We start from the raw sequence: 57,671 nt of genomic DNA on the forward strand, positions 1-57,671 counted from the left end.
CAGTCAATATATCCCTAATTCTTTTTACTGAACCAACCTATCAGAGTGTCTCCTCCGCTTCATACTCGGTCCCACGCGGATCGGTCACACGACTGGTCGCTCCTACATCGCGTCCATCCCGCCGTCGATGGGGAACGCGACGCCGTTGACGTACGACGCCTCCTCCGAGGCCAACCAGACGACGGCATCGGCTATCTCTTCGGGCCGTGCGACTCGACCCTTCAGTTGCAGTTGCTGTATGTTCTCAAGATCTATCCCTACGTCATCGGCCATGTCCGAATCGACGATTTCATCATCGGCCGACATTTCCACGTATCGCTGGAGCATCGGTGTATTGGTGAAGCCCGGACAGACTGCGTTCACCCGAATCCCCTCGGGGGCGTACTCGACGGCGGCCGTCCTTGTCAGACCGACCACGCCGTGCTTGGTCGCGCCGTAGGTGCCGATGGTCGGGGCACCGGCGATTCCGGCGATCGACGCGGTGTTGACGACTGCGCCTCCACCGTCCTCGATCATCCGGGGAATGGCGTGTTTGAGGCCGAAGAACACACCCAGGAGGTTGACCGAGAGCACGCGCTCGAAGTCCTCGGTGTCCTGTTCGATCAGCGGTCCCGGAGTGCTCTCGATTCCGGCGTTATTGTGGAGGACCTCGAGACTGCCGTACGTCTCGTAGGCCTGGTCGATAGCCCCGAACACCTCGTCCTCGTCGCTCACGTCTGCGGCGGCGAACGTCGCCTCGCCCTCGTCGTTCTCGATCGCCCGGACCGTGTCTCGCCCACCACTCTCGTCTGTGTCGACCACGACGACGTTCGCGCCCTTCTTCGCGAAGCGCCTGGCCGTCGTCTTGCCAATCCCCGATGCGCCACCCGTTACCAGTGCTGTCTTCCCGTCGAAATCCATGATATATGGTAACGTTGAACAGAGGAGTCTATATAATTACTCCGTGAGAGATTTCACGGTGTAATCGCGCGTATTATCGTGTGAAAGATGTCACTGGTCCATACAGAAGAACGCTCTATATTCAGCACACTCCTTCTAACAGTATCTCGGCAGATCGCGGTGGTGCGTACAAGATACAGCCCCTGTATTCAGCACGGCTTCCTCGACATACCGAGAGCTTGTCAGAAGCGGCGTGCTGAATACAGGGCGCGTATCCATCACAGCGGTCAATCCGGCTATTCCAATACCACCGACGCGAACACCTCCGGAACCCCTACTTCGCGCTCCACGCCGCCGAGAAGTTGGGCGCGGACGACCGTGTGGAGTGGCCGATTCAGTACCGGCGAGCGGTGGAGTAACTCGTTGTTGCCGCTCGATAGAACAAGGCGGAGTCGAAGTCAGCCTTCGAGTGGGACGAGCGGGCACTCGAAGTACCGCGCACCTTCTTCGACTACGTCGATGTCGTTCGAGTGGGCGTGAACTTCGTCGTCGCTTTTGACCACAGGAGGGTCGCTGATGGTCCACTCGACAACGGTGACCGACCAGCGACCACCGTTGAAATCCTGTTCGCCAGGCGCGGCCTCGGCGACGTCGAGTTGCCCCGAAGCTCCGTTAGTGAAGTGGTAAATCTCGTCGAACGAGTGTTCGTTGTTGCCCTTCGGCGGCGGAAGGTCGGTTGCGTCTTTGGTCGCGAACGTTCTCCCGTCGGCGTAGACGCGACCCGGCAACGCCGGGTTGTTTGATGGGTCGGCGACACTGCTGCCGGTTGCCGTGATTCCGAGCGTAAGCGCGCCGGTCACGACACCCGTCGTCCGCAAGAAGCGCCGACGGGTGGGATTTGGTGTCTGGTTCGATTTGGTCATTGTATGCTCCCAGTAGAGTAGTCGCTTCTGGGCCCGTGTCCGGGTGGCCCCTCTCTACTGTGAGAAAGAGAACCACGAGGGAGGGAATACCTTTTTTCAAACTCTGGGCGTAGTCTTCTACCACTCGTTACCAAATCACTGCCGAATCGCTTCCAAATCGTACCTGGTTCTCGCCGCGGACTCTGAGGGCTACGAACTCACCGTCGAGCTAGCAAGCAGTGGATAAACGAGAAAACCGCCCACGTACGGAGAGGTCGTCAGTTCCGCCAGTTATCCAGCCTCTCCAACTGGATACGATAAGTTCGGACCACGAATTGCTCAATCCAGAGCGTGTATATATATTTACATATTTGTTATTGTTCTTCCAGCCCAACTATTCGTCGATGACAGAGGTCTTCATTCGGAAACAAAAGGTGCACTCTGGCAAGACCGAACGACTTCAGGAGTGGATAGACGACTTGGTTGGAGAGGCCAAATCAGACAGTCAAGGTGTCCATGATATCTGGGAGGAAGAAAGCCTCCAGACGATGTCGTTGTTCATTGAACATGCGGAAGATGGGGACTATCTTGTCTGGTATCTTGAAGCCGATTCCATGGAGCAACTAATTGAGGCGCGCAGAGCCTCAACACATCCGTTGCATGATACTGAAGATGCGATGATGGAGGACGTACTAGAAGACCCAGAGGAGACCGGCGATTTTGAACCACTCCTTCACGGTGTGAGTCCTGAGCGTTCTACTACGTTCCAACTTCAACAGTACTCTGAACGCTCCCAGTAGATTCGCACCACAGACTGAGCAATTCAGAGCGTGGAGTTGTCAGTTGGCCGTTCTCGTCTCGTTGATAGTCGCCCCTGTCACCCATGCAGGCAGGCGAACCGCTGTCGATCCAATCTCAACGTACCGCCTCTGCTCTGTCATCTGGGCGTAGTGGCCATTCCACGTCGTCGGGTAGGCGACCGTATACTCATGTCCAACGCCACTCGGTGCGATGTAGGCAGTCAGCGTGACGTTCGATGCGTTCCCAGTAGCGATGGCTGTGGATGCTTGGCCAGTCGATATAATCTTGTACAGCGTCGTCCCATTCCGCTCAAGAGTCGATTCGACGGTCGTGTTCACCCTCTCGCCTGTGTATTTAGTCCTCTCTCTCCTCTTTGGCGGTGGGGAGTACTATGTCCGTAAACGAGGGCAGGGATAGCTTTTGGCAATCCGGGAAGAACGGAGTGTTTACTTCAAGTCGATGGCCATCACGTCGAATTTCGAGCGCCATCGATACCGGCGATCATTCCAGACGAAGGATCGGCGTGCGAGACCATACAGCAACAGGGGTACTTGCACGAGTGTCGTCGGATATGCGAGCAGAAATGTCCAGCGGTGGACGCCGAATGCTCGATAGACGCCCAGTTGTAGCATGGTTAGGAATACCGCCATCGGGAGAGGAAACATGACTGCGGCGATCAGGGAGAGTATGCTAACGATGATCATGGAGACGAAGCCCTTCGGGTCGTGAAAACGGACGATTTTCGTGAAACGGACGTGCCGTTCGAGCGTCTCACGTATCGAGCCACCGACTGGGACGCGTCGCGTCCGTCGAAGGGGCGTCACGTCCAGGTATTCGGTGAGAATTCCATCGTCACTCACTGTCTGCTGAAGCTCCCGTAGGAACGCGGCCTCGTTGAGGTCGCTGCGTTCAAACATCACAGCGCCGCCCCAAACGATATCGTCGACGTACACGCCAAGCGTCCCACCAATCGCATACATCGGTTCAAGCAGAATTGAAAGTGGGTCGCGCCCGACGAAGAACGGGAGTTCGGTGACGGGGCCGTTCTCCTCGTAGTTGTCGTGGAGGTTGGCGAGCCAGTCAGTGGGATGTTCGAAGTCGTCGTCTGTCCAGACGATGCGGTCGTGCGTTGCGGCACGCATACCTGCGGCGATCGCGTTCGCCTTCCCTGAACAACGCTTAGGTTCGCCTGCGAAGACGATCCTGACACCGTCCGTTCGGTCATCTTGCTGGGCAGCGACATCGTTCGACTGGTCATCACAAACAACGAGTAATTCGTCTTTAGGGCCGATCTGGTTGGCGACATCAGAGCAAGCGGTTGTCCAGCTAGTCGTCGGGATGATGATTGTCGTCGGAGGAGTGTCGGTCATATTCCAAATTATTCTATGGGTACTGCCAACATAGACCCTACTGTTCAACAAGGCAGTCGGTTCCGGAACGCATCTCGAACCGGATGACCCACTCCGTGCCGATGCGGTGACCGCCCTCCAGCAGAAGTATCACCAGTATACAACGCATGCGCTTGACGACCGACCCATCATTCGAGTGACGGCTGGGAGTGTCTGCTCATGGGGACATCTCGACGAACCGACTGACACCTCTCCCTAACAGTAGTTGGTAGCACGATTTCTTTATTCAGAACTGACCGTGTAACCGTTGAGCAATATAGAGCATGAATTGACCAGTCAGAACGGTTATTTGCCGTTCATGTCGTAGAACAGATGAATACGGTTATGGTAAACCTCTGGCGTCTCCTTACGCTGGGTCTTCTCGTCACGCTCCTTATCGCTCTCTACAATTTCTGGATTCGACATTCTGGTTGGACGAGGACCCAGAAATTATACAAGACGCTTGCGCTATTGACGAGCGCGAGCGTTGTGGTAGTGTTCAGTGATACCGTCGGGATTCGAGTCCCCCGACTGTTCGAACTTGTATTCCTTGGCATTGGGTTGGTCTCGCTCGTATTGTGGCCGTGGTTTGGAGCAGAAATGAAGCACAATCGAGCTGCTTGAATTGATAGATTCGCACCACGAACCGAGCAATCCAGTGCGTGAATTGAGTAAGCCTTGTGCAACCAAGAGATGTGATTGCTACAGCCAACGTTCTACCCGGGGACAATGGGCAGTGGGAACGCCTACAACCCCCGCTCCACTACGGACACTCCCAGCATGAGCGTCATCTTGGAATTCACCATCGATGCCGACGAATTCAGCCTCGGGCGTGTCCTCTCCGGGCCACTGACGATGCAATACGTTTGTGCCACGAATTGCTCAATGCAGAGCGTGTATCGAACAATTCCCCGGTGAGACGTGTAGGGTTCGTGTCGGAAGTAGACTCAGCGCCTCTTATTCCGTTGCAGACTGGGCGTCTGCGTCATCAGTCGTGGACTTCTGCGTCCCCATGGACGGGCCACCAGTACCAGTGTCAATCGGGCGGGTGGGGGTTTCCTCGTTCGTTCGAAAGTGAGCTAATGCCGCCCCGGCGAAGGCACCGACCGTGACAACGAGCGAAACTGTGACGACTATCCGCACGAAGACAGCCAGACTCACCAAAACACCACTCACATCCAGTGGCGTGGACTGAACGCCGTACAGCAGCACCGCCCAGACACCGACCATGCTGACCAGACTGCTAACCGCCACTGCCCTACCGAAACGACGGTACTCGTGACCCATGTCGAGCCGGCGACTCACGTAGTATCCGAGTCCAAGTGCCAGTAAAAGTGTCACAAGCGGCCCCACACTCTCAGTGACGAGATTGTACACGACCACTGTTTGTCCCGCCGTCCCGACCATCGGCATTGCACCGTCGAACCCCCCAGAAATCCATCGGTCGAGGATGACCGACGGTACGTGCTGGATGGCAAGTCCGAGGACGCTGACAACGCCTGCTAACACACCGACACGTCTATTGTCCATACGACTATCAGTATCTACCGCCACATAAGTATTAGAGCTGAAACATTTTTCGAGCGTAGCGGTCTTCACGACTAATAGATATGCACCACCACCACCAATTGAGCAACTATGACGTCTACAATGAATCTGATTTTCGGAACGACTGCCTGATTATGAGGGTGGAGGGCCGAAGCAAGTTTGGGGGCAGAGGTTCGGGATGTCAGCCCGAGAGGACAGTACTGATAGTAGGTTGAACAAGAGGCGATGACTGTCTCTGTGTGAGGCCAAACACGGGTATTTTATAGTCTTTCTGCTAACCAAAATTGGTAGATGTAGAGCGTTTAATTACCGAAACTGAAGATACTTGGCTGCTCTTGAATTATCCAGAGGAGTGCAAGGAAGTCTGTTCACATATCTGAAAGGGATAGGGTTAGTCTCGCTTTGTTTTTCATCTTCTATCCAGCCATCCTCATTGTCCAATTACTTACTGGCGCAGTTACGGAGTCAATTGGTCAGATTGCAGTTCTCTTGGTCTTGTCTCTCAATGCGTGGGTATGGGTAATTCGACTGTATTGGGCGTATGATTCCGTGGATGTAACGATGGAAGCGTCTGAATAAACTCTGATTGCCTGCTGCACACAGCCTCTGTATCTCGCACGAGCTATCTCGATCTAATCCGTCGCTGTCAGAAGCAGTGTGCTGCATACAGGGCGCGTATCTCGCAGTAGCAGGGTTCCAGATTCAGTTAGCTCGAACCGTTCACTATTGAATATCCAGGTTCCACTGCGTCCAGCCCAATTTAGGTGGAGAGAAATGAGCGATGACTATTATTCGCCTTCTTGTACTTCGTGGATTTCATCCGCTGTGAGTCCGTGGGCTTCTTCGTGGACTTTTTCGCCCGCTTCTTTGCTCGGTCCTTCGAAGAGGCAGAAGACGGTTCCCTCGTCTTCGTCTACCCAATACCGCTTGTATTCAACGCCGTATTTGTCTTGAACTTCAACGTCTTTTTCATGCGCCTCAACGACCTCTTCGACACTCGCGTCAACGTCCTTATGCACGTCCATGTACAGTGGCATGTTACTAATTAACACGCAGAGTTGTGATAACCGTTTTTCTTCCTTTCTGACCAGTGTCTTCATCCGCAAATATGTTCGATTCACATCTCTACTAACTGATTGGTTCTCCATATTTTGTGAGAAATGAACGAGTGTCGCGCTGACCTCACCCTCTGTATTCAGCACGGCAAGTGATAATTATCCCACCTCTGAGGGAAATCAGCGTGGTATATTCGCACTATGTGTTAGACCCACCCGATATATGAAATTGCCAGTATAGTCAGCGACTCTGAACTATCGCTGGGTGAGTCCTATTGGCAGCCCGTTTTTCGCCTGTATCGTAAGCCCCGGTTCGATGGTTACCGACGTATCCTCTCGCTTCCAGTCTAGCTCCCAATCCTGGCCGATGGTCGCTAACACGAGCGTCCCCTCAAGAAGAGCGAAGTCTCGGCCAAGACAGGATCGTCGGCCACCACCAAATGGCAGGTAGGCGAACTCGGGGAGGTCGTCTTCAAGCTTCGACGTCCATCGCTCGGGCTTGAACTCTAATGGATCGTCGTAGAACTAGTCGTCACGGTGAACGGACAGTACACTCAGATGCACCTCCTCGTCGGCCGGGAGGTGATAGTCACCGATATTGACTGGTTGCGTGGTCTGTCGAGGGAGCGTATGGATTGGCGGATAGAGGCGGAGTGTCTCTTTGAGAATGCGGCGAGTAAACTCTAAGTCATCGACAGTCTCGAATGTCGATCGGTCGCCATCAAGGACCTCGTCGAGCTCAGCATGGAACTCTGCTTGGAGGTCGGGGTTCGTGGCTAAGACGTACAGCGCGAAGCCGAGTGCTGAGGCAGTGGTTTCGTATCCGGCGAAGACCATGGTGATCATCATGTCCTCGACTTCTTTGCTGTTGAGCTGGACGTGATCAGTAGCTGTGCGTGCCTTGTGGAGTTTCGAGAGAAGGGTGTTTGCTGGGGAGTCGTCTTCTGCGTCTGGTCCGGTCTGTTCTGCGAGGAGTTGCTGGATTTCTGTGCGGAGGCGTTCTTTCGAGTGCTTGAACTCCGCGAACGTGAGGACTTCCTCGAAGAATATCTTTCAATTTCGGTTGCCGAATCCAAGAGACCCGCTGACCGACGAGGTTCTCGTCTAGACGGGGTGCTCACAGGCCATGCACGCACTCACGGCCGACGGTCCCCACTGTGGACAGCTCAAAACGTTCCGACACGTTGACTGGCAGACCGACGAAAGCCGTTATCGCCACTGTGCTAACTGCTTCGAAGACACTGATGAATACGGGCGTGTATCTTTCAAGAACGCTGACCATATGAACATTTTTCCGACGTACCACACTATTGGGCGTATGAGTGAACGAGCGGAGGTCTCCGGGACGGCGTTCTGGGAGGACGCCGATGACACCGAAGCCCTCCAGCGGTATCGGATGCTCGTGAACGCGGTTGACGATGGGATTTACCAACTTGATACCGAGGGGCAGTTCGTCGCGGTCAACGACGGCATCGTCAAGCTGACGGGCTACGAGCGCGAGGAACTCCTCGGCGAACACGTCTCGCTGCTCCTCGACGACGATAGATCGACTACCGAACAGCTCCTCACGAATTCCACCGATCGAAGCGAACAATTCGAGTGCCCCGTACGGACTGCCGAGGGTGACCGGGTTCACTGTGAAGTACGGGTGTCCCCGCTCGAAGTGGACGGTGCGGTCCAGGGAACCGTCGGCATCGTTCACGATATCACCGACTACAGACGACCGGACCAGCTACTCGGTGAATCCGACCAGCGGCCAGACCGCAAGCCGACGAACGAGTTCGAACGGGAGCTCCGCGAGACGAAAACCCGACTCGAAGTTGCCGCGTCCGCCGGGCTGGTCGGCACTTGGGCCTGGAACGTTCGAGAAGACGCCGTGACCGCGGACAAATATATCGCCGAATCGTACGGTATGGACCCAGAGGAGGCCACTGCAGGCGTACCCGTTGAGGAGTTCCTCGCCCGGGTTCACGAGGCGGACCAGGAACGGGTGTGGAAACGACTTGACGAAGCGGTCGAGGAGACGGGCGAGTTCGAGGCCGAGTACCGCGTCACTACCGCGGACGAAGATACGCGGTGGGTGATGTCCCGCGGAGAAGTCGAATACGACGACAACGACGAAGCGCTCCGGATGTATGGCGCTACCGCTGACATCACCGAGCGCAAGGAAGCAGAGGCAGAGCTAAAGAAGGTGACTGCCGAGGCCGAGGAGCAGCAGCGGCTCTACGAGACAATCATCTCCAGCACGCCTGATCTCATCTACGCCTTCGACCTTGACTACCGCTTCACGTTCGCCAATGACGCAGTGCTGGAAATGTGGGGCCGCACCCGCGAAGAGTCCATCGGGAAAACGTTGCGGGAGATCGGCTACGAGCCGTGGCATGCGGAGATGCACGAGCGCGAAATCGACGAGGTCATCGAGACGAAAGAACTCGTTCGCGGCGAGGTCGCGTTCCCACACGCCGAGCACGGCCAGCGCATCTACGAGTATATCTTCGCCCCGGTGCTTGACGACGACGGGAACGTCGAAGCCATCGCCGGGACGACTCGCGACGTCACCGAACGCAAACAGGCCGAGGAGGAACTCCAGAAGAGTAAAGAACGATTCCACGCGCTGATCGACGCGAGCTCGGACGTGGTGTATCGCATGAGCCCCGATTGGAGCGAAATGCACGAGCTCGAGGGCAAAGAGTTCCTTGCTGATACAGACGAATCGATCAGCGACTGGCTCGATAAATACATTCATCCGGACGACCAGCCGCGGGTCATGGAGGCCATCGACGAAGCGATTCGGACGAAGAGCATCTTCGAGCTGGAACACCGGGTGGAGCGGGACGACGGGAGCATCGGCTGGACGTTCTCGCGGGCGGTACCGATGCTGGACGAGGACGGCGAAATCGACGAATGGATCGGGATGGCGAGCGACATCACCGAGCGAAAACGGCGCGAGCGAGCCCTCGAGGAGTCGGAGCGACGGTATCGGACGCTCGCCGAGAACTTCCCGAACGGCGCGGTCACGGTGTACGACGAGGACCTCCGCATCGAACTGACGCAGGGCTCCGTGTTGGGCGAGACATTGCCGAGTCGGAATCAGCTCGAAGATCGGAGGGTTGCGGAGGTGTACCCCGAGAACATTCTCGAGGACCTCGAGCCGTTGTTACGGGCCGCCATCGAAGACCGCGAAACCGACAGCGACGTGTTCGAGTTCGGCGGCCGAAACTGGCGGGTGTGGGCGACGCCCCTGCGGGACGCAGACGGCGACGTGTTCGCCGGACTGAGCTTCGCGCAGGACATCACCGAGCAGGTCGAACGCGAGCAGGAACTCGAACTGCGGACCGAGCGCCTCAACCAGTTCGCCAGCATGCTGGCCCATGAACTCCGCAACCCCGTCACCATCGGCCAGATCTACAGCCAACAGTTACCCGACGACACGGACGCGGAGGCGGTTGAGTACGTCACCGAGGCGTTCGACCGCATTGAGGACATCATCGATGTCATGCTGGTGCTAACCCGGAATCACGACGCAATTGGCGAGCGGGCGCCGGTCGCTCTCAACGAGGAGGCCCAGGCAGCGTGGGCTGACGTGGACGCGCCCGACGCCGTACTCAACATTGAGATAGACCAGACGATACAGGCAGACGAAACGTACATTCGGCATCTGTTCCGGAATCTGCTCGAGAATGCGGTCGAACACGGTGGGCGTGACGTCACGATTACAGTCGGTGAGTTACCGACTGGCTTCTACGTGGCCGATGATGGTGTAGGGATTCCGCCCGAGGAGCGTGACACAGTCTTCGACGAAGGGTATACGACAGCCGCCGAGAGTGGAGGAACTGGGCTTGGGCTTGCATTCGTTCGCGAGGTTGCCGACGTGTACGACTGGACGTGTGCGGTGACAGAGAGTGCGGCTGACGGGGCACGGTTCGAGTTCACGAATATTGATTACGACTCACAGCGGAGCTAAGCATTTCACACCATAATATGAGCGCCATCCCTACGGGAACTCACTGAGTTCCCCCGTACGAATACGGTCCTTCTCGGATAGGGGGATTTGGTAAATCGATCCTCTTCGCCATTCAGGCGTAGAATATTGTTAGCACATGATGCTAACTGTCATGGCTCCGGCGCGCACTACCCAATCCTAAGATTTGAAATTCGGGGGGTTCGTGGATTGACATGGCTTTCGGATAGGAAGCCGATTCCCGGAGGTGTTCCAAGCACTTTGGGTTTCTGCGAGAGGCAGAATACTCGAGGGAACTGTCCTTCTCTACTCTTCGCCTGTATCCGCAATGGAGCAATACCTTTGCAAACCCCTGCAAAGGAGTTATGGAATATGCCGGCCATTGCTTATATACGCAATGGCTATCAACACAAATGCGATGCCCAACAACGAACGCGACACCGATACCGGGCAATTTACTGAGAAACATCCACCCGAGGACTTCACCAATGCACTCGAAGAACTCGGGAGCGCCGGAACGCGAGATATCGCCGACGAAGTCGGGTGTCCCTACCGAACCGCTCACCACAAACTCACCAAACTCGAAGAGGTCGGTCGTGTTGAGAGCCAGAAGGTGGGGAACGCCAAGCTATGGTCGCTCTCGGAGGACTAGCTATGCCTGAATGTGAAAACTGTGGCAAGTTCGTCACCCGAGACTTCCAACGTGTCTTCTCCGGACGAGACGGCAAAGTCCACGCATGTCTCGACTGTAAGGGAGCGACCGAGATCAAAAACGGCGCGGCCACCCAAGCCTGACCGACGAGTATCTACCCGCTCAGGACTCTATCATCGTACCACCGTCCATCGGTTTCGCTTAACTAGACAGTGCCCGGCCACGAATACCCTCACAAAAGTCGGAGTGATTGATCTCGTTCTAGTGAATATCCGGAATTCGCTGTGTATTCCGTGTTCTATACACTTAGAATAGTGATGTTTTTCCTCGGGTAACATCGGGACCAATCGGAACACATTTATGATAATGGGGTGGCAAGGTGTTGCCACAGTGTTCCGCTGATGTCGCACAACTACGCCCCATCCAACGAGACGATTGAGGAGCAGTACAACGAGAACGTGATGCCGATTTGGAAGTCGCTAAACGTACCGGTGAAACGCGCGTCCGACTGTGTGGTTGAGGACTTCGACGGGAACGAATACCTCGACGTGTTCTCCGGGATATCCGTGACAAACGTCGGCCATGGAAACGATGCCGTCGTGGAGGCCGCAAAGGACCAACTCGACGAGTTCGTCCACGGCTGTTCGTACGTCCACCCGAGCCAGCCGGTCGCAGAGCTCGCAGAACGCATCGCCGAGGTTACACCCGGTGATCTCCAGAAGAGTTTCTTCTGTAATTCCGGGACCGAAGCCGTCGAAGGTGGGGTTAAGCTCGCCCGCAAGCACACAGGTAATACGGAGGTCATTGCACTCGAGATGGGCTTTCATGGTCGAACGCTTGGAAGCCTCGCGCTCACCGGTAACAAGGCGTACAAGCGAGGGATGGCCCCGACCCTGAACGATACGGTCCACGCTCCCGCGCCCTACCGCTACCGGTGGACGAACGAGGACCTCACCGAGGAAGAGTTCGCGAAGCGTGCGGCCGCCGAGATCGAGCACGTTATCGGTACGCATACGAGTGACGACCTCGCCGCTATTATCGTCGAACCTGTGATGGGCGAAGGTGGCATAATTGTGCCACCGAAGGGGTGGCTCGCGCGCGTCCAGGAGATTGCACACGAGCACGGCGCACTCCTGATTGCAGACGAAGTCCAGACCGGCTACGGTCGAACCGGGACGCTCTTCGCAAGTGAACAATTCGACGTGGTCCCCGACATACTCACCCAAGCCAAGGGAATTGCCAACGGTCTGCCGCTAGGTGCGTTCACTGCCTCCAGCGAGGTCGCCGACGCCTTCGAGTCTGGCGACCATCTCTCGACGTTCGGCGGCAACCCGGTCACGTGTGCGGCCGCGCTCGCAACGATCGACGAACTCCAAGACGGAATTCTGGAGGCCACTGCCGCGAACGGCGAGTGGCTCGCCGACCAGCTCACTGACGTCGAAGCCGACTTCGACGTGGTAGGTGAGACCCGTGGCCTCGGTCTCATGCAGGGCGTTGAGCTTGTTGATCCTTCTGTCGAAGGACCGCACGGTGTTTCTCCCGCTCCGGACCAGAAGCTTGCGTCCGCCGTCGCCGACCATCTTGAAGGGCAGGGAATTATTATGGGCGTCGGCGGCTACCACAAGAACGTACTCCGTTTCCAGCCCCCGCTGACGATCACCCAAGACCAGCTCGACAGAACGCTGGATGCACTCCGCACCGCAATCACGGAGGTGACGGCGGATGAATGACGATTCCTCGCGCGCCCACGAGTTCCGCGACTCTCACGGGGGCACGGACGTTGAACTCGCCTACGCCGGCAAGAAGACTTTCCTGAAAGGTGACGCTCGCGACGTAGACGACCTCGACGACGTGGACGCTGCAGTGCTGGGCGTACCGTTCGACGCCGCGGTCAGCAACCGGCCAGGAACGCGGTACGGTCCTGATGCCCTTCGGGAGGCCAGCGCATGGTGGGCGTACCTCTCTGGGTACAAGGGAGGACTGACCAATATGAACACCCGCACACAGGTCGATTACTCCGACCTCGAGGTTGCAGATTGCGGGGATCTTCCAGTTTTCCCGATGGATCGGAAGAAAACCGCCGAGAGCATCACTGCCCACGTTGCCACGGTCGCCGAACAGGCGTTCCCAGTAATGCTCGGCGGCGACCACTACTGCACCTATCCAGCGTTCCGCGGATTCGCGGAAGCCATTGATGCCGATACGGTCGGTCTCGTTCAGATCGACGCCCACAGTGACACTGCCGCGAGCAGCCCGATCTTCGGCGAGCACTTCCATGGGTCGAGCACACATCTAATCTCCGAGTCCGAATACGCCGACTTCGAGCACATCAGCCAGATCGGAATCCGCGGTTATGAGAGTCCGAACTTCTTCGAATTCGCCGAGAACGTCGGATTAAACCTCTTCACGATGCGCGACGTGCAAGAACGCGGAATCCGCGACGTTGTCACCGAGGCGATCGAAGCGGCTGCCGAAGACACCGACGCGGTCTACGTGACCTTCGACATCGACTCGATCGACCCGAGCATCGCACCGGGCACGGGGACGCCCGAGCCCGGAGGCCTCGACAGCCATCAGGCGCTCGCGATCATGGAGACACTCGGCACACACGACGCGGTCGGCGCGGCGGATCTGATGGAAGTCGCTCCCGACTTCGATCCCACGCGGTCGACCCAGACGCTCGGCGCGTATCTCCTCATCACGCTGCTTGAACGCAAGTTCGCGGAGTAACTACGACTCTCGCGCCCGTACTGCGGGAAGTGGTTCGAAGGACGAGCGCGGGACGAGCCCGTATAGCGTCTCCCACGAATCCGCATAGCTATCCCCTACAAGCAGTGCGATTACGAGTTCTCCGACCGCGCCATACGTCATCGATGCGAACTCCCAGCTGGGTTTCTCGCTCGGAAACGGCCCGTCTTCGCGTGGTTTCCGGATATCGATTACGCCGCCGAGCTGGTCGCGGGTTTCGACTGCGAGGTCTTCGGCCTCGTCGTAGCGGGTGAGTGGGTACTCTCGATTGTCGACTACGAGAAGCGACGGACTGTCACTGGCGCCGCCATTGTTGCCGTCGAGCGCAGGTCGGATCGATGGCCGGCCGGCTTCGATCAGCAAGCTGGTGACGTCCATAGTCGACCCTTCGCCGCTAATCGCGTCGATGTACCGAAGGACCGCCCCGCCGTTGTCGGGTACGAGGTCACCGTCATGGGAGAAGGCCTCGGGGTCAGGGTCCGGGTGGTATTCGACGATCCCAGCTGTTTGGAGTTCGATGTTGATACCCCGAGAGAGTAACACGCCGTCAAGTGTAATACTAGACGGTGCGTAGACGCGCGCGTGTTCGTCGGACACGGCGTCGATCGGTTCTCGATCGACGGCGACTGGAACGGGGTCGAGCGGCGTGTTATTGAGTACAGATAGTGTATCCAGTGCGTTCTGGAGGTCACTTTCGTGAACGTCGACCGCGCATGCGACCACCTCGCCGGTGTCCTCAATCGGGTCGTAGGTCACTTGACCGGTGAGCGTGGTAATCCGTTCACGGACTTGTTCGAGTCGACCGCTGACGTGACCGCGCTCGAGTTCGGATCGGCCTTTTGGAGTCAACCGTCGTCCCTTCCCGGAAATTTTTTCAGTGAACCCTGCCTCGTCGAGGTCCGAAAGCATCAGGCGAACAGTGCGGTCCTTGATGGAATAACCATGCCGGCGTAGCAGGTCGACCAGTCGGATGCTACCGATCGGTCCGTGGCCGTCGATGAGCCGGAGGAGATCGTAGGCCCGTCGATCCAAATTCTCGGACATGAACGTACAACAGTCTCGCGGTCCGATAAACGTATTCCTCCGTTCGGGTGTTCCAATCCGTTCGTGATCTATCAATTGTGGATTCTGCCAAATTAGAAAGTGTTAAGTACCCTAATGTGGCAACACTATTCCATGGTCGTGTCTCCCATTGACACAGGATTGCTGGTACTCTACCTGCTCGGCATGATCGGGATCGGGTACTGGGGGTACCACAAATCAGAGACGCTCGATGACTATCTGGTCGCCGGCCGGAACATCCCAATCTGGATGTACGTCCCGGTCATGTCCGCGGTTATTCTCGGCGGGGCGTCCACCGTTGGCGGCGGTGGACTCGGTTACCAACACGGAGTTTCCGGCGCATGGCTCGTCATCTCACTCGGTATCGGGACCATCGCGCTCGGTCTCCTCATCTCAACGAACCTGGCTAACCTCAAGGCCTTCTCACTCGGTGAGGTACTCGAACGCCGCTACGACAAGTACTCCGGCACTATCGGCGCAATGATTGCCAGCATCTACGCACTCACCATCGCCATCACCCAGACGATTGCGATCGGGAAGGTCCTGAGCGCACTCTTTGCCTTCCAGCAGTCAACGATGATCATAGCCGCCGGCGTCATAATCATCGGCTATACCGCCCTCGGTGGCATGCTCACCGTGACGATGACCGACTTCGTCCAGTGGATCATCATGACATTCGGGATCTTCTTCCTCGCGCTCCCACTCGGACTGAACGCCGTCGGCGGCCTCTCCGGACTCACTGCCGAACTCGACCCATCCTACTTCTCGCCGACAGCAATAGGGTGGCAGACGATTTCCAGTTATTTCCTGCTCTACGTCCTCGGCATCATGATCGGACAGGATATCTGGCAGCGCGTCTTCACCGCCGAGAGCGCCGAGGTCGCGCGCAAGGGCAACATCGCTGCGGGCACCTACGCGATCGTCTACGGAATCGCGACTGCGTTCCTCGGGACGATTGCACTCGTCCTGCTGCCGAACCTACAGGACCCCGAACTCGCGCTTCCCCGCCTCATCCTCGAAATCGTCCCGGTCGGGTTCTCCGGCCTCATCCTCGCGGGCTTCATCTCTGCGATGATGTCGACCGCGGACTCCGCGCTCTTGGCGTCTAGCACGCTCTTCACTAGTGACGTTTACAAACGCTTCATCCATCCCGACGCCTCCGACAAGACCTACGCTCGCGTCTCGCGCGCCTTCATCCTCGTTCTCGGGGCCGTCATGATCTACGCAGCGATCGCCATCGGAAACGTCGTGCAGGCACTCATCCTCGCCTACGACCTGCTCACCGGTAGCATTTTCATTCCGATCTTCGCCGCATTCTTCTGGCAGCGCTCGACGTGGCAGGGAGCGCTCTCCTCGATTACCGTAAGCGGCGTCGTGGTCATTGCGACCATCTGGACACATGGGTTCTCCTCGAACCTACCGATTATCTACGGACTCGCGACAAGCCTCGTCACCTTTGTGACGGTCAGCCTGCTCACCGGGCCGCCTGCCCAGGCAAAGGTTCGCGAGTGGGTCGAAAGCCTCGACTCCGCCCCCTCGATAGACTGAACGAGACTCGCGCGAAACAATTCAACTGAGAACTCCGGCTTACACGGCCACCGGGAACCTATATAAAGAAGAGCACACAGTTATCGGGGCTACCCCTGGACGAGAAGGATGTATTCGTACAGGAGTAGAGAGGAAATTCCTCACCCTTCTTGAAGATTCTCTTACTGGTACGCAGGTTGACGGCGAGTCAGTTGTCCATGTTCCTGAACTCGAACCGGGCACCACTGGCCGCACTTTCTGTCACCACACACTCCCAACCATACACGTCGACTCAAGCAGTGATAGGTTTCAACAACCGTGCTGAATACAGCGCGCGTATTCAGCAGTCTCTGACGCGTTCAATCCGTAGCACACTTCGTCCCTGTTCACACCGTGAATATATTTCATAGAGTAATGGTATGATGCTCGGTCGCAGAAATCAAAGTTGACCCCCAGCGAGGTCACGTCGTGGCAAAGAGATGCCAAGTGGGGGTATTCCGACAGAGGAAGGTGACCAATCATGTCAACTGGAGCGAGAACGACTTCCAGACGCGTTGTGCTGAAAACACTCGGTGCAGGAATCGTATTCGGTGGAACTGTCACTGGGAATGTGGCTGCCAGTGACGCTACCACTGCCAATGAGGATACCTTTAGAGAGCAACTCACCACTGTCCTTTCTTTGACTCATAAATATCAGGATGTAGACGTAGCCCAAGATGATGGGTACGAAAAGTTCGGTGAAGTTGCTGAGCCACCAGTGGGCCACGTGTACGAAAAATCCGAGTATTGGGATGGAAAGGATTTCATCGGGAAGACGGACATCGCGGAACCTCCAACACTATTGTTCTATGCGCCGATTAGCGGCGAAGACGACGGTGACGAGCCCGACCTCGTCTTGGCGGGCGTCGAATATACAGTTTCGGGCGACCAAACAGGTAATCCGCCGAATCTATTTGCTGATGAGGACACCCCCCATGAGCTCAAAGTGACGGAAGCGGAGGGGTGGCATCGGAGCCCGGCTCCAGACGTCCACGATGTTACGGGACTCCACGTATGGCTTTACCTCAATAATCCAGACGGATTGTTCCGCAAAGGACACCCACACATCGCAGATTTGGTTAGTGAGTGATGCATTCTTGACTCGTCACTTATATCCAATAATGACTATCGCCACAAATGGTATCTGAACTACACGATAAGATTCCCATTGCAGTTTAATGGTTAGATACGAACAGACGATACTGATACGTGAATACGCTCGGTCGAACAGCCAATTCACCAAATCCGGTGTGGATAAAAGATGTTTCTAGTGCTGAATAGAGGGCGCGTATTTAGCACTCATCGATGCTCCGACCTCTACGACACAGTATCACTATTCACACCGTGAACACCCCACATGGGGCAATGATATGCCACTACATAGCATGTATTTGTAAGTGACACCCATGAGTAAAGCGAATGCGACCGAGACACCGCTGGACGCGGTTGCGGGGGCTGCTGGCCCACGCGCGACCGAGGTCTTCTCCGTTTTGGGGCACGATACCCGGCTGGCGATACTGTTGGCGCTCTGGGAAGCCTACGAACCGTTTACAGCAGACAACGCCGTCTCGTTCGCAGAACTCCGCAAGCACGTCGGGATGCGCGACGGCTCGCAGTTCAACTACCATCTCAAACAGTTGGTCGACTACTTCGTCCGCCAGACCGACGACGGCTACGAACTCCGACGCGCTGGCCACCGGCTCGTCCAGACGGTCATCGCGGGCACGGGCCTCGAAGATGTCGCACTCGCCCCGACCGAGGTCGAACGGGCCTGTCCAGTATGTGGCGCGCCCACCGCGATCACCTACCGCGACGAGATGCTCGTTCACGTCTGTACCGAGTGCGAGGGGCGATTCGGGGATCGTGAGCAGTTTCGTGGGGGGACTCTCTCGGCGGCGGGCCTGGATCCGGCTGGCGTTCCCGATCGGAGTCCTGAAGAGTTGCTCAATGCGGCCTCTATCAGGGGAACGTGGAACACACAATCTAGGATCGAAGGGGTGTGTACCGGGTGCTCGGGCCCGATAGACAGCTGGCTGCACGTCTGTGACGACCACGCGGCCGAGGGGGTGTGTCCCACCTGCGAGCGGCGGTACGCCGTGATGGCCCGGTTTCGCTGCCCCGTCTGCAAGGCCTCCGGAGAAATAGTGCCATCGTGCTCGTGGCTGGTCATGCACCATCCCGCCGTGGTCGCCTTCTACTACGACCGCGGGGTTCCCCTCCAGTACGAGGATGACGATAGTGGGAGTTTCCAACCACGATACCGAGACGTGGACCCCAAGGAGGACATCGACTACGAACTCATCGCGGAGGATCCACCCCGGGTTCGAGTCACGTTTCGGCACGAGGATGCCGAACTCCAACTGACGCTTGACGAGGACGTGAACGTCATCGACGTGGGTGTGAAGGACTAAGCCACGGGGTATTTGGTCGTGGCTGAGTCTAAGAGACAACCTCTATCTTGTACGGCTGCTTGCGGCTCACTTGGTCTTTGTTAGAAGTTCCGTATTGACTACGGGGATATCTCTCAGTAGACCTGGTTGTCCGCACGTCTGCACGTCAAGAATCGCGTCGGTCACGAGCGATGTCTTCGCATGCCGACTTGTTTGTCGGTTTAGGCATACGGAGTTCAGTTCGAACGTTTAGGAAAACGTATTCCAGTTTGAGCGTTTATTGAAATGATTTTCAGCTAACGTTTATCCGGACAGTGAGCGTGGTTTCTCCGAGAGGTATCACTGATGGAACCCACGATTGCCCTGCTCGATACGGGCCAACCCGAGACGACCATCGAAACGGTAGAGACTGATAGCCGGTCAAAGAGTACGACCAGCCACGAGTTCCCAGCGGGAGGTGACCAGCAAGCATCCCAGTTCAGGCACGCCGTCCTCGTGGCGGCGTATTTCGTATTCGCTGGCGTGAGCCTCCTACTGGTTACGCTCGGGGTTGTGACCACGTCGGCAGCCGTACTGCCTTCGGGCCCGCTGGGCGTCGTCCTCATCCTCACCGTGGGGCTGGGGCTCATGGTCGCCGCGCCGACGCTCGCTCGGTGGGCGTTCATCACGGGTCTCAACGCCATCGAACGGTGGCTTGTGTCGCCCGACACTGATTCAGTCCCCACTCCGGCATACGACGAGGACACCGCGGTCGCGCTTCAGGTGCTTGCGCTCCACGATGCCGGGCAGTCCGAGTCGGCCATCGAAGCGGCGACAGGGCTCCCCCAAGCTACCATTGCTACGATTCTCGACCGGCGCGGGGAATATCTCGCGGCTGCCGCACAGTTGGGGGGTGGATAGCGCCATGTCCCCACAGATCCGCGCGAACGCGACACTGCTCGTGGTTGGGATACTCATCCTCGGCGGGCTTGCACCGCTCGCCCCGGCCCCCACCCCTCCGAGTACGGCTGCCGAACGCCCAGTGGAGTCGGCGACCGAGATCGATTCGTGTACCACGATTACCACCCCCGGCGAGTACGTTCTCACCGCCAATCTCGAGAGCCACATCTACACGTGTCTCGCGGTCGAAACCAGCGACGTCACCATCGACGGCAACGGCCACACCATCACCGTGAATGCCACGGTTAGGGAGCGCGGGAAGCACCTGGTGACGTCGTCGCCGTATCATTTCGGGGCAGGGGTCGCCGTCGGTACTCGGGTTACGCCCACGGTCAGGAACGTGTCGGTCGCGAACCTCACGGTCACCGGCCTCGACGTCGGCGTCCAGTTCGTGAACGTCCAGACCGGCACGGTACAGGGCGTCACTGCCACGGATAACGTCGCCGGCATCCGTCTCACCGACGCCACCGACGTCACGATCACCGCCACGAAGGCGACCGAACACGTCGAAGATGGTATCAGTGTGGCGACCGTCACCGGCATCCGGATCACCGACACGAACGCGAGCGACAACGGGTACGCTGGTATCGCCCTCGTCGACACCACACGGAGCGGGGTTCACAACACCACGACGGCTGGCAATTTCGGTGATGGCATCGTCGTTCGGAATGCCAGCCGGGTCACGCTTACGGGAGTAACCGCCGCACGCAATACGGTAGGCGTCCTGCTATTCGATGCCACAGCGACCACCGTCACGGGGAGTCGAATCGATCGGAACGCGTTCGTGGGCCTCGCGCTCGCAAACGCCGCGCACAACGTCATCTCAGAGACAGTCGTCTCGAACACGACGGCCACGAAGTCCCTCTTGGACGCGCCGAGTGGTATCTGGCTGTTCAATGCCACCCGGAACCGATTCGAGGACGTGCATGCGATAGACAACCGGGACTGGGCCGTCTACGCCCGGAATCAGTCGAGGGCGAATTCGTTCACGAACCTCTGGGTCGAGGGGTTGGTCGCGCCCTCGTTCACGGCGGGCAATCTCACCAACGCCTCAGTGACGTCACACCAGCGCATCACTTCGCCGGGGACGGCCTGGAGAGACAACCCTGTCGGCACGGGTGGGAGTCATCTCGTCCAAACGGTGAGGGGAGGACACACCCAGTACGACGTCCACTCGGGTCCATCGAAGAGTCTGCGGTCGAGGGTACGTACCCCCGGAAAGTAGCTACTGAATAGTGTAACATCCACGTTCTATATTGATTCGCCGGACTACACCCTGTACCCAAACGACGACGAACTCTCCCTGACGTTCGATGAGCAACTGACCTCATCGAGTAAGCGAGTCGGAGAGAGAAATAGCCGAGTCGTGAATCCATCCGATGGATTAAGCCTCTGTATCTTGCACGACTGTATCGACCTATCCAGAGGTTGTTAGAAGCGGGGTGCTGAATAGAGGGCGCGTATCGTTCACCGGCGAGCTGATCCTTAATGCGTCGTGTCTCTGGTCAGACGATACATCTCGATCAGAACGTGCAAATTTATCACGAGATAACTCTATGTCACTGTGCCCCATAGTGATGTGAAGGGAACCATCCCATGGACCAAGCGACACCACCAGATACAGGCACGGAAATGGAACTTCACCGAGCTGTCTCAGATGACGGCACCGAGATAGTCGGACGCGTACACGGACAGGGGCCGCCACTGGTCCTCGTTCCAGGAGCGTTGGGTGATGGAGAGACGGTCTGGGAATCGCTGTTGCCGCTGCTCACAGACCGGTTCACCTGCTACGCCATGAGTACGCGGGGCCGGGGGCTGAGCGGCCACAGCACCGACCTCTCGATCGAGCGGCTGGTGCAGGACATCAACTCGTTCGTAGAAAGCTTCGACGAACCCGTGGGGCTGATGGGATGGTCGAGCGGTGCCCTGCTCTCGCTGGCTACAGCGGAGAACACCGACGCGGTCTCCGCCGTTGCCGCCTACGAGCCGCCCGTCTTCGAGGTGATGAGTGAGGACGTCTCCGCACGTATGATGGATACGATCGGACGCGTAGGTGAGGCAGCGGAGGAGGATCGGTTGGTCGATGCAGCCCGAGCCTGGATCGAATTCGTCGCTAACGATGACGAACTGGCCGACGCGGCGGAATTGGACTTCTTCGAGGCTTTAGCGCCGAACGTCCCGATCCAACTTCAGGAGTTCGAGCAGGTCTTGGAGTCCGAAGGGACCAGCCCAACCGATCCATCAGAGCTCACCAAAATCTCGGTGCCGGTCCTGCTCTTGCAGGGGACGCAATCGATGCCGGATCCCTGGTTTATCGATAGTGCGAACCACGTTGCCGAGCACGTGGCCGATATCCACGTACGCGAGATTGCCGATGCCGGGCACCTCGGCCCTGTCCTCAAGCCGGAGGCTGTTGCCGACGAACTCGGACGGTTCTTCGCCGCAACACCAGAACCAATCTGAATCGTCCACAGCGTCTTTCAGCGCGACGGATATCTGTGAATCATGGTGGTAGCCAGTATCCTTCGGTACCGTCGAACCGTCTGAATACATAGTTTGTGTTCAGCACACTGACTGATACCTTATCCAAAGCTGTCAGAAACACCGTGCTGAATAGAGGGCGCGTGTCGGGCAATAGAGCAGATGCAATACATGAGACCCGTATTCTAAATGGGAACGCTTCGCCGAGGCCTTTGGAAGAGGCACATTTTTAACATTCAGCGACTCGTGATAGATATGAAAAGCAATCGGCTCATTCCGGTGGTAATGGCGGCAGCCGGATTTGTAACCATCGTAGTCGGAATACACCAGGGATTAGTACACGTTGCGCCGGGGTACGAGGGAACTATCATGTCCGGCTGGGATGGAGATCTTAGTCACGATGAAGTGTTGCTCGCACAGTTGGGAGCTGTTGGTGTCGGAGGTGCGGTTGCCGCACTTCGGTGGAAACGCTTGGCAAGCATCCCAGTCGTGGTGGGTAGTATCGTCCTTTTTTATGCGTTCCGAGCGATACTCGGGCAGTTCCGGTCATCGTACCCCCTCTATCGAGAGTACTCGCTTCAGCCCCCCGGCTCTCAAGAATATACTGTCATGATTATCCTCGGTGCCGAGCCATTCATTCTGGTCGTTGGCGGGCTCCTGCTCATGGGTGCCGGCATCGCAGGGTCGAAATTGGAACCTCTACGGGGCAAAGCGACGAGATGACGAATGCTGTCCACGCTCAACACACCCTCTGTATCGGTCACACCGGTATTGACAGACACTGAGTAGGTGAAGAAGCCACTACTGCATACACAGCGCGTATCTCGCAAGATATGGTCCAAAGCTTGCTACTGGAATCGTTCAATACAGAAGATGAGTTTAGCATAGGAGTACGTTCGTTTCGACATGGACGATCGAAACAGGCGATAGGTACGTTACATGCCTATTAGCCTGTGTGCGCTTTACTATCGCCACGAGTGTGGAGCCAGAGTGTTAGCGTCCCAGTTATCACGACCATGCCTGCATTTACGACGAGTAAGAGTAGGCCGCCACTGGCCTTGGCAGGCGCTCCTGACAGTAATGTTATTCCCCCAGCAGCTGCGGCCGGGACGAGTGCGAGGGCAGCGACGACGCCGACTAGCGTGTCTGTCCGTTCTTCGTCGGTCGCTATCCCCGCCGCGATACCTGCCGCGGCAGCAGCAACGACGCTGTACCAGCCGGGCGTAACGCGTTCCTCAAGTAGTGGTTTCTCAATGAGGTTCTCCGCAGGTGGGAGAATTCCTGTCATGTTCAGTATCACCGTCGTTACCATCGCCCCAGCAGTCGCAGCCAAAAGACCGCCGAACGCGACCAAAGCCCCGAATCCGGCTCGATTCAACCGGTTGGCAGCAATGCCAGCGGAAACGAGTTCCAAAGGCGTCAATGCCGGGGCAACGACCATCGCGCCGATGAGGATTGGAATCGAGTTGGTGAGGAGAGCCACGCCAGCAAGCACACCGGACATCGTCATCAAAACAAGATACGACGTATCAAGCCCGACCTGTTCGTAGAGGTTCTCGCACTTTTCGCTGAGTGAGACTCCGGCACACATCTCGAAGAAATACAGGCGTGTCGGGTGAAACAATTGCGGCTATGTGAGAGTGTCTAATAATGGACCTCCTTCCGTAATATTATGCTCTTATTCGCCCATCTGCCCTCTCTATTCAGCACGGACCACAAAGACCTGCTCAGTCACGGTTAGAAGCCATGCGCTGCATAGAGGGCGCGAATCTTGTAATTCAGATCGTGCTGAAATCGTCAGTAACGATACCCGCTTCGTTTTCAGTCTCCTTTCAGTTCATCCATACACTCGGTGCAAACTTTCAGATCACCCTCCCCGGCAAGGTCTTCTTCGCCGTGATCGAGTGAGTCGATTAGTTCTTTCGTGATAACATCTGGCGTGATGCCTTGAAGGTCATCTACATCACGGCCGCATCGAGCACATTTGACCATGGAATAAAGTAACAAGGTCACAGATGATTATTGTTGGCCATGAATTTTACCGTTAACGCTGTACCCTATCGTTACCGATCTGCTGAATTCATCCTCTATATCTTGCACGTTCTCGACCGACTTGCTTATAACCTGTCAGAAGCAGCGTGCTGAATAGAGGGGCGTTCTTGACACTTTTCTGAAAATTTTCTCAGAACTGGCTCTATAGAAGCCGTGTACCGTACAATAGAGTAACTCAGCCACACTGGAGTTATTCACTGGTAGAGAGTTCCCGCCACACGCTCGCCTGTACGGGCAAAGTGAACGTCAAGTAGGTCGGGGCCTTACTCCGAGTACCGTGCCTGTTTCCGAAGCTTACGACATCGCCGTCGTCGGGGGCGGCGTGGCGGGCTGTTTTGCGGCTGCAACCGCTGCTGATCAGGGAGCTGACGTCGTGCAACTCGAACGGAAGTCCGCAGAAGAAGCGGGACACATCGCTTGCGGCGACGCGATGAAGAGCCCGACCGACCCGAAGAAGTATCCTGGTCCCATCGACATGAGCGCTATCGCGGCGGACGAGGACGTGCTCATCAACGGAAACATCGACCAGATCGAGTGGTGGGACGAGGCAATCGACGTGAAGAAAGTCCTGCCGTACGAGGGTCATAGTAACGTCATCGACCGCTACGAGTTCGGGCAGCGGCTGCTCGAACAGACGGCTGCGTGTGGAGTCGAACAGCACTTCAACACCGTGGTCAACGGCGTTCTCCAAGGTGCGCAGGTCGAGGGGGTGCGAGCCGTCAGAGACGGAGAACCCGTCGGGTACACCACCAAACTCGTCATCGACGCCGGCGGCTCGTTGTCGAGCGTCATGGCCAACGTCGACTTCGTTAGCCTGGATGCAGAACCCGAGACCAGCTTCGAGGAACCCAACTACCAGCAGTTCGGGGCCGCCTACCGGGAAGTGCTCGACACGCAGGCGCCTGTTCCGTACGACAATGCGCTCGTCGGGAAACCACTGGAGGAGATGGGGTACATCTGGTACTTCCCGCGTACGGCCACCCAAATCAACGTCGGACTGGGGCTCCAGATGAACAAGGAACCGGTCGAACTCGTTGACCGACTGAAAGAAGATATCAAAGGGCGGCCCGAATACCAGGAGGCGGACTTCGACACCGTGAACGGCATGCCCAACAAGCTGGGCGCCGCACTCGGCCTTCGGCGTCCGCTGGACTCCATGGTCGCGCCGGGATACATCACGGTCGGCTGTAACGCCGGCACCACCCATCCCATCTCTGGGAAAGGTATCAGAGGGGCGGCCGTCACGGGCTTTTCGGCCGGAAAACACGGCGCGGCGGCGGTTCACGACGACGAAGACGGTTTCATTTCGGAAGCCGACCTCTGGGACCATAACCACTACGTGTACGTACGTCACGGGCTCGGGACGCATATCGCGGTCAAGGAACCGTACAACGTCGCCGCGTCACACGCCGGGATGGAGAACGTGCGCGCGGCGGTCGCCCTCCTGCCTGAGGATGCCATCGCGGACGTCGTCTCCTCAGACGGCAACTCGTTGGGCGTTCGGAGTGCGGTTCGCCTCGTGAGCGGCGTGGTGCAGAATGCACTGCCGTTGGTCAGCGATGGTCGTCTCGAGCGACTCGCCACTACGAAGCGAGCGGTGGGTCGAACGCTCCTCGACTTCGTCCGGACGCGGCGATACGTCGAGAAGTACGAGCGACTCTACAACAATTATCCGGCGAACCGCAACGACTTCTTCGAGTGGCGCGACGCTCGGGACGCGCTGGACGACGCGTTCAACGATGAACTCGGCATTTCCGCCAATCAGCGCAAGTATTAGTCTGTGTTTTAGGAGTCGTACTAAATAGAGCCTCTCTATGCAAAATTTAAGTATACCAAGGGGTCGGGTGTCCGATTATCGGTGATGAACTCGTCGGAGGGCGTCCGCGGTGGCGCTGCCGGAAATCCGGATGTACTTCTGGGCCGTTGCTAAGTCGCTCCATCCCATGAGCGCTTGCAACGGCACTGGAGCCACTCCTTTGTAGGCGTGATAACTGGCTGCAGTGGCCCGCAGACAGTGTGGGTAAATCCGTCCCGGGAGAGCCGCCTGATCGGCGGCTTCCTGGACGCGCCGGTTGACGGTTGACCGCGACCGTGGAAAGCCTTCGTATCGATTTACAAACCGCTCAATACAGAGCTCGATTCGCAACGACAGGTCAAACGGAACCAATCGGGCTGAGGCGACGGTCTTGGGATGCCAGCGGGACGCGACAGCGTTGGTTTCGGTAAGTTGGCCGTTATGGGCGGCTTCCTGACGGGCCTGCCGTTGGCAGTACCCACAGTCACACGGTTCGTGCTGTGGGATTCGGATGAGCTTGCGATTCCAGTCCAGCCAGGAACTGTCGAAATGTGCAATCTCGCCGGCGCGTAGACCGAGCCTGCCACCAAGTAAACAGATGAATCGCGCCTCGAACCCCCGTGGGGCTGGCATGTCTCTACAGGCCTCAAGCAGCAGTTCGAACTCGCGGTCGGTTAAAACATCCTCGTGGGAATGACGAGTGGTTAGTTCCTGTCGGTGGCGGTCAGCCCATTCATTTTTCTCAGTTCGATGGTGAGCCATCCACTCCAGACAGGCAGCGTGGAAAGATGTATTTTCACCTCATCACGACGGAAGCGAAGGGCTTTCCTGCTGAATAGAGGGCGCGTATCGCTCACGTCCTTTCTGGGAGCAGGCCGCTTCTATTCACCGTCTGCAGATTCTTCAGCCGATGTTGCTATGTGATCCCTTAACAAAGATAATGCGGGTGATTTCGCCCATGTCAGAGATACAAGACCAGCGAGAAACGAACAAAAAAGCAGCCCAACAGATCTTCGATGTGTGGGACGGCGGCGACATAGACGCACTCAACGACGTAATCGCCGAGGACGTTATCCTCCATACCCCTGAGGCGCTCCGCGGGACCCTACACGGACGCGACGCGTACAAGGACAATCTCCGTATGTCTCGGGGGGCGTTACCGGACTTGTTCTTCGAACCCAACGACGTCGTCGCCGAGAACGATACGGTGATGGCGTATTGCACGTTTGGGGGTATCCACGAAGGCGAGGTGATGGGCATCGAACCAACGGGGAAGGAGGTCGAGGTCGAGTGGTTCGGGCTCTACCGGTTCGACGACGGGAAGGTGGTCGAAGTGAATGGCCTCCCCGATCTGCTCGGACTGTTCGTGCAGCTCGGCGTCATCGAGCCGCCTGGAGAGTAATCCAGGTTATATCAGTATTTCAGCGCACACCAGGATAGAATTCTCCTGTAGACAACACCAATCTGCTCTGTAGATACCGCTGTGCTGAATCCAGCCTCTGTATCTTGCACGACTGTATCGACCTATCCAGAAGTTGTTAGAAGCGGGGTGCTGAATAGAGGGCGTGTATTCATCACTGACCACTCCGCGGCACACGTCGTCCTGTTCACACCGTGAACAAATTTCACGGAGTAATAATATGGCCATCGTCAACATACCACAAGGCCGTTCCCAGCAAGTCACACTACGAGAGGTATGAGTTAGGGAGTCGGGGTGGAGGCACCGAGCCACGATATCCGAAATCCAAGTGAGCCGGAGTGATCGACGGCCAGCGGGGGATGCACAGGAAGGGACACAACACGTCACGGGTGAGTACCTATGCCAGAAACACCAGACCAACGAGAGGCGAACAAACGAGCAGCCCAACAGGTTATCGACGTCTGGGCTGGTGACGACCTGGACGCGCTCGACGACGTCGTGGCCGAGGACGTGGTCGCCGATATGGCGTACCCAGACCAAGTACGCGGACGCGACGCGTACAAGGAGGCACTCGACGCGTACCGGTCGGCGTTCCCCGATTTGACCTCCGAGGTCAATGGCGTCGTCACAGAGGACGACGCGGTGGTCGTCCACTACACGGCGCGGGGCACCCACGAGGGCGAACTGATGGGTATCGAACCGACCGGAGTCTCGGTCGAGGTGTCGGGCGTTGTACTCTATCGCTTCGAAGACGGGACCATTGTGGAAGTGACCAACATCGGCGACCTGTTCGGCCTCATGCAGCAACTCGGCGTCGTCGAATCGCCAGCTGAAGAACTGCCAACCGCAACCGGCCTCAACGAACAAGCCATCAAACAATTTCAGGAGACGCTTCACGGTCAACTGATCCTGCCCGTGGATTCCGAGTACGACGACGCGCGGACGGTCTACAACGCGATGATCGACAAGTATCCACGGCTGATCGTCCAGTGCGCCGATGTCGCGGACGTAATCGCGGCTGTGAACTTCGGGCGTGAGCACGATCTCGAGACGGCGATCCGTGGCGGTGGCCACAATGGTCCCGGTCTGGCGCTGGTGGACGACGGGCTGGTTATCGACCTCTCCGAGATGACGGGCGTCCGGGTCGATCCCGACGCGCAGACCGTGCGCGTCGAACCCGGGTGCACGTGGGGTGACGTCGATCACGCGACCCACGCCTTCGGCCTGGCAACCCCCAGTGGAATCATCTCGACGACCGGTGTCAGCGGCCTGACTCTGGGCGGTGGCCACGGCTATCTAACTCGGAAATACGGCCTGACGATCGACAATCTGGTGAGCGCAGACGTCGTACTCGCCGACGGACGATTGGTCCGTGCGAGCGAGGACGAGAATCCGGACCTGTTCTGGGCGCTGCGCGGCGGGGGTGGCAACTTCGGCGTGGTCACCTCGTTCGAGTACCAGCTTCATCCGGTGGATACCGTCGTCGCTGGGCCAATGTTCTGGCCGATCGACCAGCTTGAACCAACGATACGCTGGTATCGCGAGTGGCTCCCTCAAGCACCCGAGGACGTGTACGCGTTCTATCTAACCGCCGAGGTGCCGGGCGAGCCCTTCCCAGAGGAGATCCATGGCGAGAAGGTGTGCGGACTCATGTGGTGCTATCTGGGACCGGAGGAACAGGCCGAAGCTGCGATGCAGCCCGCCCGCGATGTCGCCGAACCGCTGTTCGAGCACATCGATCCGATGCCGTATCCGGCGCTGCAAAGTATGTTCGACGACCTCTACCCGCCGGGCGACCAGTGGTACTGGAAGGGCGACTTCGTATACGAACTGACCGACGATGCTATCGCCGAGCACCAGCGCTTTGCCGAAGTGCCGACCCCGAAGTCGACGATGCACCTCTATCCCATCGACGGGGCTGTCCATCAGGTCGACACAGACGAGACGGCGTGGGGGACTCGCGATGCCACCTGGTCGATGGTGATCGTGGGCGTCGATCCAGATCCGGCCAAAAGCGAGGAGATCACTGAATGGGCGCAAGACTATTGGGAGGCGGTCCACCCGCATTCGGCGGCTGGCTCGTACGTCAACTTCATGATGGAAGAGGGGGAGGACCGAATTCGAGCCACCTACGGCGACAACTACGAGCGGTTACAGAAAGTCAAGGCCAAGTACGATCCGGACAATTTCTTCCACGTGAACCAGAACATCGAACCGGCGGAGTAATGATCGGCGAACAGGTTCGTCTTTCTAATCGTGGTTCTGACCGCACACGGGATCAACCTTATCACCGGTCCTGTGCAATCCCTCTGATCCCTTCCGCTGGCGGGGAAATCTTGACGACGGAGCCATTCAAGGTGCGGCTTACCCTTTCCATCGATGACGATACACTCACCCGACTGTCGACGATAACCTGTCGGTGGTTGACGTAACGAAACATACCACGTGTGAAGATACCTCGATGAATAGAACCGATTATTCAAGTGAAACAATAGGTTTCGTCGCCAACTGTACCCTATTGTATCCGCAGTGGTTGCGGCGCGTGGGACGGAGGCCGACTACTCAGACGGTTGGATTTCAACCTCAACCTCCACAGAGTTCGGCTCATAGGCGTTCGCGGCATACCCACCCTCGTTCCAAGGGAACTCGTTATTGTCGAGTGCGTCACGCCAAGCGTCCGGCCTGGAAATTCTCGCTGGCTGTCGGCGGCCCAGCTCGTCAGTCGCCCGCGACAGCAACACGTGCGTCCCCGGCTCAGCCTCCCACTCGAAACGCCACAGTCGCCATGCACCAGAGTACTCAGGGCCGAATAGCTCCGCGTCATCCCAGGTCTCGCCACCATCGGTTGACACCTCCACGCAATCGACCGCGTCGTCACCCGCCCACGCGACACCGCGCACTTCGATCGTACCGTCTGATCGCGGTGTTACGGGCGACTCTCCTGCTGGAGTGCCAATCACTGACATTACGGTCGCGTCAAACGTGTACGGGTATTCGACTGCACCTTCAAGCTGCTCCCACGTGTCGATTGTTTCAATAGTATCGTTTGTATCGGGGTCAGTGCCCTTGGGGTGGATGCGATAGGATTTCTGCTGCCAGAACCCGTGCTCGCCTGGCCGGTCGAGTGACCCTTCGACCACCATCGTGTCCATGACTCTGAGTTCTTCAACCCACTTGACATTGTTGACGCCGTACCAGCCGGGAACGATTAATCGGATGGGATAGCCGTGTTCTCGCGGGAGCTGCTCGCCGTTCATTTCGTAGGCGAGGAGACAGTCGTTGACCGCCTTTACGAGTGGAATCGACCGCGCGAATACGTCGTCGTCATCCGACGGGTCACCCCCGATCGCAGTGAGCCATTTCCCGTCAGGCGAGTCCACGCCGTGCGCCCGGAGAATCGAACTGACTGGGGTTCCGGTCCAGAAGGCGGTGGCAGCGGCCTCGAAGCCCCATTGAACACTTCCCGTCTCGGGTCGGTGCTGGCCGCGCCCGTTGCCTGCACATTCCATCGTATGGGCGACCGCCACCGTCGGATACTCCTCCCTGATATCGGTCATCAGGAGGTCTGCCTCAACCTGCCCGGTAAGAGACACGGTCCATGCGTCGGCGTCGATGTCCGGAATATTGTTCCGGTGACAGACGAAGTGTTCCTCGATGGGTGTTAACCAATTCGCGAAGGTGCGACGCTGAGCCGCACCGACGACCGTATATTTGTCAGCCTCGTCTCGCGTCTCTGTCACGCCGCCCGCCCGTGCCTCTACGATCGCGTCGATCTCTTTGTGACGGCTTTCTCGTGGGCGTTCAGTGACCATAGGTAACAATGTACATGAACGAGACGATAACTATTACCCACGGATTGTCCTCTCTATCTTCGGATGTCGTCAGTAAGGCTGGAGTGGTGCATGTGACATCCTCTCGCGCCTAAAGGCGCGGGCCTCCCGAACCGCACAAGTGGCGGTTCCCGTCAATTCGGAAGGGTAGGAGTCTCAGGTGTGCGACCGACAGCGCTGGCTCTGCCACGAAGCCGATGCTCGTACCCTGGATGGGGCTTCGAGGTATCTGGTTGTTTTGTGTCGGTCGGCGCGTGAGCGACATCGTGACGCCATACGACCTGCCGTACCAGACCAAGGCCGCTCTCTGCAACTACGTCCCGAAACTTCGGAAGACGTACCACGCCAAGGAGTTGGACGACGAACACCCGATACGGCTCACGAACCAAGCCGCGAAGTTCGACCACTCCGGGGAACGCGAGTCCGAGTTCACGTGGTGGGTTCCCCGTCCCGGTCGGGGAACGAACTTCTGGATTCCACTCCGTATCAACCCTGAACAGGAAGGCCTCTGGCACGACCTCGTATCTGAGGACGCGAAGGCGGGCGAGATACGGCTTCAGAAACACCGGAAGAACTGGGTACTGCACGTCACCGTCGAGTACCCGGTCGAAGAACCAGCGACAGACGGTGACGCCACGCAAATCGGCTTAGACATCGGAGAAACCGCCCTGATAACGGGCTGTGCCCTTAAGGACGGTTCTCCGACTGACCCGTTCGTGTGTAGCGGAAGCAGAGCGAAGCATCTCCGCAAAGAGATGCACACGACCCTGAAACGCCTCCAAGAGCGCGACGCATCCGAGTGGCGGATTGACGACCGCTTCTCGCACTACCAGAACGCGCTCACCGACATCGTGGAGAAGGCGTCTCGACAGGCCGTCAAGTACGCCAAACAGTTCGACAACCCGGTGTTGGTGATGGAGGACTTGACGTACATCCGTGAACGTCTCGACTACGGGAAGTATATGAACCGTCGGCTTCACTCGTGGGCGTTCGCCCGACTGCAAGGGCGCCTCGAGGACAAGGCGACGGAAGAAGGCATCCCGGTCAAGTACGATAATCCGGCGTACACGTCTCAGACGTGCCACTCGTGCCACCGTATCGGTCGGCGGGACTCACAGGCTGAGTTCCGATGTCCGAACGACGACTGCCACGTTTCGACGTTTCAGGCCGACATCAACGCTTCCGCGAATATCGCACGACGGGTTGACCCGTGGGGAGAGAGCGTCCCGCTTGACAAGGCGGAACGCGATGACTCGCCTCGGGATGGGAGCGGTAGTGACACCGCCACGACTCACCGTGAGAAGAGCGCACCAGCGCAGATGACGCTCACGGCCTTTCGAGAGTCGGAACCCTCTGCCAGCGACGACTAACTGGTATTCCTCATGCGGGGGAAGCCTCGCCGTTTACGGCGAGGAGGATGTCACTCTGCTGCTGCTTCGATTTGCTGTGTTGCTTCGATGACTTCCTCGTGGGCACCGCCATTTGACGCAACGAGGCCATGACTGTCATGGCCCCAATCATTCCCCTGTAAGTCAGTGACTGTCCCGCCAGCCCATTCAACTAGCGCAGCACCTGCAATCGTATCCCACGGATTGAGGTTATCGATGTTGGTGATGGCAGCTTCGATCTCGCCTGCGGCGACCGCTGCGAGTGCAAGTTGTGTTGAACCGTAGCGTCGAAGATCATTGAACCGTCTGACAACCTCGCTCGTCGCGGTTGCGAACTGATCTCGACTGTCCATCCCCCACCAGTAGGTTGGTGCAACCATGAACCCGGTTGGATCTGTCCGGTCAGTGACCGAGACTGGTTCGCCGTTCCGTTGTACTTCGGCAGGGCTGCCCGTATAAATATCGTCACGTTCTGGAACGGCAGTTGCGGCTGCAACAGCCTCCGCATCGTCTATCGCGGCGACACTGGTACACCACAACGAATTACCACGGGTGTAATTATACGAACCATCAATGGGATCGACAGTAAATGCAAGTCCAGAACTGGGTACTTCTTTCGTAGCCTCACCGACTTTTTCCTCCCCGACGATGGGTGCATCTGGATAGGCTCGTTTGAGTGTATCAATTGCTGTGGCCTGAGCAGTACGATCAGCATCTGTTACGACGGCCGCTTTTGAACCTTCTTTATACTCAACTTCGAGCCCTGTCCGAAAGAGATTCTCTGCCGCAGCCCCTCCTGTGACGGCTGCTTGTTCAACAACGGGAGTGTATGGTGAGGGTTCTGCTTGATCCGAGGGACATGTTTCTGACTTCCCTTCCGATGATTCAGACTTTACGTCTTGTGCGGACACTGAATTAGCGATGCCGATGCTGGTAACTCCACCCGCGATTCCTCTTAAATACGTTCTTCGCTTGAATGGGTTCACCATACAGTGCCATGTTAGACAACCACAATCAATAAAGGTCAGTGAATTTTAAACAAAATATTCAGATACATGGCTGGTTTGGATAGAGCCGAGCTAAGCACTGATCAGCATCAGAAGGTTCAGTCTCGATTAAAGCGAGCGGCGAATTTCGTCGTAGACGTGCTGGTACGGAGGACACCCATCTCCTGTATGCAACCTCTATATGCAGCATTTGGGAATTGCCAAGAGGGAGAGCGTCCGGCTATCGGTGATGAACTCGTCGGAGAGCGTCAGCGGTGGCGGTGCCGGAAATCCGAATGTACTTCTGGGCCGTAGCTAAGTCGCTCCAGCCCATGAGCGCTTGCAGCGGCACTGGTGCCACTCCCTTGTAGGCGTGGTAGCTGGCTGCGGTGGCCCGCAGACAGTGTGGTTGACATCCTCCCCGCCCTGAAGGGCGAGGATGTCAAAGAGCGTCTGCTGAGGAGCACAACGGATCAGGTGACGAGGTCAGTCGACACGACGATCCTCGTAGCACGTTCGCAATCGAGATGGCACATGATATCTTGGCAGAGATGCTGTCAACAGAGGCGTCGGAAACCATTCCTACCGTTCACTCTGGTTCCGCGACAGTCATGACGGGGACCGGTGCCGAGCGCACGGTCTTTTCAGCGACACTGCCGAGCAGGATACGATCGGTGCCACGTCTCCCTGTCGTTCCCATACCGACGAGCTGTACGTCGTTCGATTCGATGTAGTCGAGAATCTCCTCAACAGGCGTTCCGTGTTCGATATGGCGAACAGTATTCGTAACCCCGCGTGACTCGGCTTCCGAGACGACAGTCTCGACAGCGTCGGTCGCGGCCTCTTCGCTTTCTTTGCCGGAAGTTGTCGACCGGACGTCCAGTCCGAGTGCAGTGTCGTCCACGACAGACAGGACGTGCACGGTTGCATCAAGCGACGCCGCAAGCTCGACGAGATGATCGGCAGCGTACGTCGCAGCGGTACTCCCATCTGTCGGGATGAGGATGTTCTCGTAGGGGAACTCGAGCGTCTCATCGGGCTGCATGCGGACTGTGAGAACGGGAACCGAGGAGAGCCGGATAACCTTCTCGGAGACGCTTCCGATGAGGTACCGCGAGATTCCCTCGCGGCCGTGGGTTGGCATCACGACCAGACCCTGGTCGTACCGCTCGGCGTACTCAACGATCGTCGGGGCCGGATTGCCCTGGACGACGTCGGTGTCGTACGAAACCCCGAGTGTGTCCAGCGTTTTTGCGGCTTCCTCAACGATGTCCTCACCCTCTCGTTCGAGCACATCGACAGTTTGGCCCTCGACAACGGTGACGCTGTCGCGCGTCGTGTCGGCAACGTAGAGCACCTGAATGGTAGCGTCGGCCCAATGGGCGATCTCGCCGGCGTGATGGAGCACCTCGGCTGCGCCCTCGCTACCGTCATACGGGAGGAGAATGTTCTCGTACATGACTCGATAAGACAAGCTACGTTTGCTGGCCCCCTAATGGTTTTCACCATTCTCTCAAGGTAGTGGCTCCTAACCTCAGGAGACTGTACTAACAACCGCCGGTCATGCGTCTCCATGTATTGAGAGCCAGTCTCCACTTCAGCACAGAGTCACCGAGAAAATTGTCAGTACGGGATTTCCATAGGAGCCGAGTTACCTGATCGAAGTCCCGACTGCTGAGACACTTCCGGTCAATCGGTTTCGCCTTCGCCGGCCAGCGACTCTTCTTCGACCGGGTCGGTGGTGTCGCGGTCGACGGTCACCCGGACCTTCTGAATGCGGGTGTTTTCCACCTGTTCGGCTCGCAGGGTCACGTTCTCGTAATCGAACGCCTCACCCTGCTCGACGAGGCGACCTGCACGGTTGAAGAGGAACCCCGCGATGGTTTCGAACTCCTCGCCCTCGGGGAGGTCGATGTCGAGGGCCTCGTTGACCTCGTCGATGTTGACATCGCCGCGGACCAGCACCTCACTGTCGTCGATGAACTCGATCGGGTGTTCCTCGTCACCCACCAGTATCTCGCCGACGATCTCCTCAAGCAGGTCTTCCATCGTGATGAGGCCCTCGGTGGCGCCGAACTCGTCGATGACGATGACCATCTGCATCCGGTTCTCGCGCATTTCGGTCAGGAGTTCGTCGACGTTCTTGGACTCTGGGACGTGGAGCGTCGGGTTGACCACGTCCTCCACCTCGAGGTCCGCGAAGGTGCCGTAGTTGGAATCATCCAGGTCACGGATGTCGAAGATGCCGATCATGTTGTCCAGCGAGCCCGCGTAAACCGGTAGGCGGGCGTGTCCTGCCTGCATACATTCCTGGATTGCCTTCTCGACGGTCGCGTCTTTGGAGATGGCCACCATGTCGAGGCGGGGGGTCATCACCTCCTTGGCGGTGGCGTCGGTGAACCGCAGGGTGCGCTGGAGTATCTGGCGTTCCTCCTCGTCGAGGACGCCTTCGCGCTCGCCTGTCTTGATCATGTTCCGGATCTCGTCGCGAGTGACGTACGTCGACTCGATGGCCGAGTTGCCGCCGGTGACCTTGTTTACGAGTGTTGTCAAGTAATAGAACAGGGTGATGAGCGGCCACAGCACTTTCTCGACGATCTTCAGCCCTCGGGCGACGCGTCGTGCGTGCAATTCGGTGTGCTCGACGGCGTAGGACTTGGGTGCGCTCTCCCCAAATATCAGGACCATCGACGTAATACCGAGCGACGAGACGAGTACTGCCGTGCCAGGGTCGAAGTAGAAGCCGACGAGGGTCGTCGAAATCGAGGACATCGTGATGTTGACCATATTGTTCCCCACGAGGATCGTCACGAGCAAGCGGTGGGGATCGTCTTTGAGGGACTTGACTGCCCACGCACCCCGCTTGCCCTCCTCGACCATCGCGTCGATCTGGTGGTCCGGCAAGGAGAACAACGCAATCTCCGACGATGAAAAGAACCCTGATCCCACGAGCAGCATCAGAATCATGAGGATACCGATCACGGTAACTCCCGTCCGCCCCAGTTCAATCCCGACGACCGGCACAGTATACAGTGTGATACCGGCCTCAGATGCCGCTGTGAGTACAGATAACACCATCAATCTCGACAATTACAAGAGTAGAATATTAACCCTTGTGCAACCGGCGTCGGGGTCGCCATAGAAGTCGACCCCGGCGCGCTTGGCCATCTTCTTGGCCTGGTCGTGGGCGCCCGGCCGGTCGGTCTCGGCCTGGATAGCAGAGTTACGCCGATTAAAATTCGAAATTCCGGCTCCATTGGGATCCTCAGAAGCTAATAGAAACCATGCTGACTGCATCCTCTGTATCCAGCACGCTGCTACTGACAGCGGATAGGTAGGTTGGTCCAAGTCATGCTGAATAGAAGGCGCGAATGCAGCATCGGACCAACCTTCGATTCCAACCGACCCGGGTATCTTTACTGGCGCCCATTTAAATTTAATGACGAATCGGTAGGGCGTTTGAAAGACTATCTGGAAAAACAAACCGATTGGAGAACCGACGAATGAGAGGGTGTTCGTTAACCAGTGCTTGGTAATGAATACTCCAAAAACTCCTCTGCTCGGATCACGATTGCGGTGTTTTTCGCCATGGGCGGCCACACGGGGATTCCACGAGATGAGCCTGGCCAAGGTGATGGGTAGCGTGTATTGAATCAGTCGGTGTTACCTGATGACAGTAACCGGAATGGTAGTACGCTCAACCACGTTTCGTGCCACGCTGCCCAAGAACTCAATAGTTCGTTCCGATCGGCCCCGGTGACCAACGTAGAGCGTTTCGAACTCTCCTTTCTCGGCGTATTCGGGTATTATCTTCGCCGGTTGGCCGTAGAGTAGTTCTCCAGACACGGTTTGCCCCCGCTCCGCTGCAAATTCGATCGCCTCGTCTATGATCGCTCGACCGTGCTCCTCTGCGGCGTCAAGGCTATCGATGACTAGCCGGTCCCTGCGGTCGGACTCGGATATCGGTTCTCCACCACCAGCGTCATAGATATCCGGTTCGATTGCGTGGATCACCGTGATTGATCCGCCGGTCGCGTTAGCGATGTCTGCTGCGTACGCAAGCGCCCGATTGCTCTCTTCTGATCCATCAACGGCGACAAGTAGTTCCATACCAAACCTTTGGCGCCAGACCGGTTAAATCGACCGCCCCGTCCGACGACCCGAGCACGGTCTTCTGCCTCTAGAGGCTCAATGGCCATATTACCAAAGCGGAAAGAAAATAGACACATTCGAACAACTCGTCCGCATTGACATCCTCCTCCGCGTAAACGCGGAAGAATCCCGAGCAGTGGGAGTTTCAGGTGTGCAGTTCACTCACCGGACTACCACACCTTTCGGGCACAGGAGTCCCACAGCATCGGTGTGGTGGACTGCTGGCGGTGCCAAGCCACCGTTACCCCTACCCTCGACCGTATACGGAGTCCACGTGTTGTTTTTGCCACAGGGACTCCGGCAGGCGTCGGTGGAGTCGGGGGTATCGTGGTGCTCGCTTTGAGCAGTCAGCACGTGTCGGCACACCCTTCGGGGATGTGACGTTCACCGCCTGCTCTTTCGGATACTGCCTCGTTGTGGGGGCGGACAGGCCGCCTCCGAAGGACGGTTCGGAATCCGCTCCGTTCCGACCGATTCCTCTTTCAGTATCGGTTAGTCTGTCAATTAAACGTTAGTGTTGGGAACTCAGGGCAGCGGCTCTGAACGGTGGATTGTTACCCTCAGTGACTGCGCGTATCCACGGCGTAAACGCCATGGTATGGCGCCTGATCCGCCTATAAGAACGTTTTCTTAGAAAATATGTGGTTGACTCCGCGGGTTCACTTGGACGTATCTTCCGTTCCAGCCTCGCTTTCGGCGTCGGGTTGCGGACCGCCTCCGGTTTGTTTCTCCTGCGACTCGCCCCAGCCACCGGCGTCGGTCACCTCGAACAATTGTCCCCAGTCTTCGTTGTCTTCACTTTCGGGGAGTTGGTCGCGTAACTGCCAGAAGTCGGACTCCGGTACCGCAGTACTCACGAGATCCATGATAACTCGGGCGTGGTACGCCGCCTCCGGTCGGTCTATCCCCTCGATCTCGCTAACCCGCGAGAGAAATTCCTGCCAGTCGAATCGCTGACCATGTTCGTGCACAGCGCCCGTCATGTACCACTTGATCTCCATCGGAAGCGAAGCGGCAAGGTCCTCGGCCGCCCCCTTCGGTATTCGCTGCCCGACCGTCATGAGAGTCGCCCGAATCGCCCGCAGCGTCTCGGCAGTCCCCGGAAGCTCAAGTCGATGCTGTACTTGCCCTGTAAATTCATCAAAGTTCATCTGTTCTCCCCCACGATTTTCACGACCTTGGGGAGCATAAATCCACCCCGATAGGAAGTTACTCTCGGGAGAACGTTACTGCATTCGCAATAAGAGGAGCACGCTGCCGACAATCACCCCAGCACCCATCATGAAGAGACCGAGGCGATGGACGACACCGCTCTCGAACAGGAAAAACAGTAGTCCGCCTCCTACGATTGGCAGGAGAACGAGGAAGACGGCCCAACGTTCAGATAGAGCATCGCTTGCGGATCCGGCTACCATAGACAGACTAGATAGACCAACGACATTCAAGCTGATGCCTTCCGACCAGCCAGACTTGCTGGTGGCTCTATCTGCCGAACTAGGATTGTGTATGTACGCCAACGTCGGTACCCGTAACGCTGTTTTCGGGCCGAGCGTGAATCTTTTTGTCATCGGTTAACGAATTCGCGGTCGTGAATCTCAGTAAGGGATTTCTCCTCGCTCTCGTTGCCGCCCTTCTCGTGCTGTCGGTCGTACTGATCCAACCGTTTCTCCAGTACGTCCTCGGTGCCGTACTCCTCGCTTATGTGCTCTATCCGCTCCAAGTCCGCGTCGAAGCGTACACGTCGCCGATGGTGGCTGCACTCTCTCTCGTCGTTCTGGCAGTTGCGGGGTTCGTCGCTCCGTTCGTAGTAGTCTTTTGGACCGTTGCGGATAGTGCCGAGCGAATCCTCCAGGACTTCGACGCTGACGCGATGCAGATCGAGTTAATCGAAGCCCGAATCGAGGACCTCACCGGACGAGAGGTCGATATAGCCGGCGAACTCGTCGGCTCAGGACGAGAAATCGGGACCGTTGTGTTCGAACGGTCAACCGAAGCATTCGGGACGATCACCTTCCACCTCATCGGGATCGCGCTGGCGCTCTTTCTCATCTACTACCTCCTCAAAGACGGCACCGAACTGCTCGACTGGTTTTACCGAACGATTCCCCTCCCGATGGACATCCAGCGCGATCTCTACGCCGAAATCAACGACGTGATGTGGGGCGTTCTCTTCGGACACATTTTTGTCGGCATCGTCCAGGGGGTCGTCGCTGGGGTCGGACTCGCCGTCACTGGCGTTCCCAATGCGGTATTCTGGACGGCCGTCATGATCGTTCTCGCTATGGTTCCGCTCGTCGGTGCGATTCCCGTCTGGGGTGGGGCGGTAGTCTACCTGTATCTCACGGGCGAATCGTTACTCGCCGTTGGATTGTTCGTCTACAGCGTTATCGTGGTTGGGCTCACCGACGACTATCTCCGTCCGTTTGCCGTCGATAGGTATGCGAAACTCAACCCTGCCGTCATCCTCCTCGGTATCCTCGGAGGCGCGTACGCATTCGGGGTAATGGGACTGTTCTTCGGTCCCGTCGTACTCGGCGCGCTTAAAGCCACTCTCCGCGTCGGCCTAGAGAACTGGTCTCAACTCAGCGAGGGGGACATCGGTTGACCGACCGTTCGTGGTCAGTCGAATGCGCTTTTAGATAGAGAATCGTTGGTCAGTTCTCCATAGTAGCTAGAAGTCACAACGAGCAAAGGAGGCGCGAACGCGCCGCCCGACGAGGCATAATTCCATTAAGACGTTCGTCTCAGGGTATTCATCACGTGGGCTGAAAACTGTTGCAGTCAGAGGATTTCAACAGAGGCAACGGGGCGGTCATTCCTCAAGACCAAGAATCATCCCCGTCGTTTATCGGACTCTCCAGCGTACCACACGCTATGGGAGAACTCGAAACCGAAGCGGAGAAAACGCGGTCCGAAATCGCCTCGTACCTCCGGGAGTTCGCAGATCAACTTGACAGTGGCGGGGATGTGACACTCGAACTCGGTGGTCAGCGGGTGGAGTTGACCCCGACGAATCCAGTGACGTTCAAATTGGAAGGCGAGTCGGACTGGGCGGAGGGCGATACGGAGGCCAAACAGAGCATTGAGTTCGAATTAGTCTGGTGGCGTGACGCTCAGACACCGGAAGAGGGGACGTTAGATATCAGTCCCAAGGAAGAGTGACACCGTCCATTCTCCACAGATTTCAGTACAATGTTCGACCAGATCCTATTCCCGATGGACGGTAGCGAGCCGGCAGAATCGATCCTCGACTACGCGCTCCAGATTGCGGCCGAACACGAGGCCACGCTCCACATCCTCAATGTCGCGGATACCAGCCGAGACAGTCTCATCCGAGTTCAAGGAGAAGTGATCGACGTTCTGGAGCAGGAAGGGCGACGAATCGTGGACCAGGCGGCACAGAGTGCCGCAGAACAAGGTATTGCTGTGGTGACGGAGGTGCTCCAGGGTAATCCGTCCACGACGATTGTCGAGTACAGCAAGCAATCCAACGTCGATTTGATTGTCATGCCGACGCACGGTCGTCGCGGATTGAAGCGGTCTCTCATCGGGAGTGTTACGGAGCGCGTCATCAACACCGCAGAAGTACCCGTCGTCACGGTCAATCCTGACAGAGACCGTCCACTCACGTATCCCTGTCAGCACGTGCTCGTTCCAACGGATGAAGCCGTGGTGCAGAACTCGCGTTAACGAACGGAATAACCGTAGCGAAAGCAACCGGTGCAACGCTTCACATTCTCCACATCGTCGAGACAGGGAACCTCGGTCCCGATACGCAACTCGTCCTGAACGAGGGAGAATTGACGGAACGAGCGAACGAGATTATGACGGACGCCGTAGAGACCGCAGAGGCGGAGTCACTCGACGCCATCGAGAGTGACATCGAATACGGTGTTCCGTCGCAGGAGATTCGCTCTTATATGGAGGAGCATGCAATCGATCACGCTATTCTAGGGACGCACGGGGAAACGGATTTCAGCCGATACGTGATGGGTGGCGTCAGCGCGAAAATCGTCCGAACGTTTCCGATTCCCGTGATGTGGGTCCGTGAACCCGAGTCGAACGAATAGGGGATTGCGTAACTCCATCGAGCAATGGAAACGAGAACAGGGACCCTACTACAAGGCCTGGTGAGAGTAACGATTCTTGATTGACCGCACCCACCCTATAGACACTTAGTCTGTCCGCTCCTGATTTCGAACGGGAACAATGTACGACACTATTCTCGTTCCGTCGGATGGGAGCACTGATGCAGAAACAGCAACTAAAACAGCGCTCAACCTTGCACAACACTTCGACGCCTCGCTCCACGCGATCAACGTCGTTGAACTCGATGAATTTCCGGCGAACGTCGAATCAGAAGCTGCTGAGGAATTAACTCAGCGTAGGGAGGGGATTCTGGCGACACTCAGGGATCAGGCAGCGGATGCCGGTATTTCAGCGGCGACTCACGTTATAGAAACCGCTGACCCGATCCACCGAGCGATTATCGACTACGCACGAGACCACGATGTAGATATCATCGTAATGGGGACGCAGGGACGAACAGGGTTGAACCGTCTCGTCCTCGGTAGCGTCACCGAGCGGACGCTACGTACCTCGCCAGTACCCGTCCTCACTGTCCACGAAGACACCCCTCTCAACCCCGACTTCGAGACGGTCCTCGTTCCGACGGACGGAAGCGACGCGGCAAATGTCGCTGCGGATCACGGGATAACTCTCGCTGAGGCGACCGATGCAGCACTGCACGTCGTTCACGTCGTCAATCTCACTGTCCTGTCGGGAGAGTTCGGGAGTGCTGAGGTGCTGGATGCGTTGGAGGAGGCAGGTCAACAAGCAGTCGATGATGTCATCGCCCGTGCCGACGAAGCGGACCTACGATCCGTCGAGGCATCGGTTCTTAGCGGGACACCCGCCCGAGGCATCTTGGACTACGTCGACGAACGCGATATCGATCTCATCGTGATGGGGACTCACGGCCGAACTGGCTTAGAGAGGTACCTCCTCGGAAGCGTTACCGAGAAAATCGTTCGTGTAGCAGATGTCCCAGTGCTGACCGTCTCACCGCCTGAAGATCACTGAGTTTTCAACCGATCACCCATCACGGAAATCGACTCCTTGTGAACAGCCGTCGCGCAGAGTTGCAGCGATCTCAAGCTAACAAGAAGATGACGCCCGAAATATAGATGGCGAGAATTAGATAGCTTTCGGTTCCGATGTCCGTTCCCAGGTCCTCGGTCTCTCGGCGGATCAACATGATCATCAGGACGCTGTTCATGAGAATAGCTATCCCAGTGAGAAACACCACTTCAGGACTTACGTCTCCATAGATCGGGGCTGCCGAATAGGCGAGGTCACCAAGCGCAATCATGAGTGTATCGAACACGTTTCCACCGATGATATCCCCGATTGCATGGGCTTTCGGTCGATTGTCGAACGAATCGTCCTTTCGGCCGTAAGACGACTGAATTGGAGGAGTTGAAAGTAGGAATACCGTTGGTGTTTGGACGAACTCGTAATCGCTGATTCGGATCTCCATCGCGCAGGAACAAACGAGTCGAGATCGCTTGTAGTAGCGTCCTGAGCGAAACGATTATGTACTCTCCCACTTCTAGTGGGAATATGGCTAAGGTAGACTCGAAAGGTCGAATCGTTCTTCCACAGGAGATGCGAGAGCGGCTCGGTATCACTCCCGGTACGGAAGTAGAGATCCACGAAGAAGACGGCAAAGCGGTCGTCGAACCCGAAGACGACCCAGAGCAGGTTATCGAACGGATGGAACGGCTCGTCGAGGAAACGTCTTCGAAGCGAGGGGAGACGACTCCGCTCGACGCCGAAGCCGACCCAATCACCCGGAAACACAGAGACGCTGTTCGGAGAGGCGCGGAGAAAGATAGCGATGAGTGATGCTGATGGTCCATATCTATTCGATGTCGGAGTAATTGCACTTGCACACACAAACGCCCCTGTTCGTGATACCGCGCTTTCGTACGTCCGGGACGCTATCGCTGGCGACATAGAAGCCGTCGTGCCGTATCCAGCGGTGTTCGGAGCGCACACGGTCTTGACGACGTACTACGGGCGTTCGAACGCAGAGGCGTCTCGACTACTACAGAATTTCTTGGACGCGAAGCGAATCCATTGGTACGACGAGATCGCTGAAGATGTCGTTCGGAGTGGACTTTCTCGGTCGAGTGCGACGAACGTCGGTGGCTGGGACGGGTACTATGCTCAGGTGGCGATAGAAGAGGGAGTGAATACTGTACTGACGATCGACGATGATTTCGACCGATTCGAGGCGTTCGATACCGAGATAATTCTCTCACGGGACGAATTCCGCGAACTGAATACGTTTCTCGAAAACTGATTCTTAGGCCTTCTGCGTAAGCGCCGAGAGCATCCAGCGACCAACCGCTGTGAAGGAACCGAGAACCGTATCCGAAATCGTTCGACTTTCGAACAAAAGGAAACGGATTGCGGCGACGGTGCCGAACACCCCGCCGCTGTCTTGCGATTACTGGCCGTTCAATTGCCGACGGGCGGCATGGGTTTTCAATTGAATGCCGAACGAATCGACCTTTCGGCCGTGAGGCGACCAGATTGGTTGGTTGGTTGAAAATGGTAGTTTCGGTCGGGCTACGTGAGAGTGGTTCCGCGTCATCCCGCAGAACGAGTAACGTTCGACCGCGCCGCGTCGATGTTCTTCGGTTCGACAGAACGCAAAACAGTTATATGTGGCATAAACTATTACATCAGATGTAACAGATGCGCGTCGAGATACAGCTTCCGCTTCCGGACGACCAGATATTCAGGTACGAAGCGATGGACGACATTCTCGAAATCACCGCACAGAATCCGACCGAAGAGTTCTCGAACAGCGAGCTACAGGAGCTCACCGGATTCGGCGGACCGAGCGTTTCGAAATCGCTCTCGCTACTCGAAGCGCTGGGGCTGGTCGTCCGACGTGACAGCGGTCGAAAGACCCTCTACCGAATCGAGGAAACGCGACTCCGCGAGGCCGACGACCCGTTTCTGGAGATACCGCAAGCGGAGTTCCGGAAGCCGCTTCGCGCGTTCGTAGACCGGGTCGCCGACGAGGTACCGTCGGTCGTGGGAGTCGTCTGCTTCGGAAGCGTGGCGCGCGGCGAAGCCGACCGCGTGAGCGACATCGACGTGTTCGTGCTAGTCGCAAACGACAACGAACTGGTGACCGCGCGTCGGACCGTCTCGGACGTTAAGCGCGACCTCGAAGCCGACCCCATCGACGGCCAGCGCTACGAGTTCGAGATGTTCGTCGAATCAACCGAGAGCGCCCGCAATCGAGGCGATGACCTCCGGCCGATTCTGAAGGAGGGGACCGTGTTGTACGAGACCGAGGCGTTAGACCGAGTGAAGCGCGACGTGTTCGGAGGGGACGCCGAATGACCTCGAACGAACTGGAGGAGGCACTCGCCGACGCGGAGGACGCTTTTCAGCGCAAGCCAGAGAACCCGGAAGTCGGATTGAAACACGTCCCTGACTCGGCCGTCCTCCAGTTACGGAAGGCGTGTCGTCTCCTCGACGCGGCGGGCTTCCTCCTCGACCGCAACGGCCACTTCACGGTCATCATCGAAGCGTCGTTCGTCGCCATCGAGCGGTCGATTCAGTTCTACGTCGAGGAGAAGGGATACGACGTCGCCGGTCAGCGCCACACCGAAGTTTACGACGTCGGTGTCCGTGCCGGGTTGTTCTCGCAGGACATCGCCGACCGACTCGAAGCACTCTGGATCGAAAACCGGTCGAAATCGTACTATCGGACGGGCATCGCCGGAGAGTATCGCGCCGAGACGGTCTTCTCGCTCGCCGAGACGCTCCACGAGGAGGTCGTCGCGCTGACGCGGACGCGGGATTGTCTCTGTGAATAACCGAAAACGCGATTTGCTTCCAATCTTCTGTCAAGTCTCGATAGATGACTCTCGTCGGTGATTCCGTTCGACTACCGAACGAAGAGGACGATCAGGAGAATAAGAAATTTAACGAAATAGGCCATAACGAGCGCGAAATTAGCCGATAAGGGTGCGACGGGCGGCATGGGCTCTCGTTCGACCATCGAACGAATCGACCTTCCAGGCGTGAGTTGACTGACCTTGGTAATCTGAAATCCGAAGGTTCTGAACGAGAGTTGCTAAGATCGTTCCCGGAACAGTCCCCTGTTATCGTCGGTTACTGTTGCCCTGTCAATAATGAAGGTGGGTGGATGAAGAGGATACCTTTGTAAGCCCGTTGAAAACCGACAATGGTGGATGAGATGACGCATACCGACGAATCAGAGATACTGATAGTTGGCGGGGGTCTCGCTGGTCTTGCCCTTGCCGACTATCTAGCGCACCAGGGCCACGAACCACTAATCGTCGAGCAAGCTCCACAATGGCGAGACAGCGGGTACGTCATCGGACTCTGGGAGGTCGGATTAGCCGTTCTCGACGAACTCGGTCGGCTCGAAACGGTTCGAGAGGACGCGGCCGATCCCAAGGGATACGAAGTCCGGTCCAGTTACGAAGGTCTGCTCACCCGAACCACGCTCCCGGCCGAGCAAACGCTTTTGCTGGCGATTTACAGAGGGGATTTACACACGGCACTTCGGGAAGGTATCCCCGACGATTGGATTCAGATGGGTACCTCACCTGAGCGGATTGTCGAGCAGACGGACCGTGTCGATGTCACGTTCGACGACAGGACGACTGAGAAGTTTAGTCTCGTTGTCGGGGCCGATGGCGTTCATTCGACAGTCCGTGAGCAATGCTTCACCGACTGGAGGCTCAGAGAGTACGACATGTACATCTGGTCGCTGCGGACCTCCCAGGACATCGATATCGGCAGTGACATGGTGAGCGTGTGGGGTCCCAGTAGTGAGGGATTCGTCACCCGTGTTGGCGACCGCGTCGGATTCAATCTCGCTGCGCGACTCGACATTCCGCCGGAACCACCGGCTCGTGACGCGTTACGTGCACAGGCGGAAACAATCGGCTGGCATTTACCAGCTCTTCTAGATGGAACCGACGAGACCCGTTCTTCGACCGCGTCCGCGATGTAACATGTGAGACGTGGCATACCGACCGGGTTGTCCTAATCGGCGATGCTGCTCACGCTGTCCTTCCGATCTCCGGGATGGGTGCGTCGCTCGCACTGCAGGACGCCCGAGTTCTCGCACAGGAACTCGCTACAGGCCACTCCCAGTGTCGTTCCAGAGCACTTGCACGGTTCGAACAGCAGCGTAGTGAGGCCGCAGAGAGCGTGAAACGCGAGGCTCGTTTCGAAGCCGCCGTAATGTTTCTTGAATCCGAGCATCTTCGACGATTGCGTAACAAAGTGGTCAAGCATACTCCGCTGTTCGGCCTGTTTATCAAGCACCGTGCAACTGATAGCTAACTGCTACCCGTGGTCAGTCAGAACCCACAGATGAGCCGTTCGCACTAGTATTCCCACGCTATCGGTCAGTTAGACGGTCCATGGAAGGACTATTGCTCTGTCGGCATGCGGATTTGATCGATTGCCGATTCGAGCTCGGCTGGATGTTGGGAGCCGACGAACCAGCGCTCCCCGTTCGTCTACACTACTTCTACACCCTGGCCTCCTCGAAGTCGGTACACTGTGTTACCACTCGGTGTTCGCCGTACTTCCCAGTGCAAACGTAGAGCGTACAGTTCTCACTGCCCTGTCCAAAGTCGAACGTTTCCAAAACCTCAGGCCGGAAATCGTGTTATTAGGGACGGATTCTTACGCAAGGATGTCACCTGATTACTGTCGCCAAATCTGGCACTAATGCGAGGTACATTCTATTACACACGTGAACAGTCGTACTTGTTTATCCTATTTCCCGCCCCTATTTGGGAAGAGATAACAAATGACGCAATATAACAAGGTAACTGTTGTCATCTTCATGGCACTCGCGTTGGTCATTGCAAGTGGGCTGACCGTGTCGCTTGCAAGAACTTCAGTAGATGTAGGAACGAACGCCGCCGGAGCACAAGAGACGACTACAGTCGAACAACACGAAACCACCCAAACCGAGACACAAACCCCGTCCGAGACCGAAACGGCAGAGGCCTCCTACACGCAGACGCCGCACATGGGCTGTCAGCCGGGTGCCATCGAGAAGAACGGCACATGTCAACCCGTCACGTCCGGGTCGAACGCCGACATCTTCAGCGCTGAGAACCTCATGGCGATCACGGCGAAGAACACGACGATCGACGGGACACCGGGCTACCTGGCCCGCCCGGCCGACGACGGTGAGTACCCGTCGGTGATCATGATTCACGAGTGGTGGGGGCTCAACGAGAATATCCGCCACATGGCCGACATCCTCGCCGGCCACGGCTACGTCGTGTTCGCGGTTGACCTCTACGACGGGGAGGTGGCTACCAACTCCTCGACCGCCAGCGAACTGGCGAGCGAAGTGCGGAACAACCCCGACGAAGCCGTAACGAAGATGAGCCGCGCGGTGGCGGGCGTTCGTACTCTCCCCTACACGACCCAGGAAGTCGCCAGTTTGGGTTGGTGCTTCGGCGGCGGGCAAAGCCTCCAACTCAGCTTGAGCGAAGCGGACCTGAACGCGACGGTCATCTACTACGGGACGCTGACCACGAACGAGTCCGTGCTCCGTGACATCGACGCCCCGGTGCTGGGGATCTTCGGAGCCGAGGACGAGGTCGTCGGCATCGAGAACGTCCGCGAGTTCAACCAAACGCTGTCGGAGCTCGGGGTCGAGAAGGAGATTTACATCTACGAGGGGGCATCCCATGCCTTCGCCAATCCCAGCGGCGAGAGCTTCCAGCCGGAGGCGACGAAAGATGCGTGGGCGAAGACCTTGCGCTTCCTTAACGAAACCCTCCGCCAAAACGAGGGACAGTCATAGAAAACCCACCCACATTCGACATTGAACGGAAGCAAAATCGGCTCGTTCGACCGATAACCGCCACGTTGTCTGGAGATTATTTCACCTCAAATGAATGAGCGCGGTAGGCTTCAGTTCGACGGTCGAATGAATCGTCCTTTCAGGCGTGAGACGGGGGAATTCGGCGGCTTGAAATCAGCCAAAGGTGGTATCGTCAACTTCACACGGTCGGTTGCCGCGGATTACGCCAAACAGAACGTTCGAGTCAACAGCATCTATCCGGGCTTCGTCGAGACGCCGATGACCGAACCCGCCTTCGGCTAGGAGGAGTTCTATAATTACGTCTACGAACAGACACCGATGGGACGGGTTGCACAACCGGAGGAGATCGCCGGGGCTAGCAATGTTCATCGCCTCTGAGGAGGCTTCCTACATCACGGGCGCGAACTTCCGCTGTTGACGGCGGATGGACGGCACGTTGACATCCTCCCCGCCCTAAAGGGCGAGGCTTTCGCCTCGAATTTTCCGTAAGTTATTGGTCCCTTCATAGTACTAACATCTATAATATGGAAGATGTTCGAGTCGAGCTGAGGTGGGCTCGATCCGCATGAGTACCGACAGCACGCTTCTAACCATCGGACGGGTGGACCGAGACGAGTTCGACGCGGTTCAGGAGACTCTCGACCCGCGAGGTGAGTCAGCGTGACCGACACCCTACTGTCTGTTGCAAACCTGTCGGTCGAGTTCGCCACTGGGGGCGTGACCGCTCGTGCAGTCGACGGCGTGTCGTTCGACGTGGAGCGCGGCGAGACCGTCTGCGTCGTCGGGGAATCGGGGTCGGGCAAGACCGTCACCTGCGAGGCTATTACTCGACTCACCGACGGCGACGTGGCAGGCGACGTCCGATTCGAGGGAACCGACCTGCTCGCAGTCCCCGAGAAGCGCCTCCGAGAGTACCGGGGGTCACGAATCGCCTACGTCTTCCAGAACCCGCAGAACACGCTCGACCCGGTGTACACGGTCGGAGAGCAGTTGGCCGAGTCGATCGCCGAACACGCGGACAGCGAGATCGACCAAAGAGCGTACGCTGTGGACCTCCTCGACCGAGTAGATATTCCCGACCCCGCAGTTCGGGCCGACAACTACCCTCACGAGTTCTCGGGCGGGATGAAACAGCGCATCGCCATCGCGCGAGCACTCGCCGGTGACCCCGACCTCCTCGTGGTCGACGAACCCACCACCGCCCTCGACGTGACCCTCGAATCCCAGATTCTGAACCTGCTGGCGGACATCCAGCACGAGCGCGATACCGCCGTCCTGTTCGTCACGCACGACATGGGCGTCGTCGCAGAGATCGCCGACCGAGTCGTGGTCATGTACGGCGGAAAAGTGATGGAGCGTGGCCCCGTCGGCGAGGTGTTCACCGACCCCGCTCACCCCTACACCCGCGCACTACTCGGGAGTTTGCCCGACGGCGATAGCCTCCCCGAACCAATCCGGGGAACCCCGCCGAATCCGACCGACCACGCCTCAGGCTGTCGATTCCATCCCCGCTGTGATCACGTGGTCGATGCGTGTCGGAGCGGCGACCACCCACCCCATTTCGAACTCGAAGACGACCGAGAAGTCGCCTGCGTCCACTACGAAACCGAGGGCCGCCCTACTACGGCACTCGACGAATCGGGAGGTGAAGACATATGAACGACACGTTCGACGACACTGTGTCGGAGAATGCCTCGGTCGAAGAACGAACGTCCGAACATGACTCGGCCGAAGACACCACGCCGAGGGATGATGCCGTCGACTCATCACTCCTCTCCGTCGAAGGACTGACCAAGCACTATCCGATCACCGAGGGGTGGCTCCAACGGGAAGTCGGCCGAATTCGAGCAGTCGATGGTATCGACTTCGAGGTCCGTCGCGGGGAGACGCTCGGACTCATCGGCGAGTCCGGATGCGGGAAATCGACTGCGGCGATGAGTCTCCTTCGGATAGAGGACCCGACCGACGGGACGGTTCGGTTCGACGGAGACGACGTGACCGAGTACACGGATACCCAACTCCGGGCGTTCCGGCGGCGAGCGGCGTTGGTCTTCCAGGACCCGAACGGGAGCTTCGACCCCCGTCAGCCCGTCGGCAAGTCGGTCGCCGAACCCCTCCGAATCCACGGGATGGCCGACCAGGGGGATCGTCGGGAGGTGACGACCTACCTGCTCGAACGCGTGGGTCTCGACCCAGAGACGCGTAGTCGTTACCCTCACGAACTCTCGGGCGGTCAGAAGCAGCGGGCAGCGCTCGCTCGGGCGCTGACCCTCGACCCGGACCTGCTCGTACTGGACGAACCGGTGTCGGCGCTCGACGTGTCGGTGCAGGCCGAAATCATGCATCTGCTCGACGACCTTCAACGTGACTACGGCCTCTCGATGCTCCTCATCACCCACGATATGGGCGTCGTTCGGACCATCTGTGACCGGGTGGCGGTTATGTATCTCGGCGAAATAGTCGAGCGCGGGCCGGTCGAAGACGTGTTCGGCGACCCCCAACACCCCTACACGCGGGCGTTGGTGGCGTCGGTCCCGACCCCAGACCCGGAGGCTCCAGCGCGCGACGTGGAACTTTGCGGCGAGGTTCCGGACGCCGCGAATCCACCCGGCGGCTGTCGGTTCCACACGCGTTGTCCCGAGGTGATTCCGCCGGAGAGATTCAGCTTCGAGGACGACGAGTGGCGACGGGTGATGGACCTCCGGGTAGCCCTCGAACGCGACGGTTTCGACCGGAGCGTACTCGAGGCGTCCGACGAGAGCGACATCGCGGCCGCGGTCCGAGAGGAGTTCGACGTTCCCGTGCAACTCTCTCACGCCGACGCCGAGGCGGTCCTGTCGCGCGCGCTATCGAAGTTGGTCGACGGCGACAGTGACGCCGCGACCGAGTTGCTCGCCGAGGAGTTCGAGACGATCTGTGAGTCGGAGCGTCCGACACTCGACCAGACTGGCGCCGGCCACGAAGCCGCGTGTCACCTGCACGAGACTGCGGAGAACGAACCCGCCAAGTAGCTGTCTCGGTAGAACTGTATCAGGACGTCCACCGTACCGTTTTATAGCCGATAGAGAATCGAAATACTAAGGCCGGTTATTCGGTGGCGGAGTGGCCTCTCTGGTCGGTCACTCCATCCGGGGGTCGGTCACGTCTCGGAGGGCGTCTCCGAGGACCTGAAGCGCGATGACGGTCGCTACGAGTGCAATCGTGGGGAACAAGACGCCCCACCAGTAGTACGTCGGGAAGAAGTCGGATCTCACGCTGGTCGTCATCACGTACCCCCACGACGGGTGAATCTTCGAGCCGATGCCGAGGAACGACAGCGTCGTTTCGAGGAGGAGGAGCCAACTTATCTGGACCGTGACCGCCGTGAAGATGGCGCTGAGCGTGTTGGGGACGATGTGGGTTCTGACGATTCCGAACCTGGTCGCTCCGGCGCTTTTTGCAACGCGTACGTAGGCGTGTTCTTGCAGTTCGAGTGCCTCCGATCGGATGATTCGGGCGACGCCGCCCCAGTTCATGAGACCGAATACGAGAACGATGAGCAGGAGGCTTCCGCCAGTGCTTTTGTTGGTATAGGCGAGTATCTCCTGGGCGAGTATAATCACGAAGAACGCCGGAATCGACTGCTGGATGTCGACGTACCGCATGAGGAACTCGTCCACGCGGCCACCGTAGGTCGCGGCGGTCGTCCCGACGACGGTAGCAAGCGGGACGATGAGCGCGACGCAGATTGCCGAGATCTCCAGGGCGACTCTCGTTCCGGCGACGATCATCCCGACCACGTCTTTCTTGCCCGGCGTGGTCCCCAACGGGTACTGCCACGTACCGTGGCAGTGACCGTCTATAGTGGGACCGACACAGGTTCCTCCGATTTTGTAGATTTCGAAGCCGACGGGGGGCTGGGTTATCGGGATTCCGTACGGACCGGCTTCACCGAAGACGGCGCGTTCAGGATGAAAGACGAGCGGCCCGAAGAGGCCGAGGAGTACGAACGCGACGAGAAAGACGAAACTCGCGGTCGCCCACACGTCTTCTCGTAGTCGCCGCCAGTACGCGCGGGTCCGCTCTCGTTCGACGGCCAGCGGCACGACGAAGTAGAAGACGAGCACGTCGAGCGCGTAGAGGAACAACCAGTCCAGTCCCGTGAAGTCGTACGAGAAGAGGGCGTAGTCGATCTGGTACACTCCTTTTAGGTCCGCGACGAAGAGTATCACGAGCGCGAGGAGAACTCCGAGGAAGGCCCAGTCGCGCAGTACCAGTCGGGAGCGTCGTTCGTCGGGGTCGGCCAACTCCGCGTTCGTGATGGACGGGCGACTCATCGTTCCCTCCTCGAACGAGCGCTACTTTCCGCGAACGAGACGCGCCCGAAACCGAAGACGTACGCTCCGGCGCGGGGGTTGCCGTCCGACGAACCGTTGCTACCGACGTTCATGGTGCCTCCGATTCGATTCGGGGGTCGATGAAGGAGTACGCGACGTCCTGAAGGAGATTTCCGAACATAACCAGCAAAATAGGAAGTATCGTGGTGGTGAGGATGAGACCGGAGTCGCGATTCTGGATTCCTCGATAGAGCAACTGCCCGAATCCGGGGATATTGAAGATAACTTCGACGACGACGAGGACGACGAACATGACGCCCACGAGTTCGGAGAAGAACAGCGACAGCAACGACGACGTTGCGTTCTTCAGGACGTGCTTGGCGAGCGTCGCCGTGCTCGCGCCGTTGGCATACATCGCCCGAATGAAATCCTCCTGCAGGATGTCGGTAGATTTCGACCGTGCGTACCGCAGTTGGACCGCGAGCAGGTTCACCGTCAGGACACCAGCGGGCAACATGAGTGCGACGAGATTCCGGGATGCGAACAGCGCCTGCTCGTGATCGTAGTCTAGCGTGTGTACGTTGAAGTGTTCTGTCGCGAAGAAGAATAGCGCCAAAGCACCGACGAACGTGGGAATCGCAAATCCCACGTACGCGGCGCTTCGGACGAGGCGGAGAAGTCTGCTTTCCGGCCGCATCGCGAGGAACAACCCCACGCCGACACCGATAGTGACCGCGAAGATTATAGACGGCACGAGGTACGTGAGCGTCACGGTGGCCGCCTCCGCGAGTACGTCCGCGAGGGGTTCCCCGCGCACCGTCGTCCCGAGGTCGAGGGTCAGAAAGCCCTCCATCCACGTCAGGTACCTATCGAGGGGCGGTTCGTTGTAGTTCCTCGCTGCGCGGTACGACTCTCGACATCCAACGCCACGACAGTACTGGTTGGGGTCGGGCGTAAGAGCGAAGGCGACGAAGATGGCGGAGAGGACTCCCCACACACTGACTATCGTCCACGCGAGTCGGTACGTGAGGTACTGTTTTCGGTTCATGACGCTCGCCGTCCTTCGATCCGGCGCGTCGCGTTCCGCGGACCGCGCCCGAACGCCGAGCGTCTTCGGTTACGCCGTGTCTCCATGCTATCGTGCCGTGTTCATCCTATCGCCATAAATTTTCCTAATTATATGACATGTTTGTAGGAGTTTATGATGGCGGTGTTTCACGTAATGGCACGTGCACCCCATCCATTTCGTGAGGAACGTCGAGTAAACACCGATACGGGAATCTCAGACAGAACCAGCCGACGTGGTGTCGGAGATCGAGTTACTCGACACTCGTGACGTGGGCGGAATGGGAACCCCCACACCCCGTGTGCGAAATGAAATCGGGAAAGAGATGGGGCGAGGTACCGTCGGATTACGGCGGACTAGACGTACAACGAGAGAATTTCCACCGGAGAGACTTTCTGCTGCGAATTTCGGAGAAAAATGCCTTACTAGTACAAACCTTTATATAGTTGTGTGGTTAACCAAATCCGTATTGGAACTTACATCAAGTAAAACGACACGTCAAGTTTCGTTTTGCTTATTTGTAATATTATAGGTAAGTCTGCGTTTTGTCCGGGTAGCTACCCACCATATCGTCCTCTCGAAGCTTCTCCTGCCGTTTTCTTCTTTCCCGTACCGCTATGAAGACCACCTGTAGATTCACGGAATTCATTTCGCACACGGGGTGTGGGGGTCGACGGGCGCTCGGCCGAGTGTCTCCTCGACCGGCGTTTCCGTCGTTGTTACCTCCGTGATCACCTGGTATCCGATCTTCTCATCATTCACTCTCCGGAGTTCCGGCCGTCGTGGGTCACCAGCTCGATTTCATCTCGCACACGGGGTGGGGTTCACCCGATTTGATTTCGCCCGCGGTCCGACGGCTTCTCGAACGCACCCTCCATACGGACCTTCTAACCGCTATATTCAGCGAATTTAACCTCGCACACGGTACCCATATTTATTTATGGTCTGGAATATACTCCGATAACATGGCCGACGGTGACGACGAACAATCTCTTTCACAATCCATCAAAGGACGTCTCCAAGAAGGAGCTCAAAACTCCGTGTTCAGGGACAAAGGGCTACTCGACCCGGACGCCGTCATCGACGAAGACAGAATTGTCGGTCGCGACCAGCAACTAGACGACATCATCACGTACCTTCGACCGGCGCTCCAGGGCAACCGTCCTCCGAACATGCTCCTCTACGGCCCGTCGGGGACCGGGAAATCGCTCATCATCAACGCGGTCTGCCAGCAAGTTCTCGAACTGGCGAACACCCAAGGCGACGAGTTCGGCGTCATCCGGATCAACTGCCAGACGATCAAGTCTCACGACCGTGCCGTCTACCGACTCGTCGAAGACGCTGCGCTCGAAGCCGGCGTCGATATCGAGGTTCCCGAGAGCGGCGTCTCGACCGACCAGAAACTGAACCGATTCTACGAACTCCTGAGTCAGAACTTCGATTCCGTCATCATCATCCTCGACGAGGTCGACCTCCTCGCCGGCCGCCAGCGTGACCCGAACGACGAGCCAGCGTACTCGAAACTACTCTACCAGCTTTCTCGCGCGTCTCAACTCGGACGAATCGACGGACACATCTCGGTCGCTGCACTCACGAACGACCCCCGGTTCATGGAGGACCTCGACGGACGGGCGGAAAGTTCGTTCAATCCACAAGACGTCGTGTTCTCGGACTACGACGCCAATCAACTGCAGTCGATTCTGGAACGACGGCGTGACGCCTATCAGGACGGCGTTCTCGAAGACGGTATCATCCCGCTTAGCTCGGCGTTCGCTGCTCAGGACCACGGTGACGCGCGGAAAGCGATCGATCTGTTCCGGAAAGCCGGCGAAATCGCCGACCGTCGAGGTGAGGATACGGTGTGTGAAGAACACGTTCGTGACGCTCAGAAAGAGGCCGAGCGCGACCGCACCTTGACACAGATGCAGGGGCTTTCGACCCAGAAGAAGATCTCGCTCTATGCAACCGCGATCGTCCCCGTCTATTCACAGCGAAACCTGAACGCCGTTCCCAGTACCGTCGCGTACCGAGTCTACCAGTCCATTACCGACCTCTTGGACGTGGACAAGAAGTCCCGCGACTCCTATCTCAGATACATGAACGAAGCGGAGACCTACAATTTCGTCACGTCGGAGAAACGAGGCCGGGGTTACGGAAGCGGCGTCCACAAGGAGTACACGTTCGTCGACGACCCCGAAGTGGTCGCCGAAACGCTCCAAGCTGATATCAGACTCGAAGAGGTCGAACACAACGGGGATCTTATCGAGTCCGTCGTCAACGCTCAAATCGAGGATTTCTTCGAGGCATCGTAGCTCGACACGGGTTGTCACCGTCCAGGATTTCATCTCGCACACGGGGTGCCCGTCCATCTTGACCACGATCGACTTACTGTCTATCCTCTGGCATCGAGAGAACTACGTACGTCAGACAGCACCACACAGAAATTCATTTCGCACACGGGGTGGTTCCACTTCGCGATCGTTTCACACCCCGGGGAACCTGTCTCCTAATTCATATCGCACACGGGGTATCCCCATTAACACACCCCGCAAAATCACTTCGCACACGGGGGGTCGACCGAGCTACGGACATAACTCTAAAGAGGGATTAACGTCTGCCCGGCGAACAGACCTGTACGAGGCTCACGCGCTGGCGAGGTCGTCGGATTGCTGGACGTCGCCGCCGAGGTATCGCTCGAGGAGCGCGAATCCAGTGTCGAGCGTGATAGCGAGTAATGCGCCAGGAATCGCACCAGCAATCGCCATCTCCATCTGGTAGAGTTTGATGCCCTGAAGAACCCAGGTACCGAGGCCACCGCCCCCGACGAAGAATGCGAGATAAGCGGTACCCACACCGATAACCGAGCTCGTGCGAATGCCAGCGAAGATGACCGGGAGGGCCTTCGGAAGCTGAATTTTCCGTAGGACCTCCATATCAGTCATCCCCATGCCTCTGGCCGCTTCGACGACCCCCTCGTCGACATCCTCGATACCGGCGATGGTGTTCGTGAGTATGGGCAGTAGAGCGTACACGAATAGGCCTGCAACTGCCGTCACGAATCCGATTCCGGTGATGGGGAGCAACAGGAAGATGATTGCAAGCGTCGGGATGGTCTGGGCGGTATTCCCGAAGCCCTTGATACTAGATTTCGCTCTGGGGAACCGCGTCGCCGCGATTCCGAGTGGGACGGCGACCAGTATCGCCAGCAGTTCTGAGACCAGCACGAGTTTGACGTGAGTCCACAGGTGGTGGAGGAACTGCGACCAGTGGCTCGTGATGAAGTCGTAGGCCACCGGAAGTTCACTGAGGACACCTAGCGGGACGGCGGCCATGTCAGACCGACCTCCGCGTCGGGTCGCTCGTCCCCCGGAGATCT

The 57,671-nt window shown here is 57.7% G+C and carries 52 protein-coding genes and 2 pseudogenes (1 of these 54 running past the window's edge); 34 read left to right on the top strand and 20 right to left on the bottom strand.

Going from position 1 to position 57,671, the window contains the following annotated elements:
• Positions 1-102: 102 nt before the first annotated feature.
• Both E2484_RS12185 and E2484_RS12190 read right to left on the bottom strand, forming a co-directional pair.
• On the bottom strand, positions 103-900 hold the full coding sequence (locus tag E2484_RS12185; protein ID WP_137285502.1) for an SDR family NAD(P)-dependent oxidoreductase: 798 nt from the start codon (positions 898-900) through the stop codon (positions 103-105).
• 437 nt (positions 901-1,337) lie between these two features.
• The gene (locus E2484_RS12190) at positions 1,338-1,802 is read right to left on the bottom strand and encodes a twin-arginine translocation signal domain-containing protein (RefSeq protein ID WP_137285503.1); all 465 of its coding nucleotides are present in this window, start codon (positions 1,800-1,802) and stop codon (positions 1,338-1,340) included.
• Between the two features lie 383 nt (positions 1,803-2,185).
• Between E2484_RS12190 and E2484_RS12195 the strand changes: the two genes are divergently transcribed.
• On the top strand, positions 2,186-2,581 hold the full coding sequence (locus E2484_RS12195) for a DUF6176 family protein (protein WP_137285504.1): 396 nt from the start codon (positions 2,186-2,188) through the stop codon (positions 2,579-2,581).
• Between the two features lie 447 nt (positions 2,582-3,028).
• On the opposite strand, the gene E2484_RS12200 is transcribed toward E2484_RS12195, so the two are convergent.
• From E2484_RS12200 to E2484_RS12215, 4 genes and pseudogenes are all read right to left on the bottom strand, one after another.
• Entirely contained in the window at positions 3,029-3,952 is a 924-nt protein-coding gene (locus E2484_RS12200; RefSeq protein WP_137285505.1) for a glycosyltransferase family 2 protein, read from the bottom strand.
• Between the two features lie 975 nt (positions 3,953-4,927).
• A complete protein-coding gene (locus E2484_RS12205; protein ID WP_137285506.1) occupies positions 4,928-5,500 on the bottom strand; it encodes a hypothetical protein in 573 nt (190 codons plus the stop codon).
• Between the two features lie 806 nt (positions 5,501-6,306).
• Positions 6,307-6,555 (bottom strand): DUF4242 domain-containing protein, encoded by a 249-nt coding sequence (locus E2484_RS12210; RefSeq protein ID WP_137285507.1) that lies wholly within the window; start codon positions 6,553-6,555, stop codon positions 6,307-6,309.
• Between the two features lie 273 nt (positions 6,556-6,828).
• Positions 6,829-7,623, bottom strand: a pseudogene (locus tag E2484_RS12215) (cytochrome P450).
• A 268-nt stretch (positions 7,624-7,891) separates the two neighbouring features.
• Between E2484_RS12215 and E2484_RS12220 the strand changes: the two are divergent.
• From E2484_RS12220 to E2484_RS12235, 5 genes are all read left to right on the top strand, one after another.
• Positions 7,892-10,537, top strand: coding sequence for a PAS domain-containing protein (locus E2484_RS12220; RefSeq protein ID WP_170977329.1), 2,646 nt, complete (start codon positions 7,892-7,894; stop codon positions 10,535-10,537).
• A 394-nt stretch (positions 10,538-10,931) separates the two neighbouring features.
• Positions 10,932-11,186: a transcriptional regulator gene (locus E2484_RS12225; RefSeq protein ID WP_321112567.1), complete on the top strand. Its 255-nt coding sequence runs from the start codon at positions 10,932-10,934 to the stop codon at positions 11,184-11,186.
• A gap of 2 nt (positions 11,187-11,188) precedes the next feature.
• Positions 11,189-11,329: a DUF7563 family protein gene (locus tag E2484_RS24985; protein ID WP_170977330.1), complete on the top strand. Its 141-nt coding sequence runs from the start codon at positions 11,189-11,191 to the stop codon at positions 11,327-11,329.
• A 258-nt stretch (positions 11,330-11,587) separates the two neighbouring features.
• A complete protein-coding gene (locus E2484_RS12230) occupies positions 11,588-12,916 on the top strand; it encodes an aspartate aminotransferase family protein (protein WP_137285509.1) in 1,329 nt (442 codons plus the stop codon).
• Positions 12,909-13,916 carry an agmatinase family protein gene (locus E2484_RS12235; protein WP_137285510.1) on the top strand — a complete coding sequence of 336 codons (1,008 nt, stop codon included), beginning with the start codon at positions 12,909-12,911 and terminating at the stop codon, positions 13,914-13,916. The genes E2484_RS12230 and E2484_RS12235 overlap by 8 nt, the downstream gene beginning before the upstream one ends.
• Here E2484_RS12235 and E2484_RS12240 read toward each other — a convergent pair whose 3' ends face one another.
• The gene (locus tag E2484_RS12240; RefSeq protein ID WP_137285932.1) at positions 13,917-14,978 is read right to left on the bottom strand and encodes an NrpR regulatory domain-containing protein; all 1,062 of its coding nucleotides are present in this window, start codon (positions 14,976-14,978) and stop codon (positions 13,917-13,919) included.
• 132 nt (positions 14,979-15,110) lie between these two features.
• On the opposite strand from E2484_RS12240, the gene E2484_RS12245 reads away from it, so the two are divergent.
• From E2484_RS12245 to E2484_RS12270, 7 genes are all read left to right on the top strand, one after another.
• Positions 15,111-16,544, top strand: a complete 1,434-nt coding sequence (locus E2484_RS12245) for a sodium:solute symporter family protein (RefSeq protein ID WP_137285511.1) — start codon at positions 15,111-15,113, stop codon at positions 16,542-16,544.
• 499 nt (positions 16,545-17,043) lie between these two features.
• Positions 17,044-17,652 (top strand): hypothetical protein, encoded by a 609-nt coding sequence (locus E2484_RS12250; protein ID WP_137285512.1) that lies wholly within the window; start codon positions 17,044-17,046, stop codon positions 17,650-17,652.
• Positions 17,653-17,968: 316 nt separating this feature from the next.
• Positions 17,969-18,973, top strand: a complete 1,005-nt coding sequence (locus E2484_RS12255) for a DUF7351 domain-containing protein (RefSeq protein ID WP_137285513.1) — start codon at positions 17,969-17,971, stop codon at positions 18,971-18,973.
• Positions 18,974-19,297: 324 nt separating this feature from the next.
• Positions 19,298-19,852 carry a hypothetical protein gene (locus tag E2484_RS24990; protein ID WP_170977331.1) on the top strand — a complete coding sequence of 185 codons (555 nt, stop codon included), beginning with the start codon at positions 19,298-19,300 and terminating at the stop codon, positions 19,850-19,852.
• A gap of 4 nt (positions 19,853-19,856) precedes the next feature.
• Positions 19,857-21,116 (top strand): right-handed parallel beta-helix repeat-containing protein, encoded by a 1,260-nt coding sequence (locus E2484_RS12260; protein WP_170977332.1) that lies wholly within the window; start codon positions 19,857-19,859, stop codon positions 21,114-21,116.
• A gap of 371 nt (positions 21,117-21,487) precedes the next feature.
• A complete protein-coding gene (locus E2484_RS12265; protein WP_321112575.1) occupies positions 21,488-22,354 on the top strand; it encodes an alpha/beta fold hydrolase in 867 nt (288 codons plus the stop codon).
• Between the two features lie 273 nt (positions 22,355-22,627).
• Positions 22,628-23,095 (top strand): hypothetical protein, encoded by a 468-nt coding sequence (locus E2484_RS12270; protein WP_137285515.1) that lies wholly within the window; start codon positions 22,628-22,630, stop codon positions 23,093-23,095.
• A 223-nt stretch (positions 23,096-23,318) separates the two neighbouring features.
• Here E2484_RS12270 and E2484_RS12275 read toward each other — a convergent pair whose 3' ends face one another.
• On the bottom strand, positions 23,319-23,963 hold the full coding sequence (locus tag E2484_RS12275) for a DUF389 domain-containing protein (RefSeq protein WP_137285516.1): 645 nt from the start codon (positions 23,961-23,963) through the stop codon (positions 23,319-23,321).
• A 687-nt stretch (positions 23,964-24,650) separates the two neighbouring features.
• Here E2484_RS12275 and E2484_RS12280 point away from each other — a divergent pair.
• On the top strand, positions 24,651-26,201 hold the full coding sequence (locus E2484_RS12280) for an FAD-binding protein (protein ID WP_137285517.1): 1,551 nt from the start codon (positions 24,651-24,653) through the stop codon (positions 26,199-26,201).
• Positions 26,202-26,276: 75 nt separating this feature from the next.
• Here E2484_RS12280 and E2484_RS12285 read toward each other — a convergent pair whose 3' ends face one another.
• Positions 26,277-26,981 (bottom strand): tyrosine-type recombinase/integrase, encoded by a 705-nt coding sequence (locus E2484_RS12285; RefSeq protein ID WP_137285518.1) that lies wholly within the window; start codon positions 26,979-26,981, stop codon positions 26,277-26,279.
• A 196-nt stretch (positions 26,982-27,177) separates the two neighbouring features.
• Between E2484_RS12285 and E2484_RS12290 the strand changes: the two genes are divergently transcribed.
• The 3 genes and pseudogenes from E2484_RS12290 (at position 27,178) to E2484_RS12295 (ending at position 29,865) form a co-directional block, all read left to right on the top strand.
• Entirely contained in the window at positions 27,178-27,621 is a 444-nt protein-coding gene (locus E2484_RS12290) for an ester cyclase (protein WP_170977333.1), read from the top strand.
• A gap of 417 nt (positions 27,622-28,038) precedes the next feature.
• Positions 28,039-28,437, top strand: a pseudogene (locus E2484_RS26030) (ester cyclase); the annotation flags it as partial.
• Positions 28,438-28,596: 159 nt separating this feature from the next.
• On the top strand, positions 28,597-29,865 hold the full coding sequence (locus tag E2484_RS12295; RefSeq protein WP_394347915.1) for an FAD-binding oxidoreductase: 1,269 nt from the start codon (positions 28,597-28,599) through the stop codon (positions 29,863-29,865).
• A gap of 332 nt (positions 29,866-30,197) precedes the next feature.
• On the opposite strand, the gene E2484_RS12300 is transcribed toward E2484_RS12295, so the two are convergent.
• A complete protein-coding gene (locus tag E2484_RS12300) occupies positions 30,198-31,451 on the bottom strand; it encodes a sulfite oxidase (RefSeq protein ID WP_137285521.1) in 1,254 nt (417 codons plus the stop codon).
• Between the two features lie 215 nt (positions 31,452-31,666).
• Here E2484_RS12300 and E2484_RS12305 point away from each other — a divergent pair, with 215 nt between their 5' ends.
• The gene (locus tag E2484_RS12305; protein ID WP_394347909.1) at positions 31,667-32,839 is read left to right on the top strand and encodes an RNA-guided endonuclease TnpB family protein; all 1,173 of its coding nucleotides are present in this window, start codon (positions 31,667-31,669) and stop codon (positions 32,837-32,839) included.
• Positions 32,840-32,889: 50 nt separating this feature from the next.
• On the opposite strand, the gene E2484_RS12310 is transcribed toward E2484_RS12305, so the two are convergent.
• From E2484_RS12310 to E2484_RS12340, 5 genes are all read right to left on the bottom strand, one after another.
• Positions 32,890-33,846, bottom strand: coding sequence for an inositol monophosphatase family protein (locus tag E2484_RS12310; RefSeq protein WP_137285522.1), 957 nt, complete (start codon positions 33,844-33,846; stop codon positions 32,890-32,892).
• Positions 33,847-34,432: 586 nt separating this feature from the next.
• Positions 34,433-35,302 (bottom strand): universal stress protein, encoded by an 870-nt coding sequence (locus E2484_RS12320; protein ID WP_137285523.1) that lies wholly within the window; start codon positions 35,300-35,302, stop codon positions 34,433-34,435.
• A 230-nt stretch (positions 35,303-35,532) separates the two neighbouring features.
• Positions 35,533-36,921: a hemolysin family protein gene (locus E2484_RS12325; protein ID WP_137285524.1), complete on the bottom strand. Its 1,389-nt coding sequence runs from the start codon at positions 36,919-36,921 to the stop codon at positions 35,533-35,535.
• Between the two features lie 585 nt (positions 36,922-37,506).
• Positions 37,507-37,953, bottom strand: coding sequence for a universal stress protein (locus E2484_RS12335; protein WP_137285526.1), 447 nt, complete (start codon positions 37,951-37,953; stop codon positions 37,507-37,509).
• Between the two features lie 701 nt (positions 37,954-38,654).
• The gene (locus E2484_RS12340; protein ID WP_137285527.1) at positions 38,655-39,146 is read right to left on the bottom strand and encodes a DUF2267 domain-containing protein; all 492 of its coding nucleotides are present in this window, start codon (positions 39,144-39,146) and stop codon (positions 38,655-38,657) included.
• A gap of 437 nt (positions 39,147-39,583) precedes the next feature.
• Between E2484_RS12340 and E2484_RS12345 the strand changes: the two genes are divergently transcribed.
• From E2484_RS12345 to E2484_RS12360, 5 genes are all read left to right on the top strand, one after another.
• The gene (locus E2484_RS12345; protein ID WP_137285528.1) at positions 39,584-40,600 is read left to right on the top strand and encodes an AI-2E family transporter; all 1,017 of its coding nucleotides are present in this window, start codon (positions 39,584-39,586) and stop codon (positions 40,598-40,600) included.
• Between the two features lie 269 nt (positions 40,601-40,869).
• A complete protein-coding gene (locus tag E2484_RS12350) occupies positions 40,870-41,157 on the top strand; it encodes an amphi-Trp domain-containing protein (protein ID WP_137285529.1) in 288 nt (95 codons plus the stop codon).
• 30 nt (positions 41,158-41,187) lie between these two features.
• A complete protein-coding gene (locus tag E2484_RS25555) occupies positions 41,188-41,685 on the top strand; it encodes a universal stress protein (protein WP_321112585.1) in 498 nt (165 codons plus the stop codon).
• Between the two features lie 8 nt (positions 41,686-41,693).
• Positions 41,694-42,065, top strand: coding sequence for a universal stress protein (locus E2484_RS25560; RefSeq protein ID WP_321112648.1), 372 nt, complete (start codon positions 41,694-41,696; stop codon positions 42,063-42,065).
• 139 nt (positions 42,066-42,204) lie between these two features.
• Complete coding sequence (locus E2484_RS12360) at positions 42,205-43,077, top strand: universal stress protein (protein ID WP_137285530.1); 873 nt, start codon at positions 42,205-42,207, stop codon at positions 43,075-43,077.
• Between the two features lie 70 nt (positions 43,078-43,147).
• Here E2484_RS12360 and E2484_RS12365 read toward each other — a convergent pair whose 3' ends face one another.
• Positions 43,148-43,534 (bottom strand): hypothetical protein, encoded by a 387-nt coding sequence (locus E2484_RS12365; RefSeq protein ID WP_137285531.1) that lies wholly within the window; start codon positions 43,532-43,534, stop codon positions 43,148-43,150.
• Between the two features lie 83 nt (positions 43,535-43,617).
• On the opposite strand from E2484_RS12365, the gene E2484_RS12370 reads away from it, so the two are divergent.
• The 10 genes from E2484_RS12370 to E2484_RS12410 all read left to right on the top strand — a co-directional run bounded on the left by E2484_RS12370 (position 43,618) and on the right by E2484_RS12410 (position 51,924).
• On the top strand, positions 43,618-43,902 hold the full coding sequence (locus tag E2484_RS12370) for an AbrB/MazE/SpoVT family DNA-binding domain-containing protein (RefSeq protein ID WP_137285532.1): 285 nt from the start codon (positions 43,618-43,620) through the stop codon (positions 43,900-43,902).
• The gene (locus tag E2484_RS12375; RefSeq protein ID WP_137285533.1) at positions 43,895-44,362 is read left to right on the top strand and encodes a type II toxin-antitoxin system VapC family toxin; all 468 of its coding nucleotides are present in this window, start codon (positions 43,895-43,897) and stop codon (positions 44,360-44,362) included. The genes E2484_RS12370 and E2484_RS12375 overlap by 8 nt, the downstream gene beginning before the upstream one ends.
• 398 nt (positions 44,363-44,760) lie before the next feature.
• Positions 44,761-45,420, top strand: a complete 660-nt coding sequence (locus E2484_RS12380; protein WP_137285534.1) for a nucleotidyltransferase domain-containing protein — start codon at positions 44,761-44,763, stop codon at positions 45,418-45,420.
• On the top strand, positions 45,417-45,899 hold the full coding sequence (locus E2484_RS12385; protein ID WP_137285535.1) for a hypothetical protein: 483 nt from the start codon (positions 45,417-45,419) through the stop codon (positions 45,897-45,899). Before E2484_RS12380 ends, E2484_RS12385 begins: the two co-directional genes overlap by 4 nt.
• 371 nt (positions 45,900-46,270) lie before the next feature.
• Positions 46,271-47,068: an FAD-dependent oxidoreductase gene (locus tag E2484_RS12390; RefSeq protein WP_321112589.1), complete on the top strand. Its 798-nt coding sequence runs from the start codon at positions 46,271-46,273 to the stop codon at positions 47,066-47,068.
• Positions 47,069-47,103: 35 nt separating this feature from the next.
• Positions 47,104-47,403: an FAD-dependent oxidoreductase gene (locus E2484_RS26035; RefSeq protein ID WP_394347916.1), complete on the top strand. Its 300-nt coding sequence runs from the start codon at positions 47,104-47,106 to the stop codon at positions 47,401-47,403.
• Positions 47,404-47,878: 475 nt separating this feature from the next.
• Positions 47,879-48,892 (top strand): dienelactone hydrolase family protein, encoded by a 1,014-nt coding sequence (locus E2484_RS12395; protein WP_137285536.1) that lies wholly within the window; start codon positions 47,879-47,881, stop codon positions 48,890-48,892.
• Between the two features lie 168 nt (positions 48,893-49,060).
• Positions 49,061-49,195, top strand: a complete 135-nt coding sequence (locus tag E2484_RS25565) for an SDR family oxidoreductase (RefSeq protein ID WP_321112590.1) — start codon at positions 49,061-49,063, stop codon at positions 49,193-49,195.
• Positions 49,196-49,573: 378 nt separating this feature from the next.
• Positions 49,574-50,572 carry an ABC transporter ATP-binding protein gene (locus E2484_RS12405; protein ID WP_137285537.1) on the top strand — a complete coding sequence of 333 codons (999 nt, stop codon included), beginning with the start codon at positions 49,574-49,576 and terminating at the stop codon, positions 50,570-50,572.
• On the top strand, positions 50,569-51,924 hold the full coding sequence (locus tag E2484_RS12410; RefSeq protein WP_137285538.1) for an ABC transporter ATP-binding protein: 1,356 nt from the start codon (positions 50,569-50,571) through the stop codon (positions 51,922-51,924). The genes E2484_RS12405 and E2484_RS12410 overlap by 4 nt, the downstream gene beginning before the upstream one ends.
• Before the next feature lie 108 nt (positions 51,925-52,032).
• Here the strand turns inward: E2484_RS12410 and E2484_RS12415 are convergent, their stop codons facing one another.
• Both E2484_RS12415 and E2484_RS12420 read right to left on the bottom strand, forming a co-directional pair.
• Positions 52,033-53,229, bottom strand: coding sequence for an ABC transporter permease (locus tag E2484_RS12415; protein ID WP_137285539.1), 1,197 nt, complete (start codon positions 53,227-53,229; stop codon positions 52,033-52,035).
• 109 nt (positions 53,230-53,338) lie between these two features.
• Positions 53,339-54,277, bottom strand: a complete 939-nt coding sequence (locus E2484_RS12420; RefSeq protein WP_137285540.1) for an ABC transporter permease — start codon at positions 54,275-54,277, stop codon at positions 53,339-53,341.
• 983 nt (positions 54,278-55,260) lie between these two features.
• Here E2484_RS12420 and E2484_RS12425 point away from each other — a divergent pair.
• The gene (locus E2484_RS12425; protein ID WP_137285541.1) at positions 55,261-56,607 is read left to right on the top strand and encodes an orc1/cdc6 family replication initiation protein; all 1,347 of its coding nucleotides are present in this window, start codon (positions 55,261-55,263) and stop codon (positions 56,605-56,607) included.
• Positions 56,608-56,937: 330 nt separating this feature from the next.
• On the opposite strand, the gene E2484_RS12430 is transcribed toward E2484_RS12425, so the two are convergent.
• Together E2484_RS12430 and E2484_RS12435 are read right to left on the bottom strand one after the other, a co-directional pair.
• A complete protein-coding gene (locus E2484_RS12430; RefSeq protein ID WP_137285542.1) occupies positions 56,938-57,627 on the bottom strand; it encodes an ABC transporter permease in 690 nt (229 codons plus the stop codon).
• Between the two features lies 1 nt (position 57,628).
• Positions 57,629-57,671: the end of an ABC transporter ATP-binding protein gene (locus tag E2484_RS12435; RefSeq protein ID WP_137285543.1), read on the bottom strand. Its footprint extends 914 nt past the window's final position; the window shows 43 of its 957 coding nt (coding positions 915-957); the start codon falls outside the window, past its right edge; it ends in the stop codon at positions 57,629-57,631.

Source organism: Halorussus salinisoli (genome assembly GCA_005239435.1).
GTDB classification, from domain to species: Archaea; Halobacteriota; Halobacteria; order Halobacteriales; family Haladaptataceae; genus Halorussus; species Halorussus salinisoli.

Excerpts from the sequence above, each read along its gene's own strand:
- E2484_RS12415 (WP_137285539.1), bottom strand. The coding sequence starts at position 53,229 with ATGAGTCGCCCGTCCATCACGAACGCGGAGTTGGCCGACCCCGACGAA.
- E2484_RS24990 (WP_170977331.1), top strand. The coding sequence starts at position 19,298 with ATGGAACCCACGATTGCCCTGCTCGATACGGGCCAACCCGAGACGACC.
- E2484_RS12210 (WP_137285507.1), bottom strand. The coding sequence starts at position 6,555 with ATGCCACTGTACATGGACGTGCATAAGGACGTTGACGCGAGTGTCGAA.
- E2484_RS12305 (WP_394347909.1), top strand. The coding sequence starts at position 31,667 with ATGCTCGTACCCTGGATGGGGCTTCGAGGTATCTGGTTGTTTTGTGTC.
- E2484_RS25555 (WP_321112585.1), top strand. The coding sequence starts at position 41,188 with ATGTTCGACCAGATCCTATTCCCGATGGACGGTAGCGAGCCGGCAGAA.
- E2484_RS12430 (WP_137285542.1), bottom strand. The coding sequence starts at position 57,627 with ATGGCCGCCGTCCCGCTAGGTGTCCTCAGTGAACTTCCGGTGGCCTAC.
- E2484_RS12250 (WP_137285512.1), top strand. The coding sequence starts at position 17,044 with ATGTCAACTGGAGCGAGAACGACTTCCAGACGCGTTGTGCTGAAAACA.
- E2484_RS12420 (WP_137285540.1), bottom strand. The coding sequence starts at position 54,277 with ATGAACCGAAAACAGTACCTCACGTACCGACTCGCGTGGACGATAGTC.
- E2484_RS12240 (WP_137285932.1), bottom strand. The coding sequence starts at position 14,978 with ATGTCCGAGAATTTGGATCGACGGGCCTACGATCTCCTCCGGCTCATC.
- E2484_RS12190 (WP_137285503.1), bottom strand. The coding sequence starts at position 1,802 with ATGACCAAATCGAACCAGACACCAAATCCCACCCGTCGGCGCTTCTTG.
- E2484_RS12380 (WP_137285534.1), top strand. The coding sequence starts at position 44,761 with ATGCGCGTCGAGATACAGCTTCCGCTTCCGGACGACCAGATATTCAGG.
- E2484_RS12370 (WP_137285532.1), top strand. The coding sequence starts at position 43,618 with ATGGCTAAGGTAGACTCGAAAGGTCGAATCGTTCTTCCACAGGAGATG.
- E2484_RS12390 (WP_321112589.1), top strand. The coding sequence starts at position 46,271 with ATGGTGGATGAGATGACGCATACCGACGAATCAGAGATACTGATAGTT.
- E2484_RS12310 (WP_137285522.1), bottom strand. The coding sequence starts at position 33,846 with ATGGTGAACCCATTCAAGCGAAGAACGTATTTAAGAGGAATCGCGGGT.
- E2484_RS12205 (WP_137285506.1), bottom strand. The coding sequence starts at position 5,500 with ATGGACAATAGACGTGTCGGTGTGTTAGCAGGCGTTGTCAGCGTCCTC.
- E2484_RS12235 (WP_137285510.1), top strand. The coding sequence starts at position 12,909 with ATGAATGACGATTCCTCGCGCGCCCACGAGTTCCGCGACTCTCACGGG.
- E2484_RS12340 (WP_137285527.1), bottom strand. The coding sequence starts at position 39,146 with ATGAACTTTGATGAATTTACAGGGCAAGTACAGCATCGACTTGAGCTT.
- E2484_RS12425 (WP_137285541.1), top strand. The coding sequence starts at position 55,261 with ATGGCCGACGGTGACGACGAACAATCTCTTTCACAATCCATCAAAGGA.
- E2484_RS12245 (WP_137285511.1), top strand. The coding sequence starts at position 15,111 with ATGGTCGTGTCTCCCATTGACACAGGATTGCTGGTACTCTACCTGCTC.
- E2484_RS12200 (WP_137285505.1), bottom strand. The coding sequence starts at position 3,952 with ATGACCGACACTCCTCCGACGACAATCATCATCCCGACGACTAGCTGG.
- E2484_RS12295 (WP_394347915.1), top strand. The coding sequence starts at position 28,597 with ATGATCGACAAGTATCCACGGCTGATCGTCCAGTGCGCCGATGTCGCG.
- E2484_RS12225 (WP_321112567.1), top strand. The coding sequence starts at position 10,932 with ATGGCTATCAACACAAATGCGATGCCCAACAACGAACGCGACACCGAT.
- E2484_RS12385 (WP_137285535.1), top strand. The coding sequence starts at position 45,417 with ATGACCTCGAACGAACTGGAGGAGGCACTCGCCGACGCGGAGGACGCT.
- E2484_RS12325 (WP_137285524.1), bottom strand. The coding sequence starts at position 36,921 with ATGGTGTTATCTGTACTCACAGCGGCATCTGAGGCCGGTATCACACTG.
- E2484_RS12230 (WP_137285509.1), top strand. The coding sequence starts at position 11,588 with ATGTCGCACAACTACGCCCCATCCAACGAGACGATTGAGGAGCAGTAC.
- E2484_RS12375 (WP_137285533.1), top strand. The coding sequence starts at position 43,895 with ATGAGTGATGCTGATGGTCCATATCTATTCGATGTCGGAGTAATTGCA.
- E2484_RS12290 (WP_170977333.1), top strand. The coding sequence starts at position 27,178 with ATGTCAGAGATACAAGACCAGCGAGAAACGAACAAAAAAGCAGCCCAA.
- E2484_RS12365 (WP_137285531.1), bottom strand. The coding sequence starts at position 43,534 with ATGGAGATCCGAATCAGCGATTACGAGTTCGTCCAAACACCAACGGTA.
- E2484_RS12195 (WP_137285504.1), top strand. The coding sequence starts at position 2,186 with ATGACAGAGGTCTTCATTCGGAAACAAAAGGTGCACTCTGGCAAGACC.
- E2484_RS12220 (WP_170977329.1), top strand. The coding sequence starts at position 7,892 with ATGAGTGAACGAGCGGAGGTCTCCGGGACGGCGTTCTGGGAGGACGCC.
- E2484_RS12270 (WP_137285515.1), top strand. The coding sequence starts at position 22,628 with ATGAAAAGCAATCGGCTCATTCCGGTGGTAATGGCGGCAGCCGGATTT.
- E2484_RS12275 (WP_137285516.1), bottom strand. The coding sequence starts at position 23,963 with ATGTGTGCCGGAGTCTCACTCAGCGAAAAGTGCGAGAACCTCTACGAA.
- E2484_RS12265 (WP_321112575.1), top strand. The coding sequence starts at position 21,488 with ATGGACCAAGCGACACCACCAGATACAGGCACGGAAATGGAACTTCAC.
- E2484_RS24985 (WP_170977330.1), top strand. The coding sequence starts at position 11,189 with ATGCCTGAATGTGAAAACTGTGGCAAGTTCGTCACCCGAGACTTCCAA.
- E2484_RS12255 (WP_137285513.1), top strand. The coding sequence starts at position 17,969 with ATGAGTAAAGCGAATGCGACCGAGACACCGCTGGACGCGGTTGCGGGG.
- E2484_RS12260 (WP_170977332.1), top strand. The coding sequence starts at position 19,857 with ATGTCCCCACAGATCCGCGCGAACGCGACACTGCTCGTGGTTGGGATA.
- E2484_RS12320 (WP_137285523.1), bottom strand. The coding sequence starts at position 35,302 with ATGTACGAGAACATTCTCCTCCCGTATGACGGTAGCGAGGGCGCAGCC.
- E2484_RS12335 (WP_137285526.1), bottom strand. The coding sequence starts at position 37,953 with ATGGAACTACTTGTCGCCGTTGATGGATCAGAAGAGAGCAATCGGGCG.
- E2484_RS12350 (WP_137285529.1), top strand. The coding sequence starts at position 40,870 with ATGGGAGAACTCGAAACCGAAGCGGAGAAAACGCGGTCCGAAATCGCC.
- E2484_RS12395 (WP_137285536.1), top strand. The coding sequence starts at position 47,879 with ATGACGCAATATAACAAGGTAACTGTTGTCATCTTCATGGCACTCGCG.
- E2484_RS12185 (WP_137285502.1), bottom strand. The coding sequence starts at position 900 with ATGGATTTCGACGGGAAGACAGCACTGGTAACGGGTGGCGCATCGGGG.
- E2484_RS12300 (WP_137285521.1), bottom strand. The coding sequence starts at position 31,451 with ATGGTCACTGAACGCCCACGAGAAAGCCGTCACAAAGAGATCGACGCG.
- E2484_RS12360 (WP_137285530.1), top strand. The coding sequence starts at position 42,205 with ATGTACGACACTATTCTCGTTCCGTCGGATGGGAGCACTGATGCAGAA.
- E2484_RS12285 (WP_137285518.1), bottom strand. The coding sequence starts at position 26,981 with ATGGCTCACCATCGAACTGAGAAAAATGAATGGGCTGACCGCCACCGA.
- E2484_RS12410 (WP_137285538.1), top strand. The coding sequence starts at position 50,569 with ATGAACGACACGTTCGACGACACTGTGTCGGAGAATGCCTCGGTCGAA.